Genomic DNA, 57671 nt, shown 5'->3' with positions numbered 1-57671 from the left:
CAGCGTGACAGGCAGGAACTCCACATCGTCCGGCGCCAGCTCGAGAACGATGCGCCGGACTCGCTCCGAGACAATGCGGATATCCAGGATGCTGGTGACGAAATCGTAGACCTTTCGCCTATCCGGGAAGCTGGGCGAGAAACCCATGACCGCATCGGTGGGAAACTCGGGCGAAAGACGATGGGACTCCAAGTAACGCCAGCCTTCCGGGCCATTTCTCGGGTAGGCATCGAGCACGGCCCCGTCGTTGCTGTCACCCAATATCCACAAGCTCACGCATCCCTCCTCTCGGCGCTACCAGAGCGCCGGCCAGATGTACTCCCTACCCCCTTGAGTCTTCCAGCGACACCAGGGCCCATCATAACGATGCCCCTCCGCTGCGCCGCGAACGGCTGCTCGTGACTCATCGAGGAGATCCACCCACAAATCGGCCTCCAAGCGCTTCAGGGCCTCGAACACCTCGGCGACGATGGCCTCGTGCCCCATGTTCTTGCCACGAAGGGTATCAATGTCAGAGTCAATACGCTTCAGCCTCCGCATGACCTGCTTCGTGTAGTTGTTGTGGTTGTTGGGGTGCTGAAGCAGCGCGTGCACGGGAACGGCCCAGGCTTCGCTCGGCAGGATGATCAGATTGTGGCCATGGTCGATGTCGTAGGGCGTCTGCAGCAGGACTTTGAAGTTGTCCGGATTGTCGAAAATGGGCACACCGTTGGAGTCCTCCGTATAGAAGGCCTCGCCCGGAATGAGGTGATGGGCCTGCCAACGGTAGGGCTGCTGCTGACCGCTGAATTCAGGGTTGAAGTTGGACGGTTGGGAAAGGCCCGCTTGGGTCGAGACCTCCGCGCGAAAGGCTACGGGCCCCAGGTGCGGGAAGTCGTTGTATTCGGAGGCATGGTTGGCGCGGATGTATTTTGCGGCGCTGCGGGCGTAGTAAGTGCCCTTGCCGAGGATGGCTCGGTATTCATCCAGGGAGCTGGCATGCGGGCCCGCGGGCTCTTGTGCACCGTTGTCCTTCGCCTTACGCCGCTCCTTGGTGTCCTTCACCTGCTGCTTGCGCGCGGCATTGCGCTTCATCTCGCCCGAACTGGCAGGCGTGGAGCCGAAGTCGCGAATGTTGGGCCGTCCATCGGCAACGGCTTGCCCGTATAGCTCGTAAGACCCATTCATGAGGGTCTTGAACGGCACCGATCTGTTGCCCGTCATGTTCGACCTCCTCGTCCTGGGATGTCCCCCACCACCAGCGAGAACGCAGCACGTTCTCCCGAGTCTGCTTGCGAGACGACGACGATCCGGCGAGCCAGGGCATAGCCACGCAGGAAGGCACGGACCGAGAGACACGCCCCCACCGCACCTCCAGCGGCCCCCACATCCCCGAAGCCTGTCGCCGGAACCCAAACCGGTTCTTCCCCATGCAAGGCACCACTCGCCTTCAAATGCACCAACGCGTTGCCCCACTCCCAGGCCCGTCGTTCCTCCCCGTTGAGATCGGACACGAGGAGAACCTTGCTGTCCCCAGCGAAAGAAGCCCTGAGCACGGCCTGAACACATGAGGAGAGCACCCTGCCATCCGGGCGGCGGCCGGTCCCCAGGGAGTTGGGCTCATGCGCGATATGGACGGAGGTGAATTCGATAGCTGGAGTCGCCTCGGACTTGCGGACTGACCGGCGGGAGCGGAGCACCAGCAGGGCACCCGCTTCACCGGGGAGGAGCCCGACCGGATTGTCCGCTGTCTTGAGCCGACGATCTCCCAACAAATACCGGAGGTGCTCCGGGTCCACCAGCGAGTCGAGCCCGCCCACGATGCACGTCTCCAGGGAACGGCGCTCCATCTCACGACGCGCGGCCTCAAGAGCGAGCGCGAAGCCAGCGGAGCCTCCCGTGAAGAAGCACCACCGGTCCTCGGGCCAGCACACGCCGAGCCCGTCCAGTGCCCGCCCCAGCACCTGGCGTCCCAACCGCTCCGCGGCAGCCGCAGCCTCTTGGGGTCCCATGCCATTGGAGAAGTCGGGCAAGGCAAGGAAGACTCCGGCCTCCTGTCCGATCGTCTGCAATGGAACGTACGTTGCCAGATCTTCAAGGGCATCCATGGCAATGGAGACGAGCCGACCAACACCCGAGAAACCGAAGGTCGATCCCGGCAACTCGTAGACGGTAACAGGCTGGGGCTCGCTGTCGCCCGGAGCGAAGGTGGCGACATCCGCCGAGGGCTTCGGCCGGACGATGCCCGCTCGAAACGCAGCAGCGGCAGTTGCCACAGGACCGAGACTCGAACTCATCCCCATGGCTTCCACTCTCATGCTTCGCTCCCACCGGCTTCGAACAGCCTCAAGGGTTCGCAGGGTAATCTACGACTCTGGCACCAGGCGAGGCGTTCGTGACGGTCAGTAGCGTGCCTGGATGCCCAGCGATGGGAGTGTCACGGGAGGCAGCGCGAAGGGCTTGCGCACCAGCCGGCCCTTCTCCGTCCCGTAGCTGTAGCGGAACGTCTCCCGCGTCAGCGAGAGGTTGAAGACGTCCAGCCACGCCTCCACGGAAAGAGGCCCCCACGTGCCAGTCTTCGACACGCGGCCGTCCACCCGGAAGTAGCCGGGCAGGCGCGTCACCCCGTCCCGGTCCACCGGCACCCAGCGCGCCGTGCCCCGCACCGGGTCCACCCCCTCGCGCTGCGTGTACGAGAAGAGCAGGCCCCCCGCCTCGGGCGCTCCGGTGTTGTAGTGCAGCGTGGTGCCCACCGTGAGGCCCCAGGGCAGCTTCACGGTGACGGCCGCGTTGAGCACGTGCTGTTGCTCGAGCGCCGAGGCCAGGGGCAACACCTCCGTCCCCACCACCTGCCCCGCCTCGTCCCGCCGCTCCACGCGCGTGTTCAACGTGCGCCGCTGGAAGGTGTACGAGGCGAGCAGCGACCAGCGCTCCGACAACGGCCGCCGGGCCAGCAGCTCCACGCCGTAGCCGTGGCCCTCCGCCGTGCGCTCCCGCCCTCGCGCCACCGGGTCGTCCGCGAGCATGTCGAAGGACAGCACGTCCAGCTCCACCGTGCGCAGCAGCGGGTGCACGAACACGTCCGCGCCGAAGGTGAAGCCCGCGGGTCCTCGCACGTCCGCGCCCGCCTCCACCTGGAGCGCCCGCTGCAATCCCAACCGCAGCGCCGCCGTCTGCACACCCGGCACGTCGAGCAGGTGGTTCGGCGCCTGGTGCAGCAGGCCCGCCCCCAGCCGCAGCCCCACCGTCTCCGAGAGCGCCGCCCGCGCGTGCAGCCGGGGCTCGGCCACCACCTGGTTCAGCGCGGGGGCCAACAGGTAGCCGTCCACGCGCAGGCCCGGGGTGAGCCGCCACGGGCCCTGGGTCCACGTGGCCTGTGCGTACGCTCCCGCGAGCGTGGCACGCGCGAGGGACTGTGGGCCTCCCGTGGTGACGGTGGGCCGGTGGGGGTCATCGGCCTCGCCCGGGCGGAAGGTGGTGGACTGCGTCACGCCGGCGCTCCGGCGCTCCACGTCCGCGCCCGCCTCCACCGCGAGCCCCGGCGACAGCGCGGCCCGCCACGCCATGCGCGCCCCGAGCGTCTGCTCGGAGAGGCCCACGGTGACACGAGAGACGGAGCCTCCGCCGGTCGCGCCCAGCGTGTCCTGGCCCCAGGTGATGGCGGCCTCGGCCTCGCCCGCGCCCAGCGGGTGCGTGAAGCGGAGATCCACGCGGTGGAAGGCCGTGCCCAACCGCACCACCTCCCCCGGGCCGCTCAGGCCCGCGTCATCCGACGCACCGAGGGCGAACAGGCGCAGGGAGCCCTCGCCCACGGCCTGGGTGACGCGCGCCTGGTAGTCGAAGAGCCCGAGCACCAGGTCCGGGCCCGGCGTGCCGCGCGTGCCGTTGATGACCGCCGCGGCGAGCCACGGCGTATAGCCGAAGCGGCCGGCGAGGGTGAGCTCCGTACCCGTGGCGGCGATGGGCACCTGGGTGAGCACCCCCACGTTGAACAGATCGAGAGAGCCCATCGCGTGCACGGTGCCGGTGCTCGGCGGGAGGAGCCGCGCGTTCACGGTGCCACCGAGCTCCCGGCCGAATCGCGCGGGAGCGGGTCCCCGGTGGAAGTCGAGCCCGGAGACGAGCGCGGGGTGCACCGTGGAAGGGCCGACCCACAGGTGGTGGAGCTGGGGCACGCGCACGCCGTCCAGGTAGAAGCCCGTGGACGAGGGAGCCGCGCCACGCACCACGGGCAGGCTCGCCCCGGAGACGACGTGGCTCACCCCGGGCATCACCATGAGCGCGCGGAACGGCTCGCCCCACGTGCCCGCGAGCTCCTTCAGCTCGGTGGATTCGAAGGTGAGCGGGGCCGCGCTCTCCGTGGGCGGCTCTCCTGCTCGGGAAGCGGAGCCCACGAGGAGCACGAGCAGGACACAGTGCAACGGACGCATCTCGGGTTCAGATCTCCCTCTCCCCTCGGGAGAGGGTGGGGGTGAGGGTATCGGGTTATATCCGGGAACCCCTCGCATCCTGAACCCGGGATCCGGATACCCTCACCCCGTCCCTCTCCCGGAGGGAGAGGGGATGTGTCCGCGTTCCGTGTCCGCGTTCGCGGTGTTCTGTCCGCGGAGCCGCTGCTGCTTCGTCAGCGCCGCTACTTCTTCTTCGGGGCGGGCCTGGTGCCGGAGGCCGGCTTCACCGCGGGCGCGGGTGCCGAAGCCGGGGCCTTCTTCACCGAGGCGGCCACCACGGCGGACGGGGCCTGCTCGGCGGGGGCGAGGACGATCTCGATGCGCCGGTTCAGGCTCCGTCCCTCCGCCGTCTGGTTGGAGGCGATGGGCTGGTACTCGCCATAGCCCAGCGCGGAGAGCATCGTGGGCGGCACGCCCTGCTCCTGCAGCAGCTTCACGACGACGAGCGCGCGCGTGGTGGACAGCTCCCAGTTCGAGTCGAACTCCGTCTTCGCGTCCGACGGCACCGGCACGTTGTCCGTGTGGCCCTCGACCCGGATGAGCTTCCCCTCCACGTCCTTGAGCGCCTGCGCCACCTTCGCCAGCGCCTCCTGGCCCTCCTTGTTGAGCTTCGTGCTGCCCGAGGAGAAGAGGATCTTGTCCTTCATCTTCACCACCATCCGGCCCTTCAGCTCGGACAGCTCGATCTTCCCGGTCTTGATCTCCTCCTTGAGGCTCCTGGCCAGGTTCTCGTACTCGCTGGACTTCTTCTCGAGTGCCTCCTTGGCCGCCTCGAGCTTCTCGGTGTTCCGAGACAGCTCCTTGTTGAGGTCCGAGAGCTCGTCCACGCGCTTGCGCAGCGCGCGGCGCTCCGCGTCACTGTTGGCGAGCGAGGACTCCAGCTCCGCGTTCTCCTTCTGGGCCTTCTCGGCCGCGGCCTTGGTCTCTCCGAGCTTCTGCTCCAGGGCCTTCATCTGCTCCTGTTGCTCGTCGTACTGCTGCTTGAGGTTGAGCGCCTCCTGGGACTTCGAGTCGAACGCCTTCTGGGAGACGCAACCGACCAACGGAACCAGCAGGACGAGACACCAATGCATGCGCATTCGAGGCTCCTTGGGTTGAAGGAGCGCTCTTATACCTCCGAGCCCACTCGCGCGAGAGGGCGCGTGTTCCCCACCTGCGGAGTCGAACGTGGGGAAACACGACGGTGACACGCGAAAACTTCCGCCCCAGCAGGCCCGTATCCACCGGGAGTGAGCGCGTCTTCCACCAGCACGTCGCCGCGTGCTGGGTGGAGGGTCACGTGGGGCGGTGGGGCCGGCGGGACGCTAGTAGGGCGTCTCGCTCTGCAGCAGCGTGCCGGAGGAGAAGGCCTCGGCCGTTCCGCACTGCGCCTTCTTCGGAGCGTCCGGGCACGACACGGGCGCATGGGCCCGGTTGTTGTCCGTGAAGCAGAGCGCCCCGTCGGTGCCCCACTCCGCCTCCAGGCCCCACGTCTCCGTGTCCTGCTGCACGCCCACCGCGTCGTAGACGTTCACCCACTGCCCGTTCACGGTGTGCGAGGTGCCGTCACCGCAGTAGTCCGCGCGGATGAGGCGCGTGCACGCCTGGTGGTGCGCCGCCAGGCTCACGCCTCCGACGCTCGCCCACGGCTTGTACCCGAAGCGGATGCACTTCGCGATCGCCGCGCCCTCGCACGCGAAGGTGAAGACGCGCGCATCGTCATACTTCCTGCCGCCCACGCCCGGCAGCCCCTGCCGGTAGTCCCAATACCCGTCCACGGCGATGGCCGCCGCCGGCTGTCCGCTCGCGTCGAGGCAGATGGGGCGCCACTGTCCGTCCAGCGGAGAGCGGAACGACACCAGGTACCGCCACACGTCCGCGTTCGCGCCCTCGCCCTGCGCCGCCGAGTCCACGCGCAGCTCCACCTGGCTCTCATCCCCCAGGTTGCCCAGGAAGCGCGCCTGCACGAAGTCCTGTCCGAAGAGGTGCCGCCCGTCGTACCAGCCATGGAAGGTGGAGCCCTCCAGCCACACCTCCTCGAGGCTCGCCTGCTGCAACGTGGGCCCCTGGCCCGGCCAGGACGTCTGCTGCCCGTTCTCGAACCACGCGCCCGCGAACTCCACCGACACCAGCATCCCCGAGAGCGCCTGGCCGTTGAGATCCGAGCCGTTGAGATCACTCCCGTTCAGGTCCGAGCCGTTCAGGTCCGAGCCGTTGAGGTTGGCGCCATTGAGGTTCGCGCCATTGCGTGCGCTCAGCGACGCATCGGTCTCTCCCAGGGGAGCATCCGGCCGCACCGGCGCCTCGCCTCCACACGCCACCACGCCCACGGCCGCCAACACGACCTGGCACCACCTGCTTGCTCGCATGGCCCCACCCCTCTGTGACTCCGTCCCCGAGACGGGCGGACGGTGTGCAGTGGTCATCCACACGGCAAGCCACACATGTCGTCTCCAGGCACTTGCAACGTCCAGGAGACGTCACTCGCGGCAGGCACCCGGCGGTGCTACTTCCGAGGGGAAGCCGCCCCGGAGGGCAGGTCGGCGCACAGGCGGAAGCCCACGGTGATGTTGCGCAGGGTGCGCTCGGGCATCTCGCGGTTGGCCAGGCGCGCCGAGGCGGGGGCGAAGTAATAGGAGCCGCCGCGAGCCACCACGCCCCCGGACTCCAGCGACGAGCGCGTCCACTCCCATGCGTTGCCGGCCAGGTCGTCCACGCCGAAGGGGCTGCGGGAGGCCGGGTGCGCGCCCACCTCGTCGGGGCCGAAGCCCCCGGGCTCCTTGCCGTAGGTGAAGTCCACGTTGGCGTCGTCCGGGGCGAGCGAGTCGCCGTGGGGGAACTCGCGGCCGTCCTCGCCTCGAGCGGCGCGCTCCCACTCCAGCTCCGTGCACAGCCGGGCGCCCGGCACCCGGCCCGTCTTGTCCAACCACGCCGCGTAGGCCTCCGCGTCCTCGAAGGAGATGCCGGTGACGGGGAAGCGCGTCCAGTCCTGCTCCACCCGCCGGTCCCGCTTCGCGTAGCGCAGCCGCTCGCCCAGCCGCACGGTGTAGGGCACGCCGCCGGGCTGGAAGCGCAACGTCCACACACCGCGCTCCCGCGCCAGCCGCAGCATGCCGTGGTAGGTGGTGCTCGTGCGCGGCTGACGGCGCGTGCGCTCGGCCGCGGGCAGCGACTCCAGGAAGGAGAGCCACTCCGTGTACGTCGTCTCCTGGCGGGCGATGAGGAAGCCCGCCGTCTCCTTGGCGTGCAGGGGCACGGCGTTGAAGAAGCCGCGCACGCTCGCATCCGCCGCGCTGCCGAAGAGCACGCGTCCCGGGGGAACGTAGACGAAGCCCGAGGGCAGCTCTCCCTGGCGCAACAGCGGTGGAGCCAGGTGCCGGCGCTCCCCTCGCGCCAGGCGCAGCGGGACGAGCGCGGGCTCGTGACCCGGGGCACGCACCGTCAGCCGCCAGTCTCCCGGAGGTACCGCCACGTCCACCCAGGGCAAAGGCGGCATGGGCACCGGCTCGCCGATGTGCTCCCGGCCCTCCACGTCGCGCGTCGCGGGCCGCAGTTCCAGCACCGCACCGGGGACGGAGAGCTCCAGGGTGACGAGCGCGGGAGACGTCCAGCGCCGCCAGCGCTCGCCCGTCGTGTCATACAGCCGCAGCCGCTGCAGCAGCGCCGTCAGCTCACTCGTCTCCAGCGCCTGCTCGGCGTGGAAGGCGCGCTCGAGGAGGAAGTCGGCCAGGGCGGCGCGGACGTCCTCGCGCATGGGGTCCAACACCAGCGCGTGCTCCAGATGGTCCCCCGCCTCGTCCAGGCGCCGGTGCAGCACGGCCTCCGCGAGCGTGGTGCGCGCCCAGGCCGTGTCGCCCTGCTCCTTGCGGCCGGCGTCGTAGTGGCCCAGCGCCTCCTCGCGCGCGGCGGAGAAGGCGGTGCGCTCGCGCCGCACCTCGCTCATGGCGGCGGCGGCCTCGGCCAGCCAGCCGCGCACGGCGCTGTCGCGCACCGCGGCCTCGTGCATCCGCAGGCCCGCGTAGACGAGCACCAGCGACAGGACGAAGCCCACGGCGAGCGCCTGGCGCATGCGGCGGCTGCGCACCACCGTGCGGCGCGAGGCCTCCAGGAAGGCCAGCTCGCGGCGGGTGAGCTGCTCCCGGTCCAGCGGCGCGGCCTCGGCCAGCTGCCGGGAGCTCCACAGCATGTCCCGCACATGGCCCACGCGCTCCCAGTGGGCGGAGTCCGCCTCCAGCCGGGCCTGCACCTCGCGCAGCTCGGCGGCCTCGGCCAGCCAGCGCGCCAGGGTGCCCCACCCCGTCAGCAGCGCCTCGTGGGCCACTTCATACGAGGTGCCACCGTCCACCTCCCGCGCCACCAGCAGGCGCGCGCGCACCAGCGCCTCCAGCACCGCGCGGTGGTGCGGGTCATCGCCCACCAGCTCCCGGTCCGTCTTGCGCGCCCGGGTGCCCTCCGCGGTGATGAGGCGCAGCAGCACGCCCCGCGCGGCCGTACGTTGATCCGGCAGCAGGCGCGCCACGGCCGCGTCCGCGTGCATGGCCAGCGCGCCCGCCACGCCGCCCAGCCCGTCCAGCGCGGCCTGGGTGATGAGGCCCGCCCCCTCGTCGCGCGCCTCCCACAGCTCGGCGAGCGCGAACTGCAGCAGCGGCAGCCCGCCCCCGGCGGCCGAGGCCACCAGCGCATCCACCAGGGCCTCGGACTCGAAGCGCACGTCCGTCACCCGCGCCGGGCCCACCACCGCCTCGCGAATCTCCTCCGGGCCGAGCGCCCGCAGCAGGTACAGGGCCCCGGGCACCATCGCGCCCAGGCCCGGCACCGCCGTGAGCCGGGTGAGGAAGTCACTGCGGCAGGTGGCCAGCAGACGCACGCCGGACACGCCCTCGGCCAGTCCCCCGAGCGCGAGCCCCGCCTGCGCGGCCTCGGCGTCTCCCGCCAGCGTCACCAGCTCCTCCAGCTGGTCCACGTAGAGGGCGAGCCCCTGCTCCGCGCCGAGCCAGGCCCGCAGCCGGCGCGCCAGGCCCGTGGGGTCCGAGCGCAGGGAGGCCACCAGCCCCTCCTCGTCGGCACCCAGCACGGGAGCCAACGCGGCGGCGAGCGCGGCCGCGGGACGCCGTCCCGGAATCAGCCGCACCCCGCGCCAGCGCCGCCCGTCCTCCAACGCCCCATCGGTCACCCGGGGCAGCACGCCCGCGAGACACAGCGAGGACTTGCCCACGCCCGAGTCCCCGGCGACGAGCACGAAAGGCTCGGCCCGGAGCCGGTTCATCACCTCGCGCTGCTCCCGCCGTCGGCCGAAGAAGAGGGCGCGGTGCTCGGCCTCGAAGGCCTGGAGGCCGCGGTAGGGATTGCCCTCGGGCACGGCGCCCGCCCACTCGTCACGGGACAGCAGTTCCAGCGCATCCAGCAGCGGCACGGCGGAGGCGAAGCGCTCCTCGGGGGCCCGGCGCAGGCACCGGTCCACCACGGCCGCGAAGTCCGTGTCCACGCCCGGTACGGCTTCGGCCAGCGGCCGCGCGTCCTGCGTGCGCACCGCGTGGGAGAGCTCCTTGAGGGGCACGTGCCGGAAGGGGCCGCGGCCGGCGCACAGCTCGTAGAGCACCAGCCCCAGCGAGTACACGTCACTGCGCGCGGTGAGCTCCTCCCCGGCCCAGGCCTCCGGGGACATGTAATAGGGCGTGCCCACCAGCGTGCCCGCGGGCAGCGACGGCAGGTCCACCCCGTCGAGCGAGCCCGCCACGCTGTCGGCGTCCAGTTCCGGCAGGACCGGAGGGGCAGCCGGGAGCACGTCGGGCGGCGTGTCCTCGTCGCGGGGAGCATCCGCGTCCAGCAGCTTGGCCAGTCCGAAGTCCAGCAGCTTCACCTCGCCCGTCTCGGTGAGCAGGGCGTTGGCGGGTTTGATGTCGCGGTGCAGCACGCCGCGCCGGTGGGCGGCCCCCAGGCCCCGCGCCAGGTCCCTGCCGAGCGCCAGCACGCGCTCCCACGGCATGGGCCGGGGCAACCGGTCCAGCGAGGTGCCACGGATGAACTCGGAGATGAGGTACGGGTGGTTCTCCAGCTGCCCCACCCGGTAGAGGGTGACGACGTGGGGGTGCTGGACACGCGCCGCGGCCCGGGCCTCCACGAGGAAACGGGCGAGCGCGCCAGCCCCCAGCGCGCGCACGAACTTCACCGCCACCGGCCGGTCGAGCAGCGTGTCATGCGCGAGGTACACGCGTCCCGTCGCGCCATGACCGATGAGGCGCACCAGGCGGTACTCGTCGAACGCCTCGGGCGGAGTCCACCCGTCGACGTTGGACCGGATTGCAGGCGGAGGGCCCACGGGCGCGTTCGTCCCCGTTCTTCGCTAGGGCCTGCTCTTCGACTTGCTGGGCTTGAGCATCCGGCGGATGCGGTCCTCCAGGTCCTGCGGGAGGCAGGGCTTGGCGACGAACTCGTCCGCCCCGGCCTGCCGGGCCTGTTCCGCGTTGCCCGCCAGCACGTGGCCGCTGAGCGCCATCACCGGAATGTCCCGGGTGCGGTGGTCCTGCTTCAACCGGCGCGTGGCCTCCCAGCCATCCATCACCGGCAGCGACAGGTCCATCAGGATGATGTCCGGAAGGACACCCTGCGCCTTCTCCACCGCCTCGACGCCGTTGCGGGCCACTTCTACCTGAAAGCCGACAAATTCCAGGTACTCCGCATACATCTCCCGGGCGTCGTCGAAATCGTCGACCACCAGCACGCGCCGGCGCTCGACGGTATTGGCCGCTTCGGTCGGCTCGCCGCCGTCATGCATCCTGTTTTCGAGGGTTTGCGTGAGCGGTAGGGTCATGGCGCGAGGCCCTTCGTACAAGGTGGGAACGCCGCACCATGCTATGTACGGCCTCGCGGATGCGCTCGTGACGGCCAGCCTCCAAGCGCATCCGGGCCACAAATCCTGTCGTGGCCCGGACACTTCACTCACAGCGATGGTGACTTGGCGTATCCAGGCCGCGCAGTGCCGCCTGGACGCCTGCCCTCCACCGCTCGCGGCGGACGACAGCCCGCTACAGCTTGCTCAGCGGCGCCTCGAGACTGGTGCTCGAGGACACGGGCGAGCCCCAGGCACTCTCGTAATACGCGGACAGGTCCGCCGACTGGAACTTCGTGAAATCCGCCTTCACCTTGACGGTGTTGGTGGTGAGGTTGATGGCCGCGCCGCTGTAGGTGAAGACGAAGCGGGTGGTGGCGTCGTTGAAGTTCGTGGAGTCGATGGGGTACTTCGTCGGCGACTCGGCGGTGAAGCAGGGGTTGGTGGAGGGCGGAGCAGCCGGCGTCGCCTTGAAGGACGGCGGGCTGGCCTCGCCCGTGGTGACGAGGGTGTCGAGCAGCACGGACGTGGGCAGCACGGCCTGGCTGAAGCTGATGATGATGCACTCGCCCGGATCCAGGGTGCCCACGGTACCGGTGGCGCCATCCTTGTAGACGGCGGTGGCGAGCTGCAGCGGCCGGGGCGTCCGGGGGTCTCCGCTGATGAAGTAGCCCTTCCAGGTGCGCACGGTGCCGTCGTACGCCGAGGTGGCGCGCAGGATGATGTTGTACTCCACGCCCTGGACGATGGAGGCGGGGGGCATGAGCGTGTAGACGTCCCCGGCGGCGCTCGCCGTGACGATGACGTCGTACTTCTCGCGGCCGTACTCGTCGGTCACGAGCGCCAGCAGCGACTCGCGCGCCACGGGCTGGCTGAAGCCCAGGTAGATGGGCTCGCCGGGCCGGACCAGGTTGCGCAGGGGCTTCTTCTGCAGCTCCATGGCGGGCTTGTTGACATCCGCATCCGCCAGCTTCACGTAGTTGAGGCTGGGGACGTTGGTGGCCACGAGCTGGAAGCCCGGGGTGCCCGTGCCGCCGGCGTCGTTGCGCGGGGCCGGCAGCCGCAGCATCTGCGAGCCGCCGCTCACCATCAGCGTCGAGGCGTCGATCTTCTGCGAATAGCCCCCGGCGTCGAAGATGCCGTCACTGTTGTAGTCCACCGGATCCACCCAGACGCGGTAGCCACCCGCGGCCGCCCCCACGCCGCCAATGCGCGCGAGCTCCGCAGGAGAGGGGACGTTGGCGAAGGTGACGACGCCCATGGCGTCCGCCTCGGCGGCGACCACCACGGAGCCGAGGGCCGAGACCGTGCCGCCGTTGAAGGCGATGGTGCCGGCGGGGACGGCCTCGACGTACGCCTTGGCGCCGCGGGCGGGGTAGCCCGAGGGCGTGACGAGCGAGAAGCTCACGCTGCTCTTCGTCTCGGCGAGGGCCACGGCGCCGATGTTGGCGTTGCCGTTGTTGATGGGGATGTTGCCGGCGTGGGAGGGCACCAGGGCGCTGGCGCGCAGCGTGGCGTGGCCCTCCTTGCCGAGGGTCACCAGCACCTCGGAGCCGGCCGGCACCTGGGTGAGGAGGAAGTTGCCCGAGGCGTCCGTCACCGTCTCGAAGGGCTTCTCCGCCGTGGCGCTGCCGATGGTGAGCTTCACCTTGGCGTCCGCGAGCGGCTCCATCCGGGTGTTGAGCACCTGGCCGGAGACCGTCCCCTGGGGGGTGGCCGGGACCACCACCGACACGGAGTCCGGCTCGCGGACCCCGTCGGCGATGCCATCCCCATCCTTGTCCTCCGGCGTGCATCCGACGACCAGGAGCGGCAGCACGATTGCCCAATGCTTCTTCATCTTCCCACCTTGAATGCTTGGAGTTTCAGCCGGGTTTCAGCCCGCGAGGGGCGGCGGCATGACAGTCTCCGACCGGGCTGCCTGCGTCAAGAAGGGCACGGTTGGACGTCCAGCACGGACGCACCGGGTAGGGTGCAACGGGGGCGGACATTTCCGCGAGGGCCGGGTGGTAGCGTGGGGGCCATGAGCGACGTGGATGTGAATGCGCCCTGTCTGGGCTGCGCCATCGTGGGAGGAAGCACCCGGCCCGTGGGAGGAGTGCTCGCCCGCTCGGCGGGGCTGGTGCTGCATGGCGTGGCCTCGCCGAGTCCCCTGCCCGGCTGGGTGGTGCTCACCAGCGTGCGGCACGCGCGCGCGCTGTACGACCTGGACGACGAGGCGGCACGGGAGCTGGGCCCCTTCGCCGCGCGGGTGATGCGGGCGCAGCGCGAGGTGCTGGGCGCGGAGCACGCCTACGCCTTCGCCATGGGTGACGTGTTGCGCCATTTCCACCTGCACCTGGTGCCGCGCTACCGGGACACGCCCCAGCGGCTGTGGGGACGGGGAGCGTTCGAGGGGACGCCGGGAGACATGCGCCCGGAAGCGGAGCTGGAGGCGGCGGCGCGGGCCCTGGCGGCGGCGCTGGGGGGCTGAGCTGTCCGCTCGCCAGCCCTCCTGGAGGCGCTCGGGTGGACCTGGGGCGCTGACGTGGAAGAATGGCGGCCGCCATGCGAGTGCTCCGTCTCGGCTTCTTCCTCCTGTCGCTGCTGCTCCTGCCCACGGCCGCGCGGGCCAACAACACCGCGGATGAAGCGGACGTGGCCTTCGAGGTGGGCAACGAGGCGTACGCGCAGGGCCACTACGTGGAAGCGCTGCGCTCCTACTTCACCAGCTACCGGCTGGTGCCCAACCGCAACGTCCTCTTCAACATCGCCCGCTGCTACGAGGCGCTCACCCGCTACAACGAGGCCTACCGCTACTACAACGACCTGGCCCAGGAGCGGCTGAGCAACTCGGACGAGGCGGAGGTGCGCCGCGCGCTGGAGCGGCTGCGTCCCAAGGTGGCCCTGGTGCGCGTCACCACGGAGCCGCCGGGGGCCGAGGTGCTCGTGGACCGCGAGGACCTGGGCATCCGCGGGCTCTCGCCGCAGACGCTCGCCCTGACGCCCGGGCGCCACAAGGTGATGGTGCGCAAGGAGGGTTACCGCCGCGCGGAGGAGACCGTCTACGTGGCGCGGGGCCGCTCCGCCACGCAGGAGTTCAAGCTGGAGCTCATCACCGGCACGGTGGAGCTCACCGGCACCCCCGAGGGCGCGGAGGTATACGAGTCCCAGGAGGGCCCCGTGGTGGGGCGGGTCCCCGGGACGCTGGTCCTCACCCCCGGCCGGCACGTGCTGCACGTGAAGGCCCCCGGCCACGCTTCGGCGCAGATGCTGGTGGACGTGCCCGCGGATGGACGCATCCCCCTGCAGGTGTCGCTGCGCCCGCAGGAGAGGCCCACCGGCCGCGTCATCATCACCGCCAACCGCGACAACGCCTCGGTGCGCGTGGACGGCCAATCCACGGGCTTCACCCCCACCGTCGTGACGCTCCCCGAGGGCGAGCACACCCTGGAGGTGGAGAGCCCGGACGTGCGCCCCGTGCGCCAGCGGGTGACGGTGGTGGCCGACCAGGACACGAAATTCCACGCGGACCTGCGCTACGAGCCGCCGAAGGTGCGCGCCGCCTCCAAGAGCCTGCTCTCGGTGGACGAGGCCCCCGCCTCCACCACCGTCCTCTCCCAGGAGGAGCTGCGCGCCTTCGGCTACACCACGGTGGCCGAGGCGCTGGCGGCCGTGCGCGGCTTCTTCATCTCCAATGACCGCTCCTACACGTACCTGGGCGTGCGCGGCTTCGCGCCCCCGGGAGACTTCAACACCCGCATCCTCATCCTCTGGGACGGCCACTCCGTCAACGACGTGTGGGCCGGTCAGGGCTACTCGGCACGGGACTTGTCGGTGGACCTGGAGGAGGTGGACCGTATCGAGGTGGTGCGCGGCCCGGGCAGCGCGCTCTACGGAACGGGCGCCTTCTTCGCCGTCATCAACGTGGTGCCGCGCGAGTCGCTGGGCCTGGACAAGAAGGTGGAGGCCACGGCGGCGGTGGAGGCGCTGGGCACCACGCGGCTGCACGGCACGGCGGCGTGGGACAACGGGCGCGACTCGGCCCTGGTGTCCCTGGCGGGGGTGAACACGCAGGGCGCGGAGGTGACCGCACTGGGGGGGGGCCTGCCGCTGGTGCAGGGGTTGGACGGGGAGCGCGCCGCCACCGCCTCGGTGCGGGCCCGCCTCGGGGGATTCTCCTTGCAGGCGCAGTTCCACGGCCGGCGGAAGCAGATTCCCTCCGGCCCCTATGGCACGGTGCTGGGCGTCGAGGGCACCCAGGTGGAGGATCTGCGCGGCTTCGCCGAGGTGCGCTACGAGAAGTCCCTCGGCGAGCGGGTGAGTCTGTCGCTGCGCGGCGCCTATGACGCCAGCCGCTACCGGGGTTATTGGATGTACAGGCAGCCGGACAACAGCCTGCGGCGGGACACCGACGCCGGCCGTGCCGACTGGCTCAGCGCCGAGGCCCGCTTCCTCTTCCACCTCTCCGACACCCATCGCCTCACCGTGGGCCTGGAGGGACAGAGCCAGCTGCGCGTGGAGCAGGAGAGCTTCGGCCCCGAGAACGGTGATGCACCGCTCATCAGCCGCAGCCGCGTGCTGCTCTCCACCTACCTGCTGGACGAGTGGCGCCTGCACCCGCGGCTGACGCTCTCGGCGGGCCTGCGCCTGGACAAGTACCTCGACCTGGACGCGACGCCGCTCACCCCCCGGCTGGCCCTCATCGCCCGCCCCTACGACAAGGGCCTCACCAAGCTGGTGGCCGGCCGCGCCTTCCGCGCGCCCAACGCCTACGAGCTCGACTACAACGATGGCGGCGTCACCCAGGCGGCCGCCGGCAAGCTGGAGCCGGAGACCATCACCACCCTGGAGCTCGAGCACGCGCACAACCTGACGGACGAGCTGCGCCTGACCGTGGCCGGCTACCACAACCGCATCTCCAACCTGGTGGTGCTGGAGCAGCAGCCAGGGCCGCCCCGGTGCGGCAGCCCGAGCGGTACCATGGAGTGCCTCGTCTTCAGCAACCGGCCCGGTGAGACGCTCGCCTGGGGCGCGGAAGCCGGTCTGCACTGGCAGCCGGGCCGCAACCTGATGGTGGACCTGACCTACTCCTTCGTCACCCTCCAGAATGCCTCGGAGGAGGTGGTGGCCTCCGCCCCCGCGCACCTGGCGTCCGGACGGCTGCTGCTGCCGTTGGGGACCGGGGACCTGCGCCTGGCCACCCAGGCCACCTACCAGAGCGCCCGGGGCGGCACGACGCAGGGGGATGAGGAGAACGGCGAGGCCCTGCTGCTGAGCGTGGGCCTGTCCGGCGAGTTCCAGCGCCTGCGCTACTTCGCTGGCGTGCAGAACCTGCTCGACACCCGCTACGCCCTGTCGCTCGGCACCGAGCGCGCCGCCGCGCCCGTGCCCCAGTACGGCCGCACCTTCACACTGCAGCTCACCGGCAGCTTCTGAGCCTCACAGCTTCACGGGGACCTCCTTCTCCCCCTCGGCGCAGATGATGCGCACCCGGTCCTTCTTCACGTAGGCAACACCCCGAACGCCCGTCTCGAACCCCGACAGCGGAATCTCCCGGACCGTCCCAGAGGCCATGCCGCCCAGCCTGTACACGTCACGGCCCCGGGCGACGAGGATGCAGTCGTTCCAGGTGAAGGAGTCCGAGTTGGTCACCTCGAGACCATGAACGAAGAAGCCAATGCTCTTGGGCACGACGCGGCCATTCAGTTGCTTGGGGGCGGGAGGCGGCGCGGGAGCCACTTCCGCGGGCGGCGTCGTGGTATCGGCCTGGGGCGCCTCGGTGGAAGTCCTGGGGAGCACCGCGAGGAGACTGACCTTGCCCGCTTGACGCACACGCGCGTCGGGCAGAACCATGGCGGTCCGGTCCTTCACCACCACCACGGTGGCCTCACCCACCAGGCGGGCCTTGCCATCCTTCGTTGGCGCCGCCACCACCTGGAGAACCATCTCCTTGGAGAGCCCCGCGGACTGCCCCTCGGGGATCCTGTAATAGTCGCTGCGAGCAACCTTCCGCATCACCGCCACCTGCTCCGCGGGCACGAGCTTCTGCGGACGAGCGTGTGACTCGGACGGCTTGGGCTTCGCCTGCTGCGCCGCCTCGGCCTCCGCTTCGGCCTCCACCTCGGGTTCGGCGGAATCCCCCGCGTCCTCGGGCCCCGCGGGTGTGGCGGGCGGCTCGGGGGCGGCGACCGCGTCGGGAACCTGGGGCGCTTTGGCCACGGGCTGGGGACCCCCGGGCATCGGTCCGCCCTCTCCGTGAGGAGGCCCCATTCCGGGTGGCGGGGGACGCATTCCGTGAGGCGGAGGTCCCATGCCCGGGGGAGGCGGTCGCGGAGGCCCATTGGGCCCTGGCCCTTCGTCGGCCCACGTGGGCCGGGGCGGGTGCTCGGGCGGCTGATTCATCAGGAACGCGGTGACTCCGGCGGTGGCGCCAATCAACCCGAGCGCCCCGAGGGCGATCGCCGCCGTCCACCCCTTCCGGCCGGGCCCGGACTTCTCCAGCTGGAGCGTCTCGGCGGGCACGGGGGAGGCCAGGGCACCGACCGCGGGGGTCGCGGTGGCGCTGGGCGAGCGCACCAGGGTGGGCTCGTAGCCCGAGGCGGGCGAGGTGGGCGTGGCGAAGGGCGGCTGGAGGGGCACCGGCAGGCGCCCGGTGTTCATGCGCGCGTCGCCGCTCACGGGCACGCCGGTGTTCATGGGTACCAGGGTGCCGCCGGGCACGGGGGTGCGGCGCACGCCGGGGCTGGAGGAGACGCGGGAGATGAGCTGGCGCTGCGCGGCGAAGGCCTGCGGGCAGAGCGTGCGCACGTACTCGCCCACCTCCTCGGCGCCGAGGGTGGAGCCGGAGCGCAGCAGCTGCTCGTTGAGGGCGCGGGCGAAGTCGTCGGAGCGGGCGTAGCGCTCCTCGGGCGAGGGAGCCAGCGCGCGGCGCACCACCGCGTCGAGGGCGGGATCGATGTCCGGACGCACCTCGTGCAGGGCGGGCACGTGGGGGTTGGACATGGCGGCCATCATCTCGCCCACCGTGCCATGGCGGATGAGGGAGCGGCTCGCGAGCAGCTCCCAGACGATGACGCCACAGGAGTAGATGTCGCTGCGGTGGTCCACGGCCTCGGCGCGCACCTGCTCCGGGGACATGTAGCCCAGCTTGCCCATGACGGTGGACGGCAGCGTGTGCTTGCTGCGCGCGGCGCTCTTGGCGAGGCCGAAGTCGATGACCTTGACCTCGCCCTCGTAGGACAGCATCACGTTGTGGGGCGAGACGTCGCGGTGGACGATTCCCAGCGGCGCGCCATCCGGGCCCGTCTTGCGGTGCGCGTAGCCGAGCCCCTCGGCGATGCGCTGGCCGAGGTAGAGCGCCACGGGGACGGGAATCTGCTGGCCCTCGTTGCGCGCCTGGTCCTGCAGGAAGGACAGGTCCACGCCGGCCACGTACTCGAGGGCCATGTAGTAGGTGCCCTCGGCCTCGCCCATGTCGTAGACCTGCGCGATGGACGAGTGGACGAGGTGCACGAGCACCTTGGCCTCGTGGTGGAAGCGATCCAGGAACTGCCCGTCCTTGAGGAGCGAGGGGAGGATCGTCTTGACGATGCAGGGCTTCTCGAAGCCGGCCGCGCCCGAGATCTTGGCGAGATAGACCTCGCCCATGCCGCCCTGTCCGAGCAGGTGGACGAGCTCGTAGCGTCCGAGGAGGCGGGGGAACTGGGGTGTGTCGTTCATCGGCGGAGAGTCCATGGCCCTGGCCGATCATCCTAACCCGGGAGCCGCCCGCCGGTTGTGGGAACCCCCTGGATCTCCGCCCGGGGCAAACGTCCACTGCCCGGCGTTGCGGAGCAGCCAGCATTGCCGCCTGTCCGGTCGCCCTCCTAGGGTGAGTCACGCTGGTCTCTTCAGATCAGCGAGAGTGGCGCGGATGGGGCGGGGTGGTGGACGTTCGTCGCCGGGAAGGCCGTACTGAACTTTTGTACAGCCCCCCCCCCCCCCCCCCCCCAACATCTCTAAACCCCCGATATTACTCGGGATTCTTGCGGAGTTTTGACGAATGGTTGGGATTCTGGCTACTGACCCCATGGGTAACAGCGCACTCCGGCCCGGCGGGATGAAGGAGCGGGCATGAGGCTGCTGGCGTTGCTGAGTGCCGCGCTGGTGGCGTGCGCGGGTTGCGGCCACACACGCCCGTCCCAGGACCTGAGCGCGCGGACCTACGTCATTGACGAGGACGCGAGCGGGGTGGGCAGTGCGCTCGGGACGGGGGGCTCCGGGTACAGCTGTGACGACGAGCTGAACCAGTGCTTCACCCGCTGCTGGGAGTCCGTGAAGCAGCCCTACCCGCACGTCGAGCACAACGAGTGGTACTACGAGCACTGCACGCGCGAGTGCCGCCAGCAGTACATGCAGTGCGTCGAGCAGCAGGAGAAGGAAGAGGCGGAGCGGGTGAAGAAGCGCCCGCCGCTCGAGTTCTCCAGCTTCGACAAGGCGCGCGACTGGATTCGGGCCCACAAGTCCGAGGTCGCGCTGGGAACCGTCGTCGTCGTCGCGGGCGCCGCTTTCATCATCGCCACGGGCGGAAGCGGCGCGCTCATCCTCGCACCCCTCGCCCTCTAGACACTTCCGGACTCGCGATGAAATACGACAAGAACTTCGATGCCGATGCCGTCCTTCGCACCGTGGAGGCCGTGAGCAAGCAGCACGCGGAGGGGACGCCCGAGGACGCGGCGCTCCGCGTCTGCGCGGCCGCGCTGCTGTACGTGCGGGATGACCTCAAGAAACTCGAAGAGTTTCGCGAATTTTTTCGAAAAATCACCACCCCCGCACGCGAGGGCATCCAGATTGCCCACACCTTCGCCTCGCGAGAGGAGGCGGAGGCGTGGCTCGCGAGCGGGGCCGCGAAGGATGGCCAGCTCCTCCGGGTGGGCGGCCAGGGCTTCACCGTCATCGACCACGGGGCGAAGGGGCTGAAGCTCGTCCGGATACCGCTGCCGGAGGAGCTGCCCCCTCACAAGCCCGGGAAGTAGGCGGGGTGCGTCACTCCGCCTTCTTCGGCGCGGCGGCGGAGCCCACCACGCGGTGGACGGGGTAGAGCTCGCCCACCTGGATGAGGCCGTCGAGGAATTGCCAGCGGCAGAAGCCGTCGTCGGAGTGCGGCTCGAGCAGGTACACGGCCAGGGTGCCGGTGCGCTGCGCGGTGGGCACGAGCAGGGTGCCCGCGGGGAACTCGCGGGTGGTGCGCTCGGGGGCCACGGTGAGCACGGTCTCGAAGCGCACGGGCTTGGGCTTCTGGCTGAGCGGGACCTCGGACTGGCCGGGAGGCGGGACGTTGGTGGCCACGTCGGGGCTGAACGTCTCCTCGCGCCGGGCCACGCGGTAGCTGTCCACGGTGAAGCGCCGCGGGGCGTCGAGCCGCTCGAAGCGGATGCCATGGCCCTCGAGGCGCGAGGCGAGCTCGGCCGGCGCGAGGTACGCGGCCGGGGTGCTCACCGCCTGCGTGGGCACGAAGGTGCGGTGGTGCGGCGCCTTGTACTTCTTCTGGCGCTTGCCCGGGTAGCGGCGCGCGGTGATGCTGGCCTCGTCGTAGGCGAGGATGTGGGCCACGTCATCGGGCTTCGCGTAGGCGGGGTACTCGAACACGAGCGCGCCCTTGTCGTCGCGCGTGGCGACGCCGTAGTTGATGCCCACGAGCGCCTGCACATCGGGCGACTCGCCGCGCGCGATGATGCGCTCCTCCTCGGCCTGGGTCATGGCGCGGTAGGCCTTGGCGTTCTTGGCGGCGTCGCGGATCAGCTCGAGCAACCACGCCCGCATCACCGCGCAGCGGCGCTCGAAGGTGATGTAGCTGTAGGTCTCGAGCAGCACGTCGATGCGGCCGAGCAGACCGCGGTAGTGGCTGCCGAAGCGCGGAAGCGCGGGGTAGGTGTGCCAGCCGGAGACGGGATTGCCCTCCTCCTTGTAGTTGCCGTACCAGAAGCAGTCGAAGCCATGGCGCTTCTTCACGGCCTGGGCCACGCGGTCGAGCATCTCCCGGTTGAACTCGCGCAGCTCGGAGAAGAGCGGCTCGTTCGAGTGCGACGTGTCGTAGGTGAGGTCGAAGGCGTGGATGCTGCCGTCGGTGGTGTGGCAGTCGATGAACACGTCGGGCCACCACGCCTGGTAGAACTTCGCGAGGGCGCGCGTCTCGGGCGCCTCCTGCTTCATGCTGTCACGGTTGAGGTTCCAACCTTCGCCCGTGTAGCGCATGCCCACACCGCCCTCGGGGTTCACCTGGCCCTCGAGGTTCTGCAGGTCCAGCTTGCGGTTGTTGGGGCTGATGCGGTCGTTGCCGTCGGGGTTGAAGTCCGGAATCAGCACGAGGCAGAGCTTGTCGAGCAGCTTCTGGCCCAGCCTGGTGAGGGTCAAATCCCGGGCGAGCGCGAGGACGGACTCCTTGCCCTCGACCTCACCGGCGTGGATGTTGGCCTCGATCATCACCACGAGCTTCTTCTGGCGGCGGGCGAGCTCGGGGGTGAAGCAGTTGCGATCGCTGACGATGAGCGCGGCCAGCGGCTGGCCCTCGCCGCTCTGGCCGAAGTCGACGCGCTTGACGAGCTTCGTGCGGCGGCTGAGCTCGTCGACGAAGGCGAGCACATCGGCGTGGCGTGAGGTTTCCTTGTAGTTCGACGCTTCGGCGCGGGTGAGCAACTCGGTCATGGGGGCGCATCCGAGCGTCCCCCCCGGGCAGCGTCAAGCACTCCGTCACTTCTCCGCGAGGACATTGCGGCCCGAGGTCCGGTCCGCTACGTCTGCCCGGACATGGAACACGGACGAAGACCGCAGGCACCTCCAGGCAGCGCAAGGGCTATCTGGCGGGCGCTCGGGTATCTGGGCCGGTACAAGCTGGAGACGGCGGGCGCGCTGGTGGCGCTGCTGCTCGTGTCCGCCGCCAACCTCGCGGCGCCCCAGCTGGTGCGGCTGGCCATCGACGAAGGCATCGCCCGGAACGACAACGCCACGGTGCTCCAGGCCGTGGGAGGGCTGGTGGCCATCGCCCTGGGGCGGGGGCTCTTCAACTTCCTCCAGGGCTACCTGGCCGAGCGGGTGTCACAGGGCGTCGCCTTCGACCTGCGCGACGCGCTCTTCGCGCGCATCCAGCGGCTGAGCTTCAGCTACTACGACCAGGCGCAGACCGGGCAGCTCCTCACCCGGCTCACCAACGACGTCGAGCAGGTGCGCACCTTCGTCGGCTCCGGCGTGGTCCAGCTCGCCGCCTCGTGCGCCATGCTGGTGGGCTGCGCGGTGTTGCTGCTCAACCTCAACCCCGTGCTCGCGGTGGTGGCGCTGGCGTCCGTCGCCCCCATCCTCTGGCTGCTCCGGAATTTCGTGGGCAAGATGGGCCCGCTGTTCGGCCGGGTGCAGGCCGCATTGGGACGGCTCAACACGGTGCTCCAGGAGGATCTGCGCGGCATCCGCGTGGTGCGCGCGTTCTCCGGCGAGGAGCGCGAAGCCGCCCGCTACCGGAAGATCAACGACGAGCTGCTCGGCCACAACCTGGGCATCATCGACGCCATCTCCACCAACTTCCCGTTCGTGGGCTTCTTCGCCAACCTCGGCACGCTCGTGGTGGTGGGCGTGGGAGGATTGCTGATCTTCCGTCAGAAGCTGACGCTCGGCGAGCTGCTCGCGTTCAACAGCTACCTGGGCTTCCTGCTCATGCCGCTCATGACGCTGGGCTTCATCGCGGCGCAGATTTCACGCGCCGGGGCGTCCGCGCTGCGCGTGTTCGAGCTGCTCGACACCCAGGTGGAGGTGGCCGACAAGCCGGGAGCCCGCACGCTGCCGCCGATCCAGGGACGGGTGGAGCTGCGCGACGTGCGCTTCCGCTACGCGGGCAGCGAGCGGGAGATCCTCCGGGGCGTGAGCTTCGTGGCCGAGCCGGGGCAGCTCGTGGCCATCCTGGGGACGACGGGCTCGGGGAAGAGCACGATCATCAACCTGATTCCCCGCTTCTACGACGTGACGGGAGGCGCGGTGCTGCTGGACGGGCACGACGTGCGCGAGGTGACGCTCTCCAGCCTGCGCTCGCAGATTGGCGTGGTGTTGCAGGACGCCCTGCTCTTCTCCGGGACGGTGCGCGAGAACATCGCCTACGGCCGTCCGGAGGCGACCCAGGAGCAGATTCAGGCGGCGGCCGAGGCGGCGCAGGCCGCGGAGTTCATCGCCGGACTGCCACAGGGCTACGACACGGTGGTGGGCGAGCGGGGCGTGGGGCTGTCGGGAGGCCAGCGCCAGAGATTGGCGATCGCCCGGGCGCTGCTGACGGATCCGCGCCTGCTCATCCTGGATGACAGCACCTCGGCGGTGGACGCCGGGACGGAGGCCGCGATTCAGGAAGCGCTCGACCGGCTGATGCGCGGCACGAACCGCACGGCGCTCGTCATCGCCCAGCGCATCAGCACGGTGCGCGACGCGGACCTCATCCTGGTGTTGGACGAGGGACGGGTGGTGGCGCAGGGGACGCATGAGCAGCTGCTGGCGTCGAGTGCGCTCTACAACGAGATCCTCGGCTCGCAACTGCAGGCCAGCACCCCGGAGGCGGCATGAGAAGGCCTGGGAGTCTCGAGTCGATGGCGGAGCTGGAGATCCAGCGTGCCGCCAACCGTGGAGCGGTGGCGCGCCGGCTGGTGACGGAGCTGCGGCCCCATCAGGGCACGCTGCTGGTGGCGCTGGGCCTGGTCGTCGTGAGCGCGCTGGCGCAGGCCATCGGACCGTATCTGGTGAGCCGGGCCATCGATCACGACATCGGGAGCGGGAACGCGGAGGCCCTGCTGCGCACCATGCTGCTGCTGCTCGCCGTGTACCTCGGGGGCGCGGTGGCCTCGCGGGCGCAGACGCGGCGCGTGGGCGCGGTGGGACAGCAGGTGCTCGCATCGATGCGCACCCGGCTCTTCGGGCAGCTCCAGGCACTGCCGCTCTCGTACTTCGACAAGCGGCCCATCGGGGATTTGATGAGCCGGTTGCTCAGTGACGTGGACACGCTCAACCAGTTCTTCTCGCAGGGGCTGACGCAGCTGCTGGGCGCGATGCTGGGGCTGGTGGGTGTGCTGGTGGCGATGCTCGCGCTCAACGTCCGCCTGGCACTGGCGTGCTTCACGCTCATTCCGGCGATGCTGCTCACCACGTGGTTCTTCGCCGCCCGGGCCCGGAAGGCCTACCGCAAGACGCGGCAGACGGTGGGCAGCGTGACGGCGGAGCTACAGGAGGAACTGGTGGGCGTCCGGCAGGCACAGGCGTTCAACCGCACGGACGAGAACATCCGGCGCTTCCGGGGCCGGAACGCCGCCAACCGCGACGCCAACGTGGCCGCGGTGGGCGTCACCTCCGCGTTCTCCCCGGCCATCGACGTGCTCGCCACCCTGTCCACGGCACTCGTCATCGGCTACGGCGGCCACCTGGTGCTCCAGGGGCAGTTGACCGTGGGACTGGTGGCGGCGTTCCTCATCTACGCGCAGCAGTTCTTCCGGCCGGTGCAACTGGCGGCCTCCACGTACACGCTGATGCAGTCGGCGCTCGCGGGCGCGGAGCGCATCTATTCCATCCTGGACGAGCCTCGCGAGCCCGCCGACGTCCCTGACGCGCTGGAGCTGGGACGAGCCCAGGGTCGCATCACGTTCGAGAAGGTGTCCTTCGCCTACGACGCGGAGCACCCGGTGCTCCGGGACGTGAGCTTCGAGGTGGCCCCCGGGCAGACGGTGGCGCTGGTGGGCCGCACGGGCGCGGGGAAGACGACGGTGGCCAACCTCATTCCGCGCTTCTACGACACCACGGAGGGCGTGGTGCGGCTGGATGGGGAGGACGTCAAGCGCGTGAAGCGGGCGAGCCTGCGGCGGCAGATGGCGACGGTGATTCAGGAGCCGTTCCTGTTCTCTGGAACCATCGCGGAGAACATCGGCTACGGCCGGCCGGGCGCGAGCCGCGAGGAGATAGAGCAGGCCGCGCGCGCGGTGCATGCGCACGAGTTCATCGCCGCGCTGCCGAAGGGTTATGACTCGGTGCTCGGGGAGGGAGGCGCCACGCTGAGCCAGGGGCAACGGCAGTTGCTGGCGTTCGCTCGGGCGGTCATCGCCGAGCCGCGCGTGCTCATCCTCGACGAGGCGACGGCGAACATCGACACGAGGACGGAGGCGCTCATCCAGCGCGCACTGTCCACGTTGCTGGCGGGAAGGACGAGCGTGGTCATCGCGCACCGGCTCAGCACCATCCGGAGCGCGGACCTCATCCTCGTCATCGACGCCGGACGCATCACGGAGCGAGGCACGCACGAGGAACTGATGGCACGCAACGGCCTGTACGCGGAGCTGTACCACCGGCAGTTCCGCGAGCCCGCGGCTGCCGCGCGCTAATTCGTCTCAGGTGAGCACATCAGGAGAACACGCGCTGACAACAGCGGCCATTTCCCCTCGCCCTCCGGGAGAGGGACGGGGTGAGGGTGCCACGGGCCCCGGGTTGAACCCACTGTCCCCACTGTGGGCCACGGGTTGAAGAACGGGTTCGGATACCCTCACCCCAACCCTCTCCCGAGGGGAGAGGGAGCATGCGGCTCCAGGGAGCATGCGGCTCCAGGGAGCATGCGGCTCACGGAGCGGCGGCAGCGGGCTTCACGGGCTCCCCCTGACGGAAGCGCGCTTCGGGACCGGGGCCCACGTACACCTGCACGGCCCGGAAGTTCGGAGCCCCCTCGGGAATGCGCGCCGAGTGACGGACCCCCGCCGGAATGTAGACGGCATCGCCCTGCTTCACGGGCATCGCCTGGCCCTCGATGGTCATCTCCGCCCCTCCCTCCTCCACGTAGAGCATCTCCACACTGTCCGCGTGGATGTGCTCGGGCACTCCGGCGCCCGCCTGGAGATCCAGCACCCCCATCGAGGCCGCACGGGCTCCGGTCTCCTCGTTGGTGAGCAGGATGGCCGTCCCCTTGCCCTGGGAGATGCGGAAGGTGGGGGCCTCGGCGCTGCCCACCACGTAGCGAACGGGCACGGTGGGAACGCGGGCACAGCCAGCGGAGACACACAACACAGCCATCAGGAGCGAGGTGCGCATCATCCCTCCGTTCCTAGCACTGGCTGGCGGTCACCCGCATCCATGTGTCATCGCGGCGGTGTCTCCCACACACCACGGGCCTCCAGGAGGAGCCTCCCCCGGACACGACGCCCTGCCCCCGCGTACCGGCTCCCGCTAAGGTGCCGCACGTGAGCCCTCCCCGATTCATCCCCGGACACGAAGTCCCCGCTCGCCCGCGTGACAACGCCCTGCTCTTCGCCGCGCACGGCCTGGAGCTGCTCGTCGCCGAGCAGGACAACACCGTGCGCATCCCCACCTGCGCGGAGCTGCCCGAGTTCGCCACGGGGGCGCACTTCCTCGGCACCCTCGGGGACGTGGACTGCTACGCCGCCGCCTTCCCCAAGGACATCTCGCCTACCGAGGGCATGAAGCTCGTCCCCGCGCGTGGCCTCTACAACCGCGTGGACGAGTCGCTCTTCGGCGTCGCGGGCCGGGCGCTCGCCATCGCCGAGTGGGACTCCACCCACCGCTTCTGCGGTCGCGACGGCCAGCCCACGGTGCTCGTCCCCGGCGAGCGCGCGCGCCGCTGCCCCGCCTGCCGCACGCCCTACTACCCGCGCATCTCCCCCGCCGTCATCGTGCTCATCACCCGGGGAGACTCCATGCTGCTCGCGCGCAACGCCAACTTCCCCGGGGCCTTCTTCAGCACCCTGGCCGGCTTCGTCGACGTCGGCGAGTCGCTCGAGGAGACGGTGGTGCGCGAGGTGAAGGAGGAGGTCGGCGTGGACCTGAAGAACCTCCGCTACTTCGGCAGCCAGCCGTGGCCCTTCGGCCGCTCGCTCATGCTCGGCTTCACCGCCGAGTACGCCGGGGGAGACCTCCAGGTAGACGGCCAGGAGATCGCCGAGGCGGGCTGGTTCACCCCCGACAACCTCCCGCAGCTCCCGCCGCGCCTGAGCATCGCCCGGCAGCTCATCGACACCTTCATCGCCCAGGTGAAGGCCCGGAGCACCCCGGCCTGAGGCCCGGGCACCCGGGGCTCGCTCGCCGCGAGGGCGGGCGGGCACCTGGAAATTCCCGAGGGATGTCAAGCGGTTGAGGCCCAGGGGGTCTCCGGACTTGCATCCACCGCCCGGGTGGGATTGAAGCGAGGCCCCCGGATCCCCCATGCCCGTCGCGCGTCCCCACATCGAGCCCCGTCGTGTTGCCACCGCTGACTCGGTGGTGGTCAAGGAGTTCTACCTCTCGGTGCAGGGCGAGTCCTCGCACGCGGGGCTGCTCTGCTCCTTCGTGCGGCTCACCGGCTGCCACCTGCGCTGCACCTACTGCGACAGCGAGTTCGCCTTCCACGGCGGCACGCGCATGAAGATTCCGGAGGTGGTGACGAAGGTGAAGGAGCTCGGCGCGCCCCGGGTGGAGGTGACGGGTGGCGAGCCCCTGCTGCAGCCCGGCGTGTACCCGCTCATGGAGGAGCTGCTGGCCGCCGGCCTCACCGTGCTGCTGGAGACGAGCGGCGCCATCGACGTGCGGCTGGTGCCTCCGGCGGTGCATAAAATCGTGGACATGAAGACGCCGTCCTCGGGCGAGTGCGACCGGAACGACTACCGGAACCTCACGTCGATGAACGCCAACGACGAGCTCAAGTTCGTCATCGGCAGCCGCGAGGACTACGAGTGGTCCAAGAAGCTCATCGCCGAGCACCGGCTGCTGGAGAAGCCCTACGGGCTGCTCTTCTCCACCATCTTCGGCAAGCTGACGACGAAGGAGCTGGCCGAGTGGATCATCGCGGACCGGCTGCCGGTGCGCTTCCAGCTCCAGATGCACAAGTACATCTGGGACCCGAACGAGCGCGGCGTCTGAGGACGGGCCGCGGGCGCCTCAGTGCGGGCCGGCGACGAAGAAGCCCAGCACGAGCCGGAGCACGAGGAAGACCTGGAGCAGGACGCAGGCGAGGTTGAGCCAGGACAGGCCGCGCGTCCACCGGGCCCACGAGCGCGCGGGCGAGGCGGAGTCCACGCGCTCGAGGCGGCGCAGCTCGCGGGAGGACAGCCAGAAGCCGAGCCCCGCGGCGATGACATTGAGCACGGGCAGGCGCCGGAGGACGGGGATGACGAGGGTGGCCTGGCCCGTGTCGACCACCACGTTCATCGGCAGGAGCATGGCGAGCGGCACGGTGAGCAGGGCGACGATGCCCAGGCCGAACGTCCACTTGAGGGCCAGCGAGGCGGTGCCGTGCTTCCGGACGAAGTCGAGGCAGGAGGCGCAGTAGGAGGACTCGCCGAGCAGCTCGGTGCACTCGCCACAGAGGAAGGTGCCACAGCGGACACAGGTGGCGACCGCGGCCCGCTGGTGCGAGGGGCAGCGGGGACTGGTGAAGGCGGGCGGGTCTGGCACGGAGGCCACGGGCTCGCCTCGCACCGGGTCAGAAGATGGGAGGCGGAGGCGGACGCAGCATCACCTGCTCCAACGCATGGGCGCCCAGGCCGAGGAAGACGGCGGCGAGCACGCTGCTGCCGAAGAAGCCGGCGAGGATGAGGTTCTTGCGCGGGTGCTCGAACTGGCTGAAGGCGTACACGAGCACGTAGCAGGGCACCAGGAGCACCATCATCCCCGTCCCCAGGCTCCGGCGGAACGCGTGGACGAGCAGGAAGGCGGCGCAGACGAGCGTGATGACCCCGAACAAGGCGGCGAGAGGAAGGAGCGGCACGCCCTTCAGATAGCACGGCCCGTGGCGCGTGGTGGCCCCCATGCGCGGAATGCGTGCTAAAGCACGCTCCCACGTCTCCTCACCGAGGTGCCCGGACGATGGCCACACTGAAGACGCTGCTCACCTTCATCCTCTTGGGAGCCTTCCTGGGGCTGGCAACGGCCTCGTATATCGGCCCCCAGTTCCTCGAGTGGTACAACACGGCGCCGTTGGGGGCGCAGACGGTGTGCGACCTGCCCAAGGTCATCCAGGGCATCACCGCGTCCCTGCTGCGCTACCAGGTGTACGGCACGCTCATCGGAGCGGGGACCTTCCTCATCCTGGGCATCGTCTTCGTGGTGTCGCGCTCGAAGAAGCAGAAGCGGATGCAGCAGCCGCCCACCACTCCGACCCCGCCGGCCCAGCCGGGTCCCGCCGTCTGAACGCGTCTACCCCCCTGCCCCCCTCTCCCCCCGGGAGAGGGCCGGGGTGAGGGTATCTTGCCTACCCGGGTTGCGAGCCCCCTCTCCCTCTGGGAGAGGGCCGGGGTGAGGGTCTTCCCGAGGATTCAGGAGTCCACCATTCACCCATAGGCATAGGTCCGAGCCAGGGCCTCGCGCAGCTCGGAGTCCTGACTCAGCGCCTCGACGATGGCCGTGAAGGACCTGCCCGCCGCCCGGACCTCCCGCGCCGGAAAGCCAGTGGAAGCCAGTTCCAGGTTGTGGACAGCGCCCAGGCACACCGCCTCTTTCGGCTTCAGCACCTCATCGAGCATGGTCCTATCCTGGGCCCAAGCATTGAACTGCTCGACATCGCGCCCGCCATAGCGCTCCTTGCAGAGCCGGATGGCCTCCCGGGTGTTTTGAAAGAGCCACGCCTCGATGCTGTAGAACGGGACCACCGTCTTGAGCCGGGCCATCCGCGCATCAGCGTACTTCTTCACTTCTTCGGTCCTGGTAGCCAGTTCCGGCTTCCGCCCCACCAGCCGCTCCTGAATCTTGAGCCGTACAGGCTCCCAGATGAGTTCTTTGAACTTCTGGCGGTTCTCACTCGAATCCCTCGCAGCCCAGGGACGATCTCCATCGAAGTGGAAGAAGACCCAACCATTGTGCAACTCCAATTGGATGGCAATGAGGGTGATCAGATCGGTCCGGCTGCGATGGTAGCGGGCCCCTTTGCTCTTCCAGTTGTTTGCCTGGACTACTTCCAAAACATCCTTACTCCGCAACGGTTCGAAGACAATCTTCGTCTCGTGCGTCTCTACATGCTCATCCACCTGCTTGAGGATTTCCTTCACCATGTGGTTGAAGGTTTTGAACCCTCCTCTATCCTCGGTCAGAAGGAGCACAGAAAGACACGGCCTGGCGCGGCTCACCACAGCCCCCTGAGCCGAAGAAGTTCCCCCACGTGGTGGATGGCTACTTGATACGCGCTGAAAAACGCTTCTGCCTCATCCAGCGCCATATTTTCCCACACCATCTGCTCGCGGTTCTCGTGGGACTCCATACGACAAAGCACGAACGAGGAACGAACCTCTTCGGCTGATTCAAAATAGAGGTAATCCAATAGCAGAGGATTCTGGCTGGTCAGGAAGGCCTGCCGCTCTCCGATGTCTTCCAGACAGGGACCTATCCAGCCATGGTGCATACCATTTACCAATTCATCTGCCACCACACAGGTAGAATTGCAGGCCAGGTAATAATAAAAAGCAACCAATCGCTTTTGGCCATAGCTAAGCAGCGTATGATTGAAAACCTCGCCATCGCGGCGGGTGAAATCGAAACGCATGTTACCGAAATCAATCCGCAGACGCGGCTGGGTCCTCATCGCCAACCGTTGAAGCCCGAGATGAGCATGCTTGAACTCGAGCAGTTCAACAACTCTCGATAGGAACCAGGCCCCTTCGTCGCTCGATTGAATCCGGACCTCGTCCGCATCTGGATCTGATTGAAGCCGTCCTATCAAATGGCTTCTCAGTATTCTCGGTGCACCGTCTCGGGAGTTGATCCTGTATGACCCCTGAATCTTGGTAGCAGCAAATGTCGAGGAGGGCCGTGTAATGAGGTCCAGGAACCCGAGCGACTCATCGAATCGCTTGAGGTTTCGCAAGAATCCAGCCACAGATGAAGCCAGTGCTGAACTCAACGAATGCAAATCTGGGACTCCCAGCCCCTCTGTCTCCTCCAGATCACTCAAGACCACGAGGAGATCCCCCATGCTGGTCTGCCCCAGAATGGGTGCTTCGTAGTCCATCCCCCAGGATGGCCTCGCCTCATCACCAAGCTCCAGTGTCAGACGCGACCCCGAAATAATCAGCCGGTACTTCTCGCCCGCCTCGGCGCGTGTAACAACAATCTCACCAGATGACTGGTAGCGCGCAGACGCCTGCATGAGAGACGCGGTAGAAACACCCTGCTCGCCCTCCTCGGCGTCCAGAACCACGCGCTCAGGTTTGGTGCGCGATTCGTTGCGCAGGGAGACCCGCAGATGCGCCTCATCCGTCAAGATGTCGTACTCCAGCGCAAACGGCTCTCCTAGTAACGCAGAGAAATCCCAGCTCAGGAGCTGCACGATCAGGTTCAGCAACGTCGTCTTGCCCGTGCCGTTGCGCCCCAGCAGCACGTTGAGCGAGTCGCGGAAGTGAAGCTCCGTCCCCGGCTTCACGTTCCGGTACTTCTCTATCTTCAGGCGCTTCAGCTTCACCATGGCTCGGGGTCCTACCGGGTCGACGCGGGTCCGCTACGCGCATTGCCGCTCGCCGGCCGATACGCGCGCCCACCTTACCGCGCACCCTCCGCCGGTCCACCCCGCATCACGGTGCTCGTCCACGGGGGACACCGGGCGTAGACCCTCACCCCGGCCCTCTCCCAAAGGGAGAGGGAGCAGGCGTCACGCCACCGGCAATTCCACGATGAAGCGCGCGCCGCCCTCGGGGCGGTTCTCCGCGCGCAGCGTGCCCCCGAACGACTCCACGTACTGGCGCGACAGCGCCAGCCCCAGCCCCGTCCCCTTCCCCGGCGCCTTCGTCGTGAAGAACGTCGTGAAGAGCCTCGGCAGGTTCTCCGCCGAAATCCCCGGCCCGTTGTCCTCCACCATCACCCGCACCCGCTCCCCCACCACCTCCGCGCGCACCGCCACCCGCCCGTCCTGCACCTTCGCGTCCTCGATGGCGTCCGCCGCGTTCAACAACAGGTTCAGCAACACCTGCCCCAGCCGCCTCGGCTCCGCCTTCGCCACCGCCTCCGGCGGCACCTCCACCGCCAGCCTCACCAGCGACTTCAGCCGCACCGACGCCAGCCTCACGCTCGCGTCCACCACCGGCGCCAGCTCGCACCGCCCCACCCCCGCCACCGTCTCCTCCGCCCTCGACAGCGCCGTCAGGTCCTTCACGATTTGATGGATGCGCTCCACCCCCTGCATCGTCTCCTGCAGGGCCTCGGTGTACTCCGTGTCATCCGTCCCCGACGCCGGCTGCCTCCACTCCTCCAACAGGAAGCGCAGGTTGGCCTGCACGTACGCCAGCGGGTTCTTCACCTCGTGCGCCACGCCCGCCGCCAGCCGCCCCACCTGCGCCAACCGCTCGGCCTCCAACGCCCGCGCCTGGGACGCCTCCAGCGCCTCCTGCACCGCCCGCTGCTCGTCCTCCGCCCGCGCCTGCGCCCGCCGCAGCCTCCGGTAGAAGACGCTCAACTGCATCCCCACCGCCCCCGCTCCCAGCAGCAGCAGCAGCCGCGACACCATCGGCACCAGCGCCATCCCCTCCAGCCCCATCAACGTGCCCGCGGCCCCCATCGGCAGCAGCGTGCTCAACGCCCCCTGCCACGGCTCGCCCCGCGACACCGAGAGCGTCATCAGCGGCATCATGAAGAACCAATGGAAGAGCGGATTCTCCGTCCCTCCCAGCCGGTACACCACCAGCCCCAGGAAGAGGTTGGGCACCCCCATCCCCGCCACCATCCTCACGCCCCGGCGGCGCGAGGGCTCCACCCACCGCAGCCCCCACCCCATCGCCGCCGTCAGCCCCGCCCACCCCAGCCGCAGTGCCAACGTGTCCCACGTCAGCCGCCCCACCGACAGCGAGTCCACCACCCAGAACGGCAGACACGTGAGCGCCAGCATGTAGAGGAGGCGCTGCTCGTCGCGCAGCACCAGCTCCTCCGCCTCTGGCATGTCCCCCGGCTCCTCCGGGGCTGCTCCTTCGTGCCGCTGCGCCATGTCCGTGCCGATTCCCCGGGATTCCAGGAGATTGGAGAGTTCAGCGCAGAACACTCTCACAAGATGGGGTCAAGCGAAACCCAGCCTGGGTCAGCGGCGCACCCGGCCCACCAGACGAAGTTTCTCGGCACGTGAGAGACGCTTCAGGGCGGCCTCGCGGCGGAGGGCGGCGCTCCGGTCGGCCGCCGGCTCGCTCCAGACGAGCGTCACCGGCAGGCGGGCGCGGGTATAGGCGGCGCCACGGCCCTTGTTGTGGGTGGCCACGCGGCGTTCGAGGTTGTTGGTGGCGCCGGTGTAGAGCGTCCCGTCCCGGCAGCGCACCATGTAGACGGTCCAGGTGTCCGGCACGGCGGCCCGGCAGCATAGCGCACGCGCCCCTGCGTCCGGACGCCCTCTTCGCCTGCCCGGCCGCTCACCAGGAAGCCGGGTACTCACTTCCCGGCCGGGGCCGCCCCTCGTACGCCGCCATCACCAGCGCCACCGGCAGCAACGGGTCCACCTTCCACGCGGCCAGGATGTGGGCCCGGCTCACGAGCCCCACCAGGCCCCCCTTCTCCCCCACCACCGGGAGCAGGGAAGTGCCCCGCCGCTCCATCACTCGCAGGGCACGCAGGAGGGTATCCGTGGGAACCAGGGCGACTTCGATCGAGGACAACCTTTCCGCAACAGTCGGCTTTTGCCGCATCCACTCGCCTCCCGGCTTGAACGAAGGTGAAGCATTGCAACCGGTCTGCCGACATGTGGGTGCGTGGGTTTTTCAACACGGCATCCGTCCCGCAGGGCATTAGATTCCAGTCGTGACGAATCGAAACGGGCCCAGGCTCACGCGGATGGCGGATATTTTCTCCCGAGCGGTAAATCGGGACGGTGAAGGGTTGCTCACGTTGCCCTTCAAGCCCGATGAGCTGTACCGGGTGCCCACCGACGATGGGGCGGCCATTGCCCTGGGGCGCTACCACGCCCGGGAGCAGCGTCGCTATGCCGAGCCGGTCATCCTCTGCCATGGACTGGGGGCCAACCGCTTCCACATGGACTTCGACGAGCACTACAGCCTGGCGCGCTACCTGGCCCGCGCGGGCTACGAGACGTGGGTGATGGAGCTGCGCGGCCGCGGGCTGGCGGGCCCGTGCGGGGACGCTACCTTCGATGATCAGGCCGAGCACGACGTGCGCACCGCCCTGCGCACCGTGCTGTCCACGGGGGCGAAGCAAGTGCTCTGGGTGGGGCATTCCAAGGGAGGGCTCACCCTGTACGGCCATCTGGCCCGGAACCCGCAAGCGCCCGTCCGCGCCGCCGTGGCCATTGGCAGCCCCTTCACCTTCGCGGTGCAGCCGGGGCTCAAGACGTTCATCCAGAAGATAGAGCCGCTCTTGCGGCTGAAGATGATTCCCACCCGGCGGATTACGGGCATCGCCCTGTTCGGCGCGCCGCCGGGGCCGCTCAGCCGCTACATGATGTTGGCCTCCAACATGGAGCCGGACGTGGTGCGCAAGGCCCTGGCCAACGTGCCCGCGGACATCTACGGCGGCGTGGTGCGCCAGTTCGCCCACTGGATTGCGACGGACTCCTTCTGCATGGCGGATGGCACCTGCTACCGCAAGCCGCTGGCGGGGGTGAAGCTGCCGGTGATGCTGGTGGCGGGGAGCAAGGACCTGCTCGCTCCCCCGCTCGCCGTGGCGCGGGCGCAGGAGCACCTCGGCGGGCCGGTGAAGCTGGTGGTGGCCGGGCGCGGCCATGGCTTCGCCGAGGACTACGGGCATGCGGACCTGGTGCTGGGGCGTCGGGCACCGGACGAAATCTTCCCGCTGGTGGAGGCGTTCCTGTCCGCGCACGCGACCCGGGCGTAGGAAGGCCCCGGGGGGATGTCCGGTTGTCCGCTCCCCCCCGGCGTGCTACCCCACGGGCTCGCGTTCTATGTCTCCTGTCTCCCGCTTCCTGTCCCTCGCCCTGCTGGCCCTCGCGGGCTGCGAGCGTGGCCCCGCACCGGGCCATGCCGTGGTGGACTTCCGCCACACCCGCGCCCCGGTGAGCTCGCCCGTGGCCGCCTGGAAGGACGACGGGGTGCCGGCCGACGAGCTGAAGCAGCGCCTGGAGGAGATGAGCCCCGCCCTGCGCGAGCGCTACCAGACGCTGGAGCAGAAGCGCGAGTACGTGGAGGGCCTGGCCCGCTTCGAGCTGCTGGTGCAGGAGGCCCTCGCCCGCGGGCTGCAGAACGACCCCGAGGTGGTGGCCAGCACCAAGCGCGCCCTGGTGTCCCGGCTGATGCGCGCCCAGCTCGACGAGGCGACGCCCCCCGTCTCCGACGCGGAGGTCGCCGCCTGGTACCAGAGCCACCAGGACGACTACGTGCGGCCGGAGCAGGTGCGGCTCTCGCACCTCTTCCTCGCGGCGCCCCGGGCGGACGCGGCCCGTGGCGAGACGGCGCGCGTGAAGGCGGAGAAGCTGCTCGCCGAGGCGAAGGCGCTGCCCCCCAAGGACTTCACCGCCTTTGGCCGGCTGGCCCGCGCCCACAACGAGGAGCCGCGCACGCAGCCCCTGGATGGAGATCTGCGCTACCGCTCGCTCGAGGAGCTCGGGCGGGACTTCGGGCCCGAGGTGGCGGACGCCGCGCGAGGCCTGCTGGCCAGCGGCCCGGGCGCGCTCAGCGGCGTGGTGCGCACCGACGCGGGCCTGCACGTGCTCCAGCTCACCGGCCACCAGTCCGCGTTGAACCTGAAGCTCGAGGACGTGCGCGAGCAGATTGTGAACCGCCTCTCGCAGGAGAAGCGCACCCGGGCCTGGGCGGAGCTGCTCGCCGGCCTGGAGCGCCGCTCCGGCTTCCGCGTGGACGCCGCGACGCTCTCGCGGGTGCACGTGGACGTGAGCACCCCCATGCGGCCCCCGAGTGGCCCGCCGCCCGGCAGCATCCCCGCCCCCCTTCCCTCCTCCCCCGTGGAGCGCCCGTGACCCTCAGCCACCCTCTCATGCCGCGGACCTTCGCCCGTGCCACCCCGCTGCTCGCCGCCCTGGCGCTCGCCGTGGGCCTGGCCGGTTGCAACAAGAAGGACAAGGAGGATCCAGACGCCAACGTGGTGGCCACGGTGAATGGCGAGGTGCTCTCGCGCGCCGACTTCGAGCAGGAGCTGGGGCGCGAGCTCGCCTCCTCCGCCAACGAGTCCGGCCAGCACACCCCGGAGGACGTGGAGCCCTACAAGCGGGCGCTGCTGGAGACGCTCATCTCCCGCATGGTGCTGCTGCAGGACGCCCGGACGCACAACATCACCGTGAGCCCCGAGGAGGTGGACCGGGGCGTGTTGCGGCTGTCGAGCGACTACCCGGCGGGCAACTTCAACGAGGTGCTGACGCAGGGGCAGCTGTCCATGGCGGAGCTCAAGGCGCGCGAGGCGGCGCGGCTCACCATCGAGAAGCTCTTCACGAACCACGTCTACACGCGCGTGGCGGTGACGGAGGAGGAGCTGCGCGCGTACTACGCGGCGCACGAGACCGGGTTCTCCGAGCCCGAGCAGGTGCGCGCCGCTCAAATCGTCGTGAAGGGCATCGACGAGGCGCGGCGGGTGCAGGCGCAGCTCAAGTCGGGCAAGAAGTTCGCCGACCTGGCGCGCAAGTACTCGCTGAGCGCGGACGCCAAGGTGGGAGGAGACCTGGGCTTCTTCCCTCGGGGGCAGATGCCGCCGGCCTTCGATCAGGTGGTGTTCTACCTGTCGCCGGGCCAGGTGTCGGACGTGGTGGAAACGGAGTACGGCTACCACCTGTTCCGGGTGCTGGAGAAGAAGCCGGGGCGCAAGCTGGAGTTCGCGGAAGTGCGGGACCAGGTGGAGACGAAGCTGCTGGCGCAGCGGCGGGCGGAGGCGCAGGAGACGTACGAGAAGGAGCTGAGGACCAAGGCCCAGGTCTGGGTGAACGAGCCCACGCTCCAGGCCATCCGCGGACGGCCCGCCACGCAGGCGGCGGCGCAGCAGTGAGCAGCCGTCCCATCGACACGGAAACGGAAAGAGGAAGCACATGAAGAAGCTGATGGGGACGATGGTGGCGGCGCTGCTCCTGACGGGCGCGGTGGCTCGGGCGGAGCTGGTGGACCGGGTGGCGGCGGTGGTGAACCGGGACGTCATCGCGCTGTCCGAGGTGGAGAAGCGCGCGGCGCCGGAGCTGGCGCGGCTCAACGCGTCGGTGAGGGATCCGAAGCAGCGGGCCGAGGAGCGGGCGAAGGTGCTCAAGGCGTCGCTGAACACGCTCATCGGCGAGAAGCTGATGGAGGGGGAGATCCGCGAGCTGGGCCTGGCGACGACGGACGCGGAGCTGGAGGCGGCGGTGTCGGACGTGCGGCGGCAGAACAACATCACGGACGAGGCCCAGTTCGAGCGCCTGCTGTCGGGCGAGGGCTTCACGGTGAAGACGTACAAGGACTTCCTGCGCAACCAGATGTCGCGCATGAAGCTGGTGAACATGAAGGTGGCGCCGAAGGTGAAGGTGTCCGAGGAGGACCTGAAGGCGGCGTACACGCAGTACACGAAGATGGAGTCCGGGGACGCCGAGGTGCACGCGCGGCACATCCTGGTGCAGGTGGACGCGAAGGCGGCGCCCGAGAAGGTGGAGGCGGCGCGGCAGAAGGCGTTGAAGCTGGCGGAGGAGGCGCGCAAGCCGGGCGTGGACTTCGCGGAGCTGGCGAAGGCCAAGAGCGAGGGCCCGAGCGCCTCGGACGGAGGAGACCTGGGCTTCTTCCGGCGCGGGGTGATGGTGCCGGCCTTCGAGCGGGTGGCCTTCACGCTGAAGGAGGGCGAGGTCAGCGAGCCGGTGCGCACGCAGTTCGGCTGGCACGTGCTGAAGGTGGAGGAGCGGCGCGCGGTGGACGTGGCCCCCTTCGAGCAGGTGAAGGGCGAGCTGGAGAACCGGCTGAAGATGCAGAAGACGGAGAAGTTCGTGGAGCAGTACGTCCAGGAGCTCCGGCAGAAGGCCTCGGTCGAAGAGAAGATCTGAACGTGAACGAGCGTCCCGTCGTAGGCATCTCACTGGGAGACGTCTCCGGGATTGGCCCGGAAGTCACCGCGTCGGCGCTGTCGAAGCCCAAGGTGCGCCAGGCGTTGCTGCCCGTGGTCTTCGGAGACGGGCCGACGCTGGAGCGCTTCCCGGCCTTCAAGAAGTACACGCGCGTCACCCCCGGCACCCTCCAGCGCGTCACGGAACCCACGGTCTGCGTCGTCACGGAACTGTCCGAGAAGGACCGTGTCCCGGGCAAGCCGACGCGGGCGGGCGGCCGGGCGCAGTACGGCTACATCCAGGCGGCCATCGAGGCGGCACGAGCCGGGAAGGTGGACGCGCTGTGCACGGCGCCGGTGTCCAAGGAGCAGATCTCCCGCGCGGGCATTCCGTTCATGGGGCACACGGAGGTGCTGGCGGAGGCGTTCGGCCGTGAGGTGATGATGCTCATGGACGGCCCGCGGGTGCGGGTGGCGCTGGCGACGAACCACGTGCCGCTGGTGGACGTCTCGCGGATGCTGACGGTGGAGCGGCTGGTGGGCCAGCTGCAGCTCCTGTCGCGGAGCCTGAAGCCGGTGGTGGGCCGGGCGCCGCGCATCGGCGTGCTGAGCTTCAACCCGCACGCGGGCGAGGGCGGGCTGCTGGGGCGCGAGGAGGTGGAGGTGCTCACGCCGGCCATCAAACAGGCGCGCAAGCTGCGGGTGGACGCGCACGGGCCGCTGGCGGCGGACGGGCTGTTCGCGCGGGTGGCGGACTTCCCGTACGACGCCGTGCTGGCGATGTACCACGACCAGGGCCTCATCCCGGCCAAGGCGCTGGACTTCGAGCGCACGGTGAACGTGACACTCGGACTGCCGGTGCCGCGCACGTCGCCGGACCACGGCACGGCGTACAGCCTGGCAGGGACGGGCAAGGCGAGCAGCATCCCCATGGTGGAGGCGCTGCTCAAGGCCGCCCGGCTGGCCGCGCGCTGAGCCCGCTCAGTAGGTGAACGGGAAGCGCACGGGCTCGCGGCTCTGCACGCGGTGCTGCGGGAACTTCCACGAGCGCACCTGGCCCTCGATGCAGCGGGCGAACGGCGTACCCTCGAGGCCCTCCGTCTCCAGGAGGGCATCCACGGCGTCACCCGTGGGCAGCACGCGCCAGCGCACCACGAACCGGTCCTTGCCCGAGTCCGACATCCGCGCGGGCGAGTGCGTCGTGATGCAGGCGAGGATGGCGTCCTTGTGCGAGCCCACCACCTGCACCACGTCCGAGGTGGAGAGCGTCTCGGGCAGGTCCTTGCCCGGCTCGGGCGGGATATAGACGTTGCGCTTCCCGCGCGGGTCCTCCGGCTTGAACTTCGGCGCGCTCGGCGACAAGCCGAGCTCCTCCTCGAACTTCTTGTCGAGCGCATCGTCGAAGTCGAGGGGATCCGCGGACTTCACCTTCACCGGATTGGCCGGTGCGGGCGGCGGCTGCGGGTTGCTCCGCGGAGCCGGCTCGACGGCACGCGGCACGCGCACCTCCGGGGCAGCCGGGGCCACGACGGCGGGCTTCGGCTTCTCGGGCTGCGGCGCCGGCGCGACAGCCTTCACCACCGGCTTCTCGGGCACCGGCGTCACGGTGGCGGGCTGAGGCGCCGGCGTGACGGCCTTCACCACCGGGGCCGGAGTCTGCGCCACCGGGGCTGAAGTCACAGGAGCCTGCGCCACCGGGGCCGGAGCCTGCTGCACCACGGGAGCTGGAGCCACCGGAGCTGGAGCTGGAGCCTGCACCACCGGAGCTGGAGCCACCACCACGGGCGCGGGCGCGGGCACGGCGGCCGGAGCCACGGAGGGAGCCTCCTGCCGCGGAGCCACCTGCTCCGGAGCGCCACGGTTCTGGGTCAGCAGGAGCAGCGCACCCGCGACGATGCCCACGGCCGCCGAGCCGATGAGCACCCCGGCCAGGACGCCCTTCCCCCGCTGAGCGGGCTCGGGCGCGGGAGGCGCGATGGGCGCGGCCATCATGGGCACCGGCTGGACCGGAACCGGCGCGAGCAGACCCGCCGTCGCCACCACCGGCTGCACGACGGGCACGGGCGCGGGAGCCACCACGGGCGCGGTCGGCACGTCGAGCATCGCCGAGCGCGCCTCCTCCTTCGCCTGCTCCTTCGCATCCTTCATCTGCCGCAGCCACACCTCCTCTTCCTCGACGAGCGAGTGCAGCGCCGAGACGACCTTCTTCCCGGAGCCGGACTCCTTCTCGGAGGCCGGAGCCGTGGACACCGCCGCGTCCGCGGCCACCGTGGGCAGCCCCGCGATGGTCAGCGAGGCCACGAGCTCCGGAACGCTGGACAGCGGCCGCCAGGTGCTCCACGCCTCGCACCAGAAGAGGGTGTCGGGGCTGAGCTCGCCCTGGTGCCACAGCTCGCGCAGCCGCTCGAGACGGTACGGGCCCGCCGGCTGGCCGTGCCGCTCCGCGTACCACTCCATGGCGCCCACGGGCACCGGCGTGGCCGCGGCCCTTCCCGCGCCGGACACCTCGGCGGACGTCTCCAGCGCCGGTGGCCCGAAGAGCGCACCGTCGAAGATGGCGTCCAGATCATCCGGGCGCACCTCGCGCAGGGCCGACTGGACGCTGGCCGGTGCCGTCTCGGCGGAATCAGGCGAGAGCCGCGGAGGCTGAGCCCCGCTCCCCGCCCGAGAAAGAAGATGGCCCTCGACGCTCGAATGGTTCCCGTCCACACGCCCTCCTACCAGCCCCCGCTGTCCCGACGTTGGGGCAGCTCGAAGCTCAACCTAAGGACGTCCGAGACCCCAGCCAGGATTCACGCCCCCGCGTACGAGTGTTTTCTTTCACTTCCGAGCGATTGCACCGCGAGAAAGTTCTGCGCCTGACGCAGCCAAATCCCTCACAGGCGAAAACCCCTGGACACCCGGACTACGGCGTTTCCGTGGATGGGCACGGAAGGTGTGTGAGCAATTCCGCCCCGTCCCTCTCCGGGTCGAGCAACACCACATCCGAGAGCGCTCCCGCGCGCCGGAGCTGAACACTCACGCGCCCCACGGGGCACCACCCCAGACACCCGGTGAGATCCACGCGCACGGCCTCGCCCCGCGCCGCCAGCGTGGCGCGGATGCGGCGCGGCAGGTCCACCCCTCCGGCGCTCGTCTCCAGCCGCATCAGGCAGCGGTGACAGACCTGGGCCCGCGTCTCCTGAGCGCTCGTCTCCTCCATGGGCTCTCCTCGTCTCCACTCCTCCACAACCCGCGCTGTCCGTCGAGGGATTCGAGCACGCCCGGCCGTGTGCGGAGCAGGCGGCGGAGCGTCGCTCCACCCCGCGTCCCCCCTTGAGATGCACACCCTTCCAGGGACAGGTACCACGGTCCAAGGAGACCCGTTCATGGAAGGGGACGTCCCGCGTCTCTCGAGTGGCACTCCCTCCCTCGCCGAGACGCACGCGCGCATGATGCCGCACCAGGGGCCCCATGGACTGCTGGAGCTGCTCACGCACACGCGCTCCGGCTCCCCGCTGGCGCAGCGCGAGTTCCTCCAGGGGCTGTACCCGATGCCATGGTCCAGGAGCTGATGGACATGCTCGAGCCCTTCGCCCAGGAGGCCATCGAGCCCGAGCGCACCACGCGCTTCGGGCGCTCGCGCAAACCGGGAGGGCGCAAATGAGCCGCATCCTCATCGTCGAGGACGAAGAGGTCCTCACGGACTCCCTCCAGGACATCCTCGAGGGCGAGGGCCACCAGGTGCTCACCGCCCGCAATGGCATGGATGCGCTCGACACGCTCGAGCACGAGCCGCTGGACCTGGTGCTGCTCGACCTGATGCTGCCCCTGGTGGACGGCCTCCAGGTGCTCGAGGCCCTGCGGCGGGACACGCCTGCCACGGCGGTGCTCGTCGTCACCTCCTGCGGCCGCGAGGCGCTCAAGGGGCAACCCGTCCAGGGCTTCCTGCGCAAACCCTTCTCCCTGGAGGCGCTGCTCCGCGCGGTGAAGAACGTGCTGACCCCGGCTTCCCCTGTCCCGAGGTGATAGAAGCGGTGCCCGCGGCCGTGTGACGAGGGAGCCCGTGAGCAAGAAACCATCCGCCAGGAAGCACCGGAGCGCTCCCCGGGGGGGCGAGGTGGAACGGATTGCCCTCCTGGATCGCTTCCCCGTGGTGGGCATCGGCGCCTCCGCCGGAGGACTGCCCGCCCTCCAGGCCCTGCTCGAGTCCCTGCCCTCCGACACCGGGATGGCCTTCATCATCGTGCAGCACCTCTCGCCCGACCACGAGAGCCTCCTGCCCTCCCTGCTGGCCCTGCGCACCTCCATGCCCGTGCTCGAGGCCCGGGAGGGACTGGCGCTCACGCCGGACCACGTCTACGTCGGCCCACCGGGCATCCGGCTGACCCTCGAGCGGGACACCCTGCACCTGGGCCGGGCCCGCTCCTCCCGGGGCCCGCCTCGCATCATCGACGAGCTCCTGGGCTCCCTGGCGGAATCGGCGCCCGGCCGCGCCATCGGGGTCATCCTCTCCGGCACGGGCACCGACGGCACCCGCGGCCTGCGGGCCATCCGGAACGCCGGGGGAACCACCTTCGCCCAGGAGCCCGCCTCGGCGGGCTTCGACGCCATGCCTCGCAGCGCCATCCACGCGGACGCCGTGGACCACGTGCTGCCTCCCGAGGGCATCGCGGCGGCACTGGCCCGGCTCGCCCATGGCCCCCGTGCGGCCCTCGCACCGCCTGCGTCCTCCGACATGTCCGAGCAGGACCTGTCCCGCATCTTCCACCTGCTGCGCACCCGGACGGGCGTGGACTTCTCCCACTACAAGCCCAGCACCATCCACCGGCGCCTGGGCCAGCGGATGCGCCTGCGGCGCACGGACCGCCTCGCCGACTATGCCCGCTACCTGGAGGAATACCCCGAGGAGTGCGAGGCGCTCGGACAGGATCTGCTCATCCACGTGACGAGCTTCTTCCGGGACCCGGAGACCTTCGAGAGCCTGAAGCAGCACGTCCTCCCCGAGCGCTTCCGCGGCCGGTCCCCCGGCAACCCCTTCCGCCTCTGGGTGCCGGGCTGCTCCACCGGGGAGGAGGTCTACTCGCTGCTCATCTGCCTGCTGGAGTACCTCGGCGAGGACGTCGCCACCACGTCCATCCAGGCGTTCGGCACCGACTTGAGCGAGCCGGCCCTCGTCCAGGCCCGCGCCGCCTTCTACCCCGAGTCCATCACCGCCGACCTCTCCCCCGAGCGGCTGCGCCGCTTCTTCGTGCGCACCGAGGGCGGCTACCGCATCCACAAGTCCCTGCGGGACCTGTGCATCTTCGCGCGGCAGAACGTGGTGGCGGACCCGCCCTTCTCGCGGATGGACCTCATCAGCTGCCGCAACGTCCTCATCTACCTGGACCCGGTGCTGCAGAAGAGGGTGCTGCCCATCTTCCACTACGCCCTCAACCCCGAGGGCTTCCTCCTGCTGGGAAGCTCCGAGACCGTGGGCGCCTCGGCGGACCTCTTCTCCCTGGTGGACCGGCGCCACAAGCTCTACCGCAAGAAGTCCATCTCCTACCGGCCCTCCCTCTCCTTCACCTACCGGGAGCCCCTGCCCGAGCGGCACGAGGACGAGCCCCCCCCGCCCCGGCGCGGCGCACCGGAGCACAATCCCCAGCGGGAGGCGGACCGGCTCGTCCTCGCCTCGTACGGGCCCCCGGGCGTCATCATCAACGACGCACTGGAGATCCTCCACTTCCGCGGGCACACGGGCCCCTACCTCGAGCCCCTGCCCGGGGCCGCGAGCCTGAACCTGCTGAAGATGGCGCGAGAGGGCCTGGCGCTGGAGTTGCGCTCGGCCATCCGCGAGGTGCAGCGGGGCACCAGCCGGGTCCGCAAGGAGCAGGTGCGGGTGTCCGGACGCGAGGGCGAGCGGCGCATCAACCTCGAGGTGAACCTGCTGCAGGCCTCCTCGAGCACCCGGGAGCACTACTACCTCGTCCTCTTCGAGGAGGCCCCGGAGCCCCCCGCCTCCGCCCCGCCCCGCGGGGCCAGGGCCCAGGCGCCAGGTGGCCCGCGTGCCACCACCCGCCAGGAGGTGGAGCGGCTGCGCGAGGAGCTGCGCACCGCCCGCCAGCATCTGCAGACCCTGTTGCAGGAGCAGGAGACCACCTCCGAGCAGCTGCGCGCCGCCCACGAGGAGGCCCAGTCCACCAACGAGGAGCTCCAATCCACCAACGAGGAGCTGGAGACGGCCAAGGAGGAGTTGCAGTCCACCAACGAGGAGCTCACCACCCTCAACGAGGAGCTGCAGAACCGCAATACCGACCTCAGCCAGCTCAACAGCGACCTGAACAACCTGCTGGGCAGCACGCAGATCGCCACCGTCATGCTGGGGGACGACCTGCGCATCCGCCGCTTCACCCCCATGGCGCACGAGGTGCTCGGGCTCACCGCCGGGGACGTGGGCCGCTCGCTGCGCGACCTGCACTTCCCCCTCGAGCTGCCCGACCTGGAGCGCGCCGTCTCCCAGGTCACCGGCCAGCTGCTCCCCTTCGAGCGGGAGGTGCGCGCCCGCGACGGGCATTGGTACTCGCTGCGGCTGCGCCCCTACAAGACGCTGGACAACAAACTCGACGGCGTCGTGATGACGCTGCTGGACATCGACCGGCTCAAGCACAGCCTCGACGAGGCCCACCAGGCCGGCGAGTACGCGCAAGCCCTCGTGGAGACGATGCGCGAGCCCTTCCTGGTGCTCGACAGCCACCTCCAGGTGCTCGCCGCCAACCCCGCCTTCTACGCGGCCTTCCAGGTGACGGAGGCGCGCACCGTGGGTCAGCCCATCTACCAGCTCGGCAATGGCCAGTGGGACATTCCCCAGCTGCGGCTGTTGCTGGAGGAGATCCTCCCGCGCAACACCCGGCTGCACGACTTCGTGGTGGAGCACGGCTTCGAACAGCTCGGCCACCGGCGCATGCTGCTCAACGCCCGGAGGATCTCCGGCCAGGAGTTGGGTACACAACGCATCCTGCTCTCCATCACGGACGTCACCGGTCAGACATAAACCCTGACAGCGGCGGGGGGGGGGTGGGTGGTCCCGCCCCCCCTCTCGTGTTAAGGATTGCCGCTCACCGGAGTCTCCATGTCAGAGTTTGCAAGCCTTTCCCGGGCCGAGCTGGCGCGGGCGCTGGAATCCCTGGACTCCACGCCCCTGGCGGCCGACGAGCTCAAGCACCTGCTCCGGGAGCTGCAACGCCACCAGCTCGAGCTGGAGATGCAGAACCGCGAGCTCCGGGAGACCCAGCAGGCCCTGGAGGAGTCACGCGGCCGCTACGTGGACCTCTACGACTTCGCCCCCATGGCCTGCGTGAGCCTGGATGGCCGGGCCTGCATCCGCGAGCTCAACCTCACCGGCGCCAGCCTGCTGCGGCGCGAGCGCCCCCAGCTGCTCGGCCAGCCCTTCACCCCCTTCGTGGAGCCCCAGGACCTGGGCCGCTTCCTCCAGCACGTGCGCCAGTGCCTCCTGGGCGACACGCTGAGCACGGAGCTGACGCTGCGGGTGGGCAAGGACCGGCGCCTGGTGCGGCTGCACAGCGCGCCCTTCGATGGGGGGGAGCCCCACGGCCACCTGTGCCGCACGGCCCTGCTCGACATCACCGAGCTGCGCCAGATGCAGCTGCGGCTGAGCCTCACCGAGCGGCTGGCCACCGTGGGCACGCTCGCGGCCGGCGTGGCCCATGAAATCAACAATCCGCTCACCTTCGTCCTCGGCAGCCTCCAGCTCGCCGCGCGCCGGCTGCTCAGCCCCTCCGGCTCCGGAACGGAGAAGCTCGATGCCCTTCTCAAATACCTGGCGGATGCCCGCGTGGGCGCCGAGCGCATCCAGAACATCGTGCGGGACCTCGGCACCTTCTCCCACCCGGATGAGCGCCCCCCGGCGCCCCTCGACGTGCGGCAGGTGCTCGAGCTGTCCGTGAAGATGGCCCTGGGGGAGTTGCGCCACCGGGCCCGGCTGGTGCGCGAGTACGGGCCCGTCCCGGACGTGCTCGCGGATGGCTCCCGGCTGGGCCAGGTGTTCCTCAACCTGCTGGTGAACGCGGCCCAGGCCATCCCGGAGGGACACGCGGCGGACCATGAAATCCGCCTGCGCACCTGGGCCGAGGAGCGCACGGTCTGCGTCGAGGTGCGGGACACGGGACAGGGCATCCCCCCGGAGCTGCTCGGCCGCGTCTTCGATCCCTTCTTCACCACCAGGGCGGTGGGAAAGGGAATCGGGCTCGGCCTGTCCATCAGCCATGGCCTGGTGACGGCGCTCGGGGGCGAGCTCAGCGTGGAGAGCGAGGTGGGACGGGGCAGCGTGTTCCGCGTCCGCCTTCCCATGGCACCAGCCAGGAGCGCGGCGTCTCCCACACCGCCGCGCCAGGAAGTCCTTCGCCGGGGACGGCTCCTCATCGTGGACGACGAGCCCCTGCTCGCGCGGACCCTCCAGATGCTGCTGGAGCCGCAGCACGACGTCACGGTGCTCCATGATGCACGCGAGGCATTGGGACACCTGCGCAACGGCACCCCCTACGACGTCATCCTCTGTGATGTCATGATGGCGGAGATGACCGGGGAGCAGTTCTACGAAGAGGTCTCGCGCACCGCTCCCGAGCAGACCTTCCGGATCATCTTCATGACGGGCGGCGCCTTCACCCAGACCGCCCGCGACTTCCTGGCGCGAGTGCCCAACGCCCGCATCCTCAAGCCCTTCCATGCGGAGGAGCTCGACAAGCTGCTCGCCCCGCTCCTCCGGTAGCCGCTCCCCCGTCTGCTCGCTGCCGCGCTGCTCACCGGGTGCGGGCCCCAGGGCCGGTGCGAGGGCACCGTGGGCGGTACCCCCATCCAGGGCGGGCTCGATGGCGTCCCGGGCGACGGCCCGGCGTACGACGGACCCCCCCTGACCGCCACGACGGACTTCAACGGTGGGCGCGAAGACCCTCGGCGTAGTGCTGCAGCTGACGCCGGGCGGCATCGAAGGCGTCGTTCACGGCCTGGTAGGCGTCCTCGTGCGAGACCTTCTCACCGGGGTCGCGGTCGACCACGATGTTCTTGCCGGGGACGTGCAGGTCCAGGCGGACGTGGAAATGCTTGCCCTGCTGATGATGCCGGTGCGGCTCTTCCACCACCACGTGGCAGCCAGTGATGCCGTCGAAGAACTGCTCGAGCTTGTCCGCGTTGTCGCGGATGTGCTCCGAGAGGGCATCGCTGGGGCTCATTCCACGGAAGGTGATCTGCAGGTTACGCTTCATCTTCGGCCTCGTGATTGGCTCCCCGTTGGAGCCGTCGTGACGCCCACTCTCCATTGCATACGGAGCGCCAACGCCCCGCCCACGGGAAAACAGGGGGTTGGCGCGAGCCCGGGATGCAGCCTTTGCGGAAGACCCTCGGCGGGCGCGCAGCCTTTGCGGAAGGCCCTCGGACGCATACCTGGAGTCACGGGCGCTACACGCCCAGGGGAACCCCGGGAGGGCGGCCGAGCGGGCACGTGATGCGGCGCGGCGGAACCGTTCCCATGGTGATCCGCTGGAGGTGTGTGCGTGATTCGCATCGGCCCCGCGGGATGGTGCTACGACGACTGGGCGGGCGTGGTGTACCCGAAGCCGAAGCCGAGGGGGTTCGACCCGTTGGCCTTCCTGGCGGGGTACTTCGACGCGCTGGAGCTGAACACCAGCTTCTACGGGCCCATCAGCCGCCGCAACGCGGAGCTCTGGGTGCAACGCACCGAGTTCAACCGGGACTTCCGCTTCACCGCGAAGCTGTGGAAGCGCTTCACGCACGAGCGGGACGCGGTGTGGACGGCGGACGACGTGCGCCAGACGCGCGAGGGGCTGGATGCCCTCCACGAGGCGGGGAAGCTGGGAGCGGTGCTGATGCAGTTCCCCTGGTCGTTCCGACACACGGAGGAGAACCGGGACTGGCTGGACGCGCTGGTGACGGCGTTCTCCGGCTGGCCGCTGGTGCTGGAGGTGAGGCACGAGTCGTGGAACGTGCCGGACGTGTTCGCGGAGCTGGCGGAGCGGGGCGTGGGGTTCGTGAACATCGACCAGCCGCTGTTCCAGGATTCGCTGGGCCCGAGCGCGCGGGTGACGTCGCCGGTGGGGTACGTGCGGGTGCACGGGCGCAACTACCGCAACTGGTTCCGCCAGACGGCGAGCGCGATGGAGCGCTACGACTACCTGTACCCGGCGAAGGAGCTGAAGCCCTGGGCCGAGCGGACGAAGGAGATGGCCAAGCACCCGCGGGTGGGTGACGTGTACGTGGTGACGAACAACCACGTGCGGGGCAAGGGCGTGGCCAACGCGATGATGCTGCAGACGATGCTCACGGGCCGGAAGGTGCACGCGCCCGAGGCCCTGCTGCGCGAGTACCGAGACACGCTGGAGCCCTACGTGCTGCCCCCGGAGACGGAGCGGGAACCCCCCGAGCCGCCCGGCGCCAGCCCCGCGGGGTGACGGGACGGGACACGAGAGGGCGTAGGCTCAGACTTCGAGGAACTTGATGCCAGTGATGCCCTCTTCCTCCATGGCTGTCTTGACGTACTCGGAGACGATGAGCACCACCAGCCAGCCCCAGGGGCGGAAGATGTGGGCGCCCCCTATCTTCTCCGGGTCCACCTTCAACCCTCGGACGTTCTGGTATTCGCCTATCCTGTCTGGCTCCCCATCCTCTGGCCCCCAATAGAACACCTCGTCACACCGGGCGTCGTCAATGCACCGGATGACCTGCAGCGCATTGAGGATGAACCAGGGCTCCGTCTGTCCCTCCACCTCCACCGGGATGAACTGCACCTCCTTCTGGAGCCCCAGACGCTCGAAGAGCGAGACGACCCGCCGGTGGACGATGGGAATTCCCATGGCCTCGCTGAATTCGAGCGCGATGCCGACCGGTTTCATGGTCAAGCGGATCGGCTCATCGACCTCCAGGCCCCTCCCTTCGTTGAATCTCCAGGTGTCGAAAAACTCGCGCTCATCGTCATCCTCACACGAGCCCGAATCCCCTCCATCCTTGAAGAAAGGAAATCTCAAGTTCCAGCGCCCCGGGATGGACATATCATCATATAATTTGAAATACCTTCCTTGCACGGTCATGGACTCCTCGTGGCCAGCTTATTGAGTGTGGAATTACCAGCGCCATCAGCATCCACACGCAGAGGGCGTGCGTGACTGTCGGCTTCATGTGCGGCTCCTGCTCCGTCAGACCTCGAGGAATTTGATGCCGGTGATGCCCTCGGCCTCCATCGCTTGCTTGACGTGCTCGGAGACGATGAGCACCACCAGCCAGCCCCAGGGGCGGAAGATGTGGGCGCCCCCTATCTTCTCAACGTCCACCCGCAGCCCCGCGACGTCGCGGTACTGGCCCACCTTGTCCGGGCGGTTGTCCTCCGGCTGCCAGGAGAGCACCTCTTCACACCGGGCATCGTCGATGCACCGGATGACTCGCAAGGCATTGAGGATGAACCAGGGCTCCGTCTGTCCCTCCACTTCCACCGGGATGAATTGCACCTCCTTCTGGAGCCCCAAACGCTCGAAGAGCGAGACCACCCGCTGGTGGACGATGGGAATCCCCATGGCCTCGCTGAATTCGAGCGCGATGCCGACCGGTTTCATGGTCAAGCGGATCGGCTCATCGACCTCCAGGCCCCTCCCTTCGTTGAATCGCCAGGTGTCGAACAACTCGCGCTCATCGTCATCCTCACGCGAGCCCGAGTCCCCTCCATCCTTGAAGAGAGGAAATCTCAAGTCCCAGCGCCCTGGAATCGACATATCATCATATAATTTGAAATACCTTCCTTGCACGGTCATGGATTCCTCGTGGCCAGCTTGTTGAGTGTGGAGCCAGGCGTACAGACTTCCCCTGCAATCCTGTCGAGCTCATCCACGAGCTTCGCTCGACATTCGGCGCGGGTCCTACAGGTTCCAAGCACCGCCCCCAATCGCTCGAAAATCCTACGGTGGTACGCCTCGGGATGCGGTCCCTTGTGGTCTCGCAGGTAGACGATGTTCGCCGGGTCCTCCAGGCTCATCCCCGCCTTTTCGAAGAGTTTCTCGAACCGGGGCGTCCAAGGTCCACCACTGTTCTCCGAGATGTCATTCTTGTTGGTGCACAGGTGGTGGCGATGGTGGCCGTCCTGCCCCGACTCCGCACACGCTCCCGACGTCCGCGCCGCGCTCGCCGCCGACGTCACCGCCGCCGTCGCCGTGCTCCCCGTCACCCCCATCAGCACCACCGTCCCGTCCGCCACGCTCACCTGCGCCCTCGTCCCCGCTCCCACCCTCAAGCCGCCTCTCAGGCCTCCTCCCGCCAGGGCCAGGCGCGGCGGTGACACACTCGCCCACAGCCCTCCCTTCGGCACCTCCGGCAACCCTCGCGCCAGCTTCGCCCCCGCCACCGTCACCAACACCCTCAGCCCCACCCCTCCCAGCGCCTTGCCGAAGCGCTCGGCCACCGCCTCCAGCTCCTCCCTCGTCCTCGCCCCTTCCGCCTCCTGGTACAGCCTCAGGCACGCCTGCCCCACGTTGGAGAGCTCCGCCGCGCTGTACGTCAGCAGCAGCGCCACCGTGATTGCTCCCACCCACGCCTTGCTCAGCACTGGCTCCGGTGCCGCCCACGCCACCATGTACAGCACCAGCGTCGTCCCCACCGACAGCACCACCGCCGGCGAGCTGAACAACTCCAGCGCCGCCTCCCTCACTCCCTCCCCCATGTAGCGCGGCGAGAGCTTCATCGCCTGGAACCACCTGGCACTCTCCAGCGAGCCCCTCAGCCCCACCAGCGGCGCGCCCAACAGCGCCTCGTACTCCTCCCTCACCCGCCTCTCCAGCGCCGAGGGCCGGGTGTCCTCCGGTGGCACCAGGCCCGCCATCGTCCGCGTGTGCGCCTCCGGCAGCAGCCTCGGCCCTGCCCTCGGCTTCGCCTCCTTGAACTCGCCTTCCAGTGCCTCCACCACCTCGCGCGCCTCCTCCACCCTCCACAACCCCAGCCCAGGGTCCGGCTCCAACCTCTTGAACGTCAGCCTCAGCCCCTGCCCCGCCTCGCCCTGGTACCCGCTCACCCCCACCGGCTCCAACACCGGCAAGCCCGCTTCGGCTCCCGCCGGTGCCGCCAGGAGCGCCCACGGCACCAGCAGCAACATGTAGACGGTGTGCGTGACTCCCTGCTTCATGTGCGGCTCCTCCGGCCCTTGGGATTCCAGGGATGGCGGCGGCAAGTGTCCCGCACCTCGGAGGTGGGCAGCCAGCACCGACCCAGGCCCGGAGCCCCCACCCTCTCCTCCACCAGAGCCCTTCGACCTTACCCAGAAATTGAAGGGCCTCTCCGAGAGAGAAAGGGCCCTCGGAGGGAAGGGGAGCCCAGGCCCAGCGGCGGCCGGTGAGGACGCGCTTCGCGTGGGTGCGTCCGCACGGTAGATGCTGGCCGCGCTGGCTGGGACATCTGCTAGGGTGGACCGGAGAGGTCATCCACCCTGGCACTACTATCACCCCTCGCCCCGCTCGTTCTCATCGCCCTGACCCTTGGGACCCCCTCTGCGGCCCAGACCCAGCCCCCTGCCCGCGAGCGGCAGGAGCGGCAAGTCGTCGTCCCCGCTCCCGGTGAGCCTGCGCCAGAGGTGCGGGTGGCGGCCAACACCCTCACCCTCTTCCGCTTCGGGGCCTCCATCGACAGGGCCTCGGTGGAGGTGGAGGGGCGGGCGACGCGATTCAAGCTGGTGGACCCTGGGGAGTACACCCTCGCGCTCGAGCCCTCCGTCGAGCCGGCCCCCGGAGAGCGCCTCATCGTGCGGGTGCGCTACAAGGACGGAGGCACCCCGGCGTACGCCACCCTCGCGCTCGTCTCCCACCCCACGCTGGTGGACAAGGAAGTGGAGGTGGTGCGCCGCCCGCGCACCGTCGAGGCGCTGGAGGCCAGGCTGTCCCACGTGGAAGCCGAGCTCGTCTCCCTCAAGGCCCAGTGCGCGCAGAGCGGACTTCCCCACCTCGCCTTCTCCGGGGTGCTCGACTCGAAGGGTGTCCGCGCCACGCCCTTCTTCGGGAAGCCGGCTCCCGGCTACAAGGGCGGCCTCGAGCCGGGGCGCGGCACCGGCTACCGAGGCACTCGCTGGGCCATGGTGGTTGTCAAGGTGCGCAACCTCCCGGGACAGCCCGCCTGGACGCCCGGTGCGGCACGGCTCACCAGCGTGAAGGGGACGCCGGTGAAGGTGCTCTCGGTGCACATGGAGAAGCCCCTGCTCCAGCCGGGGGAGTCCGCCCTGGTGGCCGTCATGGTGGAGCCCCCCGCCTCCAACGAGGTCCTCTTCCAGCTCGAGTTGGTGGACACCGAGGGCGGGCGGCTCCTGCCCATCACCAAGGTTCAACTCTAGGAAGGCCGGCCCATGACGACGGAAGCCCAACACCCGGACCACCTTCAACCCGGCCACTCAGTGGGGCCCTGGCGCATCGTCGAGGTGCTGGGCCGCGGGGGTTCCTCCCGGGTTTTCAAGGTGGAGCGCGACGGCCAGCCCTACTCCATGAAGATGGCGCTGCTCCCCCTCACCCAATCCACGGAAGAGCTCACGGAAGAGCAGTATGTGGAGGAGACGAGCGTCTACCGGCGCCTGGCGCGCGAGGCCGCGACCCTCTTCACCTACTCCTCCCACCCCAACCTGCTGCGCGTGTACGCGGTGGACTTCTGGCCCCACCCCACCAAGGGCTACCCGTTCATCATCACTGATTTCATCGACGGGGAAACCTGGCACCAGAGGCGCTGGCGCAAGCCCCCTCACGCCATTGAGGTGGTGAACATCTTCTCCAGTGTGGTGCGCACCGTGGGGGTGCTGCACGCACGCGGTGTGCTCCACCGGGATTTGAAGGCGGAGAACATCCTCATCCGAAGAAAGGACGGCCGGCCGTTCGTCATTGATTTTGGCACCGCGCGCATTCCCGGAGCCCTGACGAAGACGCTGGGCCTGCCCGAGGGCGTCCTCCACCTGGTGCCCCCCGAGCTCCTGGCCTACACGCGCACCGAGGCGTGGAAGCGGGGTGAGCCCTTCCAAGGCGGGGTGCCCGTGGACCTGTACGCACTGGGCGTGCTGCTCTACCAGGCCCTCACGGACAGGCACCCCTTCGACCCGGAGCTGCCGGACAAGGAGCTGCTGGCCGCCATCGCCGCCGTCCCGCCGGCCGCGCCCCACCTGCTCAACCCCCTGGTGCCGCGCTCCCTCAGCGACATCGCCATGAAGTTGCTGGAGAAGCGGCCAGAGGACCGCTACCCCAACACCGAGGCCCTGCTCGAGGCCCTGGAGCAGGCCATCGAGAAGCAGAGAAAGTCCCCCGCATGGAAGGTGCCCCTCACCGCGCCGGACAGCCCGGCAGAGGCGCTGTCCAAGCAAACGGAACAGGAGCAGGTGGCCCAGCCCCAGCAAGCAGCACCTGCGGGTGAAGCAGCTCCGCCTCCAGAGGATACGAGGCCGCCGGAGGGCGCTCGCGAGGATGCTCCCGCCCAGGAGCGCCGCACGTGGCGCGTGGGGCGCCTCGCCCTGGTGGGCCTGCTCCTCCTCGCCGGCCTGTTGCTTGCCTCATGGCTGGTGCGATCCACACTCGCGCCCCCCCACATGCCGGAGTCCATCGCATCCGGCTCCCCCGAGAAAGGAAGTGCGCCCGTGCCCCCTCTCACCACGCCCCAGGACTCGACTCCCTCCAACCGCTCACGCTTCGGAGTCCTCACCGTGTGGCTGTGCACCGCTGCAGGCCTGGGCTGTCCCGCCGCCCAGGTGAGGCCGGAGCCAGAGGACTGCCCCGCCGAGGCCCGGCACAACATGTTCGAGGTGCTGAAGCTCAATGAGGGCATGGAGCTCCAGGCCATCGTCGACATCCACCAGCCTGGGGGCCCGTGGGAGGATGGCACCTACCGCGACGGCCCCATCGTCGGCCGCGTGGTGCAGCGCGACTGGTCCCCACCAGAATTGCCTGGTGGCACGCTCTTGTACGGGAGGCTCTGGACAGGCCCTGGGATTCAGAACCGGAATGGGGAGGAGGCCGTGCTGGGGCGCTACACCGAGGCGCTGCTGCCGGACGGCCGCAGGCTGCCGGTGTGCATCGTCCTGGGCGGGCCGGAGGGGCGCTGGCACAAGCTACCCGGCTCCGAGCCCGGGGCCGTTCGACTAGAGCTGGAGTTACCGGTGGCAGCCGTCTGGCGCTGGCCGTGAGTTGTTACACACCCTCAGCAGGCCAAGACCGTCCATGAGTTGGGTCTTACGGAATGAGTCTTGGATGATTGCGGCGCAGCCGTTCTGTTGGTGCATTTGATCGACCTCCAGGCATGGGGGTCATCACCAACCCAAAAGCAAGAACATCCAGGAGCCTGTCGGCGAATCGGCCAGAGGTCCTGCTCGAGCACTACACCCGCTTCATCCAGCCCAACGGCTTCAAGGCCCAGGTGGTGGCCGTCAACCGCGACACCGCCATCACCTACAAGGACACGCTCGACACGCTCAACGCCCCCGAGTCCGCGCTCCTCTTCACCGCCGGCCACAACGAGGGCGCGCGCTACCAGAAGCACGCCACCACCAGACAGCAACAGGCGCGCCTCATCGAGCGGTTCCTCGACCCCAGGGACCCGCTCCGCCTGCTGGTGGTCTGCGACATGCTGCTCACGGGCTTCGATGCCCCCATCGAGCAGGTCATGTACCTGGACAAGCCCCTGCGCGAGCACAACCTCCTGCAGGCCATCGCCCGCGTCAATCGCAAGGCGGACGGGAAGAAGTACGGGCTCGTCGTGGACTACTGGGGCGTGTCCGGGGCGCTCCACGAGGCGCTCGCCATCTTCTCGCCCTCGGACGTGAAGGGCGCCCTGCAACCGAAGCTGGACGAGCTGCCCCGCCTCCAGACCCGCCACCAGGCCGCGATGCGCCTCTTCCAGAAGGTGAAGGACCCGGATGACCTCGAGGCGTGTGTCGCCCTCCTGGAGCCCGAGGACGTCCGCGCCACGTTCGACCTGGCCTTCCGGGCGTTCTCCGAGTCGCTCGACATGCTCCTGCCCGACCCGCGGGCGCTGCCCTACGTGGATGACCTGCGCTGGCTCGGGAAGATTCGCGCCGCCGCCCGGGCCCGCTTCCGCGACAGGAGCCTGGACCTCGCCGACTGCGGCGCGAAGGTGCGCCAGCTCATCGAGGAGTCCGTCATCGCCGAGGGCATCCAGATCCTCGTGAAGGAAGTCTCCCTCTTCGGCAGGGAGCTCGAGGAGAAGCTCGAGGCGCTGAAGACCCCCGAGGCGAGGGCCAGCGAGATGGAGCACGCCCTCCGGCATGAAATCCACGTCAGGCTGGAGGAGAACCCGGCCTTCTACACGTCCCTGCGCGAGCGGCTGGAGCAGCTCATCGCGGACCGGAAGCTCCAGCGCATCGACGACGCACGGCAGCTGGAGCTCCTCCAGGGCTTGCGTGCCGAGGCGCGCGACGAGCAGGGTGCCGCCCAGAAGGCCGGCCTGAGCGACTTCGCGTTCGCCATCTACGGCGTGTTGGAGGAGGGCCCCCTTCCCCAGGCCGGGGAGCCGGACATCGTCTACGACGAGTCCCGGAAGGCGCTGGCGTCCATCATCCAGGAGGCCATCGACCCGAGCACCGACATCATCGACTGGGCCACCAAGGAGGACGTGCAGCGGGAGATGCGCCAGAGCATCAAGAAGCGGCTCCGGGCCGCCCGGTTCGGAGAGCCCGCGAAGGTGGAGGCGGCGACGGCGAGAATCATGGACCTCGCGCGGGCCCGGAGGAAGCGGTGAGCGGAGGGGAGGAGCGCTCGGAGGTGCAATGGGGGACCACACGGATTGCCTACGGCATCCGCAGGAGCACCCGGCGCCGGACCGTGGCCCTGAGCGTCACGCCGCCGGGGCAGATCATCCTCACCGCGCCCCGGGACACCCCGGTCGAGCGGCTCGATGCGGTGGTGCAGGCCAAGGCGAAGTGGATCACCTCCCGCCTGCGCCTCGTGCGGCCCGCCGAGCCGAGACCGGGCCCCCGGGAGTTCGTCGGGGGAGAGACCTTCCTCTACCTGGGGAGGCAGTACCGGCTGGAGGTCCGCCGTGGGGGTGCGGCCCCGGAGGTCCGGCTCGAGCGCGGCCGGCTGCGCGTGGGAGTCCCCGGAGCCCTCAGCGGGGAGGCGCGGGCGGGAGCAGTCCGGGAAGCGCTCTCCGCGTGGTACCGGGCGCACGCCCGGGAACGGCTGACCGAGCGGGTGATGGGGTGGGCACAGCGGGCCGGTGTGCCCGAGCCCCGGGTGCTCGTCCGCGAGCAGGAGAAGCGCTGGGGGAGCTGCGGTGCCGGGGTGGTGCGCTTCAACTGGCGCATCATCCAGGCGCCGATGCGGTTGGTGGACTACGTGGTGGCCCACGAAATCATCCACCTCACCCATGACGACCATGGGCGGGAGTTCTGGGCGGCGCTGGGGCGGTTGCTTCCGGATTACGAAGCGAGACGGGAGCGGCTCCGCATGGAGGGGCCGCGGCTCGTCTGGTGAACCTCACTGCCTGGCGAGGATGCGCCCTTCTCCATCAACGGCGTACTCCGCGCCCCCATCCGTGATGATGGCGCCAGGAGCACACCGCGACAGGTCCGGGGTGAAGCGCACGAAGAAGATGTTGTTGTCGTTGGGCTGCCAGATCGACACATGGAACGTTTCCCGAAGGGAGAGACACCGAGCCACGAGGTCGTCCCCCTTCCGCGGCGCCGTTCCGGGTGGCAGGAAATCATTCAGGGCTGCTTCGAGCGCCACCACCGAAGGACCCTCGAGGTGGAAGCCCTTCTCATATGAATCTGGAAACCGCACCCTGGCGGCCACTTCCGGAGGTGCCCATTCCGGCTTCTTGTAGAAGCCATACCTGAGAAGTGAGCAACCCGTCAGGGTCATCAAACAACAGGGGACCACGAAGAAGGTCCATTTCATGGATGTCCCCCTCCAACAGCTCGTTTTCCACTCAAGGCAGCCAATCCCGCCCCTCCAGCATCTCAATGTCTCCAGCATGAGTTGGCGATCCCAGATCCGGCCGGTGCTCGGGTCAACGAACCGCACGGGCAGCCAGTGCGCTCGGGTACTCATGTCCTTCTTCGAGAACTGGCGACCATGCGGATGGGTATGAGCGCCCCCAAGGATGACAACATCCCTACGCCTGATGGCCCGAGCGCCAGTGTAACAATCTCCGCTCAGCAGGTCACCTCCTCGTCCGCGCATGGCGCTCCATGCGCTCGCGCCAGTCCCTCCTCGACTCCTCTCTCACCCAGCTCTACCGCTCCGCAGAGCGCCACCGCTCCTGAGCCACCACCTCACGGATAGCCATTGGCTCAACCCCCTTGGGTTCCCCGGTGGTCCGCGGACGTGATGGCTTGACGCGGCCGTCCACGTTTCCATGTAGTCCTGAACAACGGCCGCCTGTTCGAGGCCCGCAGGAGACGGGACGCCCTCTCCAGCAGCCTCACCAGTGGGGACTCCCGGTACACAGCACTGCACGCGATGCGGGGGCAGCTACCGCCGCCCTACCAGCGGGCCTTCGACGAAGTGCGGCAGGCCCTGCTACAGCGGCACTTCGCCCCG

Annotated in this window: 49 protein-coding genes (1 of these 49 running past the window's edge); 23 read left to right on the top strand and 26 right to left on the bottom strand. The window is 69.4% G+C overall.

Features of this window, described 5'->3' with window-relative positions; all coding sequences use genetic code 11:
• The 9 genes from VFZ09_RS00645 to VFZ09_RS00605 form a co-directional block, all read right to left on the bottom strand.
• Positions 1-276: the beginning of an imm11 family protein gene (locus tag VFZ09_RS00645; protein WP_329725463.1), read on the bottom strand. Its footprint begins 306 nt before the window's first position; 276 of the gene's 582 nt are visible here — the first part of the coding sequence; the start codon lies at positions 274-276; its stop codon lies beyond the left edge, outside the window.
• Positions 277-294: 18 nt separating this feature from the next.
• Entirely contained in the window at positions 295-1203 is a 909-nt protein-coding gene (locus VFZ09_RS00640) for an AHH domain-containing protein (protein WP_329725462.1), read from the bottom strand.
• Positions 1200-2297, bottom strand: coding sequence for a hypothetical protein (locus tag VFZ09_RS00635; RefSeq protein ID WP_329725461.1), 1098 nt, complete (start codon positions 2295-2297; stop codon positions 1200-1202). The genes VFZ09_RS00640 and VFZ09_RS00635 overlap by 4 nt, the downstream gene beginning before the upstream one ends.
• Before the next feature lie 84 nt (positions 2298-2381).
• Positions 2382-4409 carry a TonB-dependent receptor gene (locus VFZ09_RS00630; protein ID WP_329725460.1) on the bottom strand — a complete coding sequence of 676 codons (2028 nt, stop codon included), beginning with the start codon at positions 4407-4409 and terminating at the stop codon, positions 2382-2384.
• A gap of 203 nt (positions 4410-4612) precedes the next feature.
• Entirely contained in the window at positions 4613-5509 is an 897-nt protein-coding gene (locus VFZ09_RS00625) for an OmpA family protein (RefSeq protein ID WP_414640662.1), read from the bottom strand.
• A 225-nt stretch (positions 5510-5734) separates the two neighbouring features.
• Positions 5735-6778, bottom strand: coding sequence for an ADYC domain-containing protein (locus VFZ09_RS00620; protein ID WP_329725459.1), 1044 nt, complete (start codon positions 6776-6778; stop codon positions 5735-5737).
• Between the two features lie 137 nt (positions 6779-6915).
• On the bottom strand, positions 6916-10728 hold the full coding sequence (locus tag VFZ09_RS00615; RefSeq protein ID WP_329725458.1) for a bifunctional serine/threonine-protein kinase/formylglycine-generating enzyme family protein: 3813 nt from the start codon (positions 10726-10728) through the stop codon (positions 6916-6918).
• 24 nt (positions 10729-10752) lie between these two features.
• Complete coding sequence (locus VFZ09_RS00610) at positions 10753-11184, bottom strand: response regulator (RefSeq protein WP_329725483.1); 432 nt, start codon at positions 11182-11184, stop codon at positions 10753-10755.
• Between the two features lie 250 nt (positions 11185-11434).
• Positions 11435-13078, bottom strand: coding sequence for a carboxypeptidase-like regulatory domain-containing protein (locus VFZ09_RS00605; RefSeq protein WP_329725457.1), 1644 nt, complete (start codon positions 13076-13078; stop codon positions 11435-11437).
• A gap of 183 nt (positions 13079-13261) precedes the next feature.
• Between VFZ09_RS00605 and VFZ09_RS00600 the strand changes: the two genes are divergently transcribed.
• Positions 13262-13711: an HIT family protein gene (locus tag VFZ09_RS00600; protein ID WP_329725456.1), complete on the top strand. Its 450-nt coding sequence runs from the start codon at positions 13262-13264 to the stop codon at positions 13709-13711.
• 74 nt (positions 13712-13785) lie between these two features.
• Positions 13786-16656: a TonB-dependent receptor domain-containing protein gene (locus VFZ09_RS00595; RefSeq protein WP_329725455.1), complete on the top strand. Its 2871-nt coding sequence runs from the start codon at positions 13786-13788 to the stop codon at positions 16654-16656.
• A gap of 3 nt (positions 16657-16659) precedes the next feature.
• Here the strand turns inward: VFZ09_RS00595 and VFZ09_RS00590 are convergent, their stop codons facing one another.
• Positions 16660-18939, bottom strand: coding sequence for a serine/threonine-protein kinase (locus tag VFZ09_RS00590; protein ID WP_329725454.1), 2280 nt, complete (start codon positions 18937-18939; stop codon positions 16660-16662).
• A 393-nt stretch (positions 18940-19332) separates the two neighbouring features.
• On the opposite strand from VFZ09_RS00590, the gene VFZ09_RS00585 reads away from it, so the two are divergent.
• Together VFZ09_RS00585 and VFZ09_RS00580 are read left to right on the top strand one after the other, a co-directional pair.
• Positions 19333-19824, top strand: coding sequence for a hypothetical protein (locus VFZ09_RS00585; RefSeq protein ID WP_329725453.1), 492 nt, complete (start codon positions 19333-19335; stop codon positions 19822-19824).
• A 17-nt stretch (positions 19825-19841) separates the two neighbouring features.
• The gene (locus VFZ09_RS00580) at positions 19842-20234 is read left to right on the top strand and encodes a hypothetical protein (RefSeq protein WP_329725452.1); all 393 of its coding nucleotides are present in this window, start codon (positions 19842-19844) and stop codon (positions 20232-20234) included.
• A gap of 10 nt (positions 20235-20244) precedes the next feature.
• Here the strand turns inward: VFZ09_RS00580 and VFZ09_RS00575 are convergent, their stop codons facing one another.
• The gene (locus VFZ09_RS00575; RefSeq protein WP_329725451.1) at positions 20245-21903 is read right to left on the bottom strand and encodes a M14 family metallopeptidase; all 1659 of its coding nucleotides are present in this window, start codon (positions 21901-21903) and stop codon (positions 20245-20247) included.
• Between the two features lie 102 nt (positions 21904-22005).
• Between VFZ09_RS00575 and VFZ09_RS00570 the strand changes: the two genes are divergently transcribed.
• On the top strand, positions 22006-23793 hold the full coding sequence (locus VFZ09_RS00570; protein WP_329725450.1) for an ABC transporter ATP-binding protein: 1788 nt from the start codon (positions 22006-22008) through the stop codon (positions 23791-23793).
• Positions 23790-25592 carry an ABC transporter ATP-binding protein gene (locus VFZ09_RS00565; RefSeq protein ID WP_329725449.1) on the top strand — a complete coding sequence of 601 codons (1803 nt, stop codon included), beginning with the start codon at positions 23790-23792 and terminating at the stop codon, positions 25590-25592. The genes VFZ09_RS00570 and VFZ09_RS00565 overlap by 4 nt, the downstream gene beginning before the upstream one ends.
• A gap of 232 nt (positions 25593-25824) precedes the next feature.
• Here the strand turns inward: VFZ09_RS00565 and VFZ09_RS00560 are convergent, their stop codons facing one another.
• Positions 25825-26292, bottom strand: coding sequence for a cupin domain-containing protein (locus VFZ09_RS00560; RefSeq protein ID WP_329725448.1), 468 nt, complete (start codon positions 26290-26292; stop codon positions 25825-25827).
• A 146-nt stretch (positions 26293-26438) separates the two neighbouring features.
• Here VFZ09_RS00560 and nudC point away from each other — a divergent pair, with 146 nt between their 5' ends.
• Both nudC and VFZ09_RS00550 read left to right on the top strand, forming a co-directional pair.
• Entirely contained in the window at positions 26439-27272 is an 834-nt protein-coding gene (gene nudC, locus VFZ09_RS00555) for an NAD(+) diphosphatase (RefSeq protein WP_329725447.1), read from the top strand.
• A 145-nt stretch (positions 27273-27417) separates the two neighbouring features.
• Positions 27418-28110: a radical SAM protein gene (locus VFZ09_RS00550; protein ID WP_329725446.1), complete on the top strand. Its 693-nt coding sequence runs from the start codon at positions 27418-27420 to the stop codon at positions 28108-28110.
• Between the two features lie 18 nt (positions 28111-28128).
• Here VFZ09_RS00550 and VFZ09_RS00545 read toward each other — a convergent pair whose 3' ends face one another.
• Both VFZ09_RS00545 and VFZ09_RS00540 read right to left on the bottom strand, forming a co-directional pair.
• Positions 28129-28653, bottom strand: coding sequence for a B-box zinc finger protein (locus VFZ09_RS00545; RefSeq protein ID WP_329725445.1), 525 nt, complete (start codon positions 28651-28653; stop codon positions 28129-28131).
• A gap of 19 nt (positions 28654-28672) precedes the next feature.
• On the bottom strand, positions 28673-28957 hold the full coding sequence (locus VFZ09_RS00540) for a hypothetical protein (protein ID WP_329725444.1): 285 nt from the start codon (positions 28955-28957) through the stop codon (positions 28673-28675).
• Between the two features lie 98 nt (positions 28958-29055).
• Between VFZ09_RS00540 and VFZ09_RS00535 the strand changes: the two genes are divergently transcribed.
• On the top strand, positions 29056-29379 hold the full coding sequence (locus VFZ09_RS00535; RefSeq protein WP_329725443.1) for a hypothetical protein: 324 nt from the start codon (positions 29056-29058) through the stop codon (positions 29377-29379).
• A gap of 140 nt (positions 29380-29519) precedes the next feature.
• Here the strand turns inward: VFZ09_RS00535 and VFZ09_RS00530 are convergent, their stop codons facing one another.
• From VFZ09_RS00530 to VFZ09_RS00510, 5 genes are all read right to left on the bottom strand, one after another.
• On the bottom strand, positions 29520-30236 hold the full coding sequence (locus VFZ09_RS00530; RefSeq protein ID WP_329725442.1) for a hypothetical protein: 717 nt from the start codon (positions 30234-30236) through the stop codon (positions 29520-29522).
• A 71-nt stretch (positions 30237-30307) separates the two neighbouring features.
• Positions 30308-31642: an AAA family ATPase gene (locus tag VFZ09_RS00525; RefSeq protein ID WP_329725441.1), complete on the bottom strand. Its 1335-nt coding sequence runs from the start codon at positions 31640-31642 to the stop codon at positions 30308-30310.
• A gap of 183 nt (positions 31643-31825) precedes the next feature.
• The gene (locus VFZ09_RS00520) at positions 31826-33106 is read right to left on the bottom strand and encodes a HAMP domain-containing sensor histidine kinase (RefSeq protein ID WP_329725440.1); all 1281 of its coding nucleotides are present in this window, start codon (positions 33104-33106) and stop codon (positions 31826-31828) included.
• A 135-nt stretch (positions 33107-33241) separates the two neighbouring features.
• Positions 33242-33475, bottom strand: a complete 234-nt coding sequence (locus tag VFZ09_RS00515) for a GIY-YIG nuclease family protein (protein ID WP_329725482.1) — start codon at positions 33473-33475, stop codon at positions 33242-33244.
• Positions 33476-33563: 88 nt separating this feature from the next.
• Positions 33564-33806, bottom strand: coding sequence for a CBS domain-containing protein (locus VFZ09_RS00510; RefSeq protein WP_329725439.1), 243 nt, complete (start codon positions 33804-33806; stop codon positions 33564-33566).
• Positions 33807-33981: 175 nt separating this feature from the next.
• On the opposite strand from VFZ09_RS00510, the gene VFZ09_RS00505 reads away from it, so the two are divergent.
• The 5 genes from VFZ09_RS00505 (at position 33982) to pdxA (ending at position 39099) form a co-directional block, all read left to right on the top strand.
• Positions 33982-34998: an alpha/beta hydrolase gene (locus tag VFZ09_RS00505; RefSeq protein ID WP_329725481.1), complete on the top strand. Its 1017-nt coding sequence runs from the start codon at positions 33982-33984 to the stop codon at positions 34996-34998.
• A gap of 67 nt (positions 34999-35065) precedes the next feature.
• On the top strand, positions 35066-36097 hold the full coding sequence (locus VFZ09_RS00500) for a peptidylprolyl isomerase (protein ID WP_329725438.1): 1032 nt from the start codon (positions 35066-35068) through the stop codon (positions 36095-36097).
• A 17-nt stretch (positions 36098-36114) separates the two neighbouring features.
• Positions 36115-37113, top strand: coding sequence for a peptidylprolyl isomerase (locus tag VFZ09_RS00495; RefSeq protein WP_329725480.1), 999 nt, complete (start codon positions 36115-36117; stop codon positions 37111-37113).
• Positions 37114-37153: 40 nt separating this feature from the next.
• On the top strand, positions 37154-38125 hold the full coding sequence (locus VFZ09_RS00490; RefSeq protein WP_329725437.1) for a peptidylprolyl isomerase: 972 nt from the start codon (positions 37154-37156) through the stop codon (positions 38123-38125).
• A 2-nt stretch (positions 38126-38127) separates the two neighbouring features.
• The gene (gene pdxA, locus VFZ09_RS00485; protein WP_329725436.1) at positions 38128-39099 is read left to right on the top strand and encodes a 4-hydroxythreonine-4-phosphate dehydrogenase PdxA; all 972 of its coding nucleotides are present in this window, start codon (positions 38128-38130) and stop codon (positions 39097-39099) included.
• A 6-nt stretch (positions 39100-39105) separates the two neighbouring features.
• On the opposite strand, the gene VFZ09_RS00480 is transcribed toward pdxA, so the two are convergent.
• Positions 39106-40833: a GYF domain-containing protein gene (locus tag VFZ09_RS00480; RefSeq protein ID WP_329725435.1), complete on the bottom strand. Its 1728-nt coding sequence runs from the start codon at positions 40831-40833 to the stop codon at positions 39106-39108.
• Between the two features lie 196 nt (positions 40834-41029).
• Complete coding sequence (locus tag VFZ09_RS00475; protein WP_329725434.1) at positions 41030-41326, bottom strand: hypothetical protein; 297 nt, start codon at positions 41324-41326, stop codon at positions 41030-41032.
• A 166-nt stretch (positions 41327-41492) separates the two neighbouring features.
• Here VFZ09_RS00475 and VFZ09_RS00470 point away from each other — a divergent pair, with 166 nt between their 5' ends.
• The 4 genes from VFZ09_RS00470 (at position 41493) to VFZ09_RS00455 (ending at position 46870) form a co-directional block, all read left to right on the top strand.
• A complete protein-coding gene (locus VFZ09_RS00470) occupies positions 41493-41678 on the top strand; it encodes a hypothetical protein (protein WP_329725433.1) in 186 nt (61 codons plus the stop codon).
• 88 nt (positions 41679-41766) lie between these two features.
• The gene (locus VFZ09_RS00465) at positions 41767-42132 is read left to right on the top strand and encodes a response regulator transcription factor (protein WP_329725432.1); all 366 of its coding nucleotides are present in this window, start codon (positions 41767-41769) and stop codon (positions 42130-42132) included.
• A 37-nt stretch (positions 42133-42169) separates the two neighbouring features.
• Complete coding sequence (locus VFZ09_RS00460) at positions 42170-45136, top strand: chemotaxis protein CheB (protein ID WP_329725431.1); 2967 nt, start codon at positions 42170-42172, stop codon at positions 45134-45136.
• Positions 45137-45214: 78 nt separating this feature from the next.
• Positions 45215-46870 (top strand): hybrid sensor histidine kinase/response regulator, encoded by a 1656-nt coding sequence (locus tag VFZ09_RS00455; protein ID WP_329725430.1) that lies wholly within the window; start codon positions 45215-45217, stop codon positions 46868-46870.
• A gap of 160 nt (positions 46871-47030) precedes the next feature.
• Here VFZ09_RS00455 and VFZ09_RS00450 read toward each other — a convergent pair whose 3' ends face one another.
• Complete coding sequence (locus tag VFZ09_RS00450; RefSeq protein WP_329725429.1) at positions 47031-47363, bottom strand: HPF/RaiA family ribosome-associated protein; 333 nt, start codon at positions 47361-47363, stop codon at positions 47031-47033.
• Between the two features lie 288 nt (positions 47364-47651).
• Between VFZ09_RS00450 and VFZ09_RS00445 the strand changes: the two genes are divergently transcribed.
• The gene (locus VFZ09_RS00445) at positions 47652-48566 is read left to right on the top strand and encodes a DUF72 domain-containing protein (protein ID WP_329725428.1); all 915 of its coding nucleotides are present in this window, start codon (positions 47652-47654) and stop codon (positions 48564-48566) included.
• A gap of 27 nt (positions 48567-48593) precedes the next feature.
• Here VFZ09_RS00445 and VFZ09_RS00440 read toward each other — a convergent pair whose 3' ends face one another.
• From VFZ09_RS00440 to VFZ09_RS00430, 3 genes are all read right to left on the bottom strand, one after another.
• Entirely contained in the window at positions 48594-49202 is a 609-nt protein-coding gene (locus VFZ09_RS00440) for an imm11 family protein (protein ID WP_329725427.1), read from the bottom strand.
• A gap of 105 nt (positions 49203-49307) precedes the next feature.
• On the bottom strand, positions 49308-49853 hold the full coding sequence (locus VFZ09_RS00435; protein ID WP_329725426.1) for an imm11 family protein: 546 nt from the start codon (positions 49851-49853) through the stop codon (positions 49308-49310).
• A gap of 59 nt (positions 49854-49912) precedes the next feature.
• On the bottom strand, positions 49913-51277 hold the full coding sequence (locus tag VFZ09_RS00430) for an AHH domain-containing protein (protein WP_329725425.1): 1365 nt from the start codon (positions 51275-51277) through the stop codon (positions 49913-49915).
• Positions 51278-51577: 300 nt separating this feature from the next.
• On the opposite strand from VFZ09_RS00430, the gene VFZ09_RS00425 reads away from it, so the two are divergent.
• The 4 genes from VFZ09_RS00425 (at position 51578) to VFZ09_RS00410 (ending at position 56600) form a co-directional block, all read left to right on the top strand.
• Complete coding sequence (locus VFZ09_RS00425; RefSeq protein ID WP_329725479.1) at positions 51578-52471, top strand: DUF2381 family protein; 894 nt, start codon at positions 51578-51580, stop codon at positions 52469-52471.
• Between the two features lie 12 nt (positions 52472-52483).
• Positions 52484-54295 carry a serine/threonine-protein kinase gene (locus VFZ09_RS00420; RefSeq protein WP_329725424.1) on the top strand — a complete coding sequence of 604 codons (1812 nt, stop codon included), beginning with the start codon at positions 52484-52486 and terminating at the stop codon, positions 54293-54295.
• 113 nt (positions 54296-54408) lie between these two features.
• Entirely contained in the window at positions 54409-55866 is a 1458-nt protein-coding gene (locus tag VFZ09_RS00415) for a type I restriction enzyme endonuclease domain-containing protein (protein ID WP_329725423.1), read from the top strand.
• A 23-nt stretch (positions 55867-55889) separates the two neighbouring features.
• On the top strand, positions 55890-56600 hold the full coding sequence (locus VFZ09_RS00410; RefSeq protein ID WP_329725422.1) for a SprT family zinc-dependent metalloprotease: 711 nt from the start codon (positions 55890-55892) through the stop codon (positions 56598-56600).
• Positions 56601-56603: 3 nt separating this feature from the next.
• Here VFZ09_RS00410 and VFZ09_RS00405 read toward each other — a convergent pair whose 3' ends face one another.
• On the bottom strand, positions 56604-56750 hold the full coding sequence (locus VFZ09_RS00405; protein WP_329725421.1) for a hypothetical protein: 147 nt from the start codon (positions 56748-56750) through the stop codon (positions 56604-56606).
• Positions 56751-57671: the final 921 nt, after the last annotated feature.

It is taken from the genome of Archangium sp., assembly GCF_036277355.1.
GTDB lineage: Bacteria > Myxococcota > Myxococcia > Myxococcales > Myxococcaceae > Archangium.
Note: the sequence above shows the minus strand (reverse complement) of the source record. Positions and strands in the feature narration are given on the sequence as shown.

Bases quoted from the DNA above. Each gene is read 5' to 3' on its own strand.
- VFZ09_RS00640 (WP_329725462.1), bottom strand. From the start codon at position 1,203: ATGACGGGCAACAGATCGGTGCCGTTCAAGACCCTCATGAATGGGTCT.
- VFZ09_RS00635 (WP_329725461.1), bottom strand. From the start codon at position 2,297: ATGAGAGTGGAAGCCATGGGGATGAGTTCGAGTCTCGGTCCTGTGGCA.
- VFZ09_RS00630 (WP_329725460.1), bottom strand. From the start codon at position 4,409: ATGCGTCCGTTGCACTGTGTCCTGCTCGTGCTCCTCGTGGGCTCCGCT.
- VFZ09_RS00625 (WP_414640662.1), bottom strand. From the start codon at position 5,509: ATGCGCATGCATTGGTGTCTCGTCCTGCTGGTTCCGTTGGTCGGTTGC.
- VFZ09_RS00620 (WP_329725459.1), bottom strand. From the start codon at position 6,778: ATGCGAGCAAGCAGGTGGTGCCAGGTCGTGTTGGCGGCCGTGGGCGTG.
- VFZ09_RS00610 (WP_329725483.1), bottom strand. From the start codon at position 11,184: ATGCATGACGGCGGCGAGCCGACCGAAGCGGCCAATACCGTCGAGCGC.
- VFZ09_RS00605 (WP_329725457.1), bottom strand. From the start codon at position 13,078: ATGAAGAAGCATTGGGCAATCGTGCTGCCGCTCCTGGTCGTCGGATGC.
- VFZ09_RS00600 (WP_329725456.1), top strand. From the start codon at position 13,262: ATGAGCGACGTGGATGTGAATGCGCCCTGTCTGGGCTGCGCCATCGTG.
- VFZ09_RS00595 (WP_329725455.1), top strand. From the start codon at position 13,786: ATGCGAGTGCTCCGTCTCGGCTTCTTCCTCCTGTCGCTGCTGCTCCTG.
- VFZ09_RS00590 (WP_329725454.1), bottom strand. From the start codon at position 18,939: ATGAACGACACACCCCAGTTCCCCCGCCTCCTCGGACGCTACGAGCTC.
- VFZ09_RS00585 (WP_329725453.1), top strand. From the start codon at position 19,333: ATGAGGCTGCTGGCGTTGCTGAGTGCCGCGCTGGTGGCGTGCGCGGGT.
- VFZ09_RS00580 (WP_329725452.1), top strand. From the start codon at position 19,842: ATGAAATACGACAAGAACTTCGATGCCGATGCCGTCCTTCGCACCGTG.
- VFZ09_RS00575 (WP_329725451.1), bottom strand. From the start codon at position 21,903: ATGACCGAGTTGCTCACCCGCGCCGAAGCGTCGAACTACAAGGAAACC.
- VFZ09_RS00570 (WP_329725450.1), top strand. From the start codon at position 22,006: ATGGAACACGGACGAAGACCGCAGGCACCTCCAGGCAGCGCAAGGGCT.
- VFZ09_RS00565 (WP_329725449.1), top strand. From the start codon at position 23,790: ATGAGAAGGCCTGGGAGTCTCGAGTCGATGGCGGAGCTGGAGATCCAG.
- VFZ09_RS00560 (WP_329725448.1), bottom strand. From the start codon at position 26,292: ATGATGCGCACCTCGCTCCTGATGGCTGTGTTGTGTGTCTCCGCTGGC.
- VFZ09_RS00550 (WP_329725446.1), top strand. From the start codon at position 27,418: ATGCCCGTCGCGCGTCCCCACATCGAGCCCCGTCGTGTTGCCACCGCT.
- VFZ09_RS00535 (WP_329725443.1), top strand. From the start codon at position 29,056: ATGGCCACACTGAAGACGCTGCTCACCTTCATCCTCTTGGGAGCCTTC.
- VFZ09_RS00530 (WP_329725442.1), bottom strand. From the start codon at position 30,236: ATGGTGAAGGAAATCCTCAAGCAGGTGGATGAGCATGTAGAGACGCAC.
- VFZ09_RS00525 (WP_329725441.1), bottom strand. From the start codon at position 31,642: ATGGTGAAGCTGAAGCGCCTGAAGATAGAGAAGTACCGGAACGTGAAG.
- VFZ09_RS00520 (WP_329725440.1), bottom strand. From the start codon at position 33,106: ATGCCAGAGGCGGAGGAGCTGGTGCTGCGCGACGAGCAGCGCCTCCTC.
- VFZ09_RS00515 (WP_329725482.1), bottom strand. From the start codon at position 33,475: ATGGTGCGCTGCCGGGACGGGACGCTCTACACCGGCGCCACCAACAAC.
- VFZ09_RS00505 (WP_329725481.1), top strand. From the start codon at position 33,982: ATGGCGGATATTTTCTCCCGAGCGGTAAATCGGGACGGTGAAGGGTTG.
- VFZ09_RS00500 (WP_329725438.1), top strand. From the start codon at position 35,066: ATGTCTCCTGTCTCCCGCTTCCTGTCCCTCGCCCTGCTGGCCCTCGCG.
- VFZ09_RS00495 (WP_329725480.1), top strand. From the start codon at position 36,115: ATGCCGCGGACCTTCGCCCGTGCCACCCCGCTGCTCGCCGCCCTGGCG.
- VFZ09_RS00490 (WP_329725437.1), top strand. From the start codon at position 37,154: ATGAAGAAGCTGATGGGGACGATGGTGGCGGCGCTGCTCCTGACGGGC.
- VFZ09_RS00475 (WP_329725434.1), bottom strand. From the start codon at position 41,326: ATGGAGGAGACGAGCGCTCAGGAGACGCGGGCCCAGGTCTGTCACCGC.
- VFZ09_RS00470 (WP_329725433.1), top strand. From the start codon at position 41,493: ATGGAAGGGGACGTCCCGCGTCTCTCGAGTGGCACTCCCTCCCTCGCC.
- VFZ09_RS00465 (WP_329725432.1), top strand. From the start codon at position 41,767: ATGAGCCGCATCCTCATCGTCGAGGACGAAGAGGTCCTCACGGACTCC.
- VFZ09_RS00455 (WP_329725430.1), top strand. From the start codon at position 45,215: ATGTCAGAGTTTGCAAGCCTTTCCCGGGCCGAGCTGGCGCGGGCGCTG.
- VFZ09_RS00450 (WP_329725429.1), bottom strand. From the start codon at position 47,363: ATGAAGCGTAACCTGCAGATCACCTTCCGTGGAATGAGCCCCAGCGAT.
- VFZ09_RS00440 (WP_329725427.1), bottom strand. From the start codon at position 49,202: ATGACCGTGCAAGGAAGGTATTTCAAATTATATGATGATATGTCCATC.
- VFZ09_RS00430 (WP_329725425.1), bottom strand. From the start codon at position 51,277: ATGAAGCAGGGAGTCACGCACACCGTCTACATGTTGCTGCTGGTGCCG.
- VFZ09_RS00420 (WP_329725424.1), top strand. From the start codon at position 52,484: ATGACGACGGAAGCCCAACACCCGGACCACCTTCAACCCGGCCACTCA.
- VFZ09_RS00415 (WP_329725423.1), top strand. From the start codon at position 54,409: ATGGGGGTCATCACCAACCCAAAAGCAAGAACATCCAGGAGCCTGTCG.